The sequence below is a fragment of the Thiobacillus sp. genome (assembly GCA_024235835.1).
GTDB lineage: Bacteria > Pseudomonadota > Gammaproteobacteria > Burkholderiales > Thiobacillaceae > PFJX01.
The window spans coordinates 55,456-111,703 of the sequence record JACKLQ010000004.1 but is presented as its reverse complement, the minus strand read 5'-3'; the positions used below and the strand labels follow the sequence as shown (position 1 = coordinate 111,703).

The following is a 56,248-nucleotide window of genomic DNA, read 5'->3' as shown; positions in this document are numbered from 1 at the left end:
GATCATCCACGTCGTCGCCGACAAGCCCTACAAGGCCAAGGAGGACATGGACGCCGTATGGGTGAGCGGCATCCTGGAACTGGCCACCTCCAAGACCGACATGGGGGACTCGGGCTACCGCCTGCGGGCCAGGAAGGTGGAGATCTACAAGCGCTGAGAGCCTCGTCACGAAGGAAGCAGCCGGGAGGGGTGGATATCCAGCAGGGAGGGGCCCAAAAACATCCCCTCTTACGGGCACAGAGGGGATGTGCGTTTCTCCCGCGAGTAACGGGAAAGTAACGGGAAATGCGTGTCACGGGTTTTTCATGATGACGGCACATTTGATGAGGTGGCCAGTGTTCACGCCATCCGAGAGGATGCTCATGACATACAAGGCGCCATACCATCCTGTTTGATAACTGCCATCAAACTGGCCAGCGTCGATGCAGACCCGCTCGGTGGAGTTTGCCTTGTCGTATATGCCTCCGAAGACATAACCCGTATACAAGACGCTCCAATCCGTGCTGGGTGCGTTCCAACTCCCCCACATGAGCGTCGTGGGCCCTGGTGCCAGGGCAACGGCGCAATTCAACAGACTGTTATCGGGATAAAGTGTCTGAATGTCTGCCTCGTGGTCTTGTGTGTTCAAGACGACCGGCGCCACGAGGTCCAAATTGGCACCATCAGCTTCTGTGTGGGGGCCCGGGTCTCCCGGAGCAAGACATAGGGGCGTGCCACTTCCACCAAATGCGTACATCCCGTTATGGGTTCTGCCACTGTAGACCAGCGTGGTGCCATTGGGCGCGCTTGCGTTACCCCAGCGGACAAAGACCGATCCGCCCCCAGGGCCGGCCGGGCCCGCCGGCCCCATCGGCCCCATTTCTCCTTGAACTCCCTGGGGCCCCGCGGGTCCGGGTGCGCCTATTGGTCCGGGAGCACCGATTGGTCCGGGGGGACCTTCAGGTCCGACCGCGCCTACCGGCCCGGGCGGGCCTTGTAGCCCTTGGGGCCCTTGTGGTCCGGGAGGGCCTTGCGGTCCAGGGGGGCCCATGGGTCCAGGTGTCAGCGCCAATTCATTTATCAATGTTTGCAGTTGGGCATCGGCTGCCTCTCGCGCAGCCCGCTCCGCAGGCAATCCGCCCTCCAGCGACTGAACTCTGCTGGTCATGGCATCGGCCTTGGTCTTCGTCACCGTTACCTCGGTCTGGAGCGCTTCAATGCTGGCGTCTGCTCCGTAAGCCGTGGCCGCCAGGCCAAGTATCAATGCGGTGGGAATAAGCAAGTGGGACTTTTTCATAGCAACCTCCGTGTGCTTCAGTTGCCGCTTGAATGCTGATTAACGCTCTCGCATCAGTCACCATATTGGTTAATTAATTGGATAAACGGACCTCCCTCTCCATTGATAGCAATTGGGGGGGGCTTTGCCAGATGTTTGATGGCCCGACGTCATCGGGTGGCCTGTAACGGCAGCTTCTCTGCGCGGGTCTCCGGACTGACTTCGATCAAATGAGAGTCGGTGCGGGCATGGGATCATGGCGTCCATGCTCATCGCCCTCATCGCCGCCACCCTCATCGCCCTGCTGGCGGGCCAGGCCCTGCCCAAGGCCTTCGCCGCCGCCCCCGCCTTCTGGGCCCACATCGCCCTGGCCCTGGGGGTGATGACCCTCATCACCGCCGCCATGCAGCATTTCGTGCCCGTGCTGTGCCGTTCGCGCGGCGCGGGCAAGTGGATGGCGCGCCTGCCCCTGCTGATGCTGGCGGCGGGGCTGCTGGCGGTGACGGTGCTGGGGGGCTGGCTGGACTACCTGTGGATTGCCCTGGCAGCCCTGCTGGCCCTGGGGAGCTCGGCGGCCATGATCGCCTGGATGCTGGGCAAGGGTCGCCAGGCCCTGGGACGGCCCCACCCCGGCCTGGACTGGTACGTGGCGGCCATGGCCTGCCTGGGCCTGGCCCTGGCGGCGGCCTTGCTGATCCCCTTCATGCCCGCATGGCACGCGGCGCTGCGGGCCTTCCACCTGCACCTGAACCTGTACGGCTTCGTGGGTCTCACGGCGGTGGGCACCCTCCAGGTGCTCATGCCCACCGCCGCCGGCCAGGCCGACCCCCAGGCCGGCGTACGCCTGCGCCAGGACCTGAAATGGGCAGCGGCGGGGTCCCTGGCCATCGCCCTGGGCCAGGCCGCCTGGCTGCCCCTGACCTGGCTGGGCGTGGCCCTTTGGGCCTGGCCCCTGGGGCGCATGGCCTGGGCCTGGTGGCGTCTCCACCGCGCCCGACTCCTCGGCCTGCACGGGGCGGAGCCGGTGCTGTTCGTCGCCGTGCTGGGCTATGCCGCCTCCCTGGCGGGCCTCTTGCAGGGCGAAACGGAGCGGGGCCCCCTGGACCTCTTCCTGCCGGCCTTCCTCATGCCCCTGGTGACCGGGGCCGCCGGGGTGCTGGCGCCGGTGTGGCTCAACCCCACCCGGGCCGCCGCCCACGAGGCAGGGCGCCGGGTCCTGAACCGCTGGGGCTCGGCGCGGGCCCTGCTGTTCCTGATGCCGTCGGTCCTGTTCCTGCTGGGCTACCAGTGCGCCGGCATGCCCGCCCTCACGGCCCTGTTCTGGTTTGGCATTGTTTTCGCCATCTGGCTGCACCGGCAGGATTAAGTCCAAGGATTGAACCCGGGGCCGGTAGCCGGAGTCTGCTGCTATACCGGTAGCACCGATACAGCGACGAGTGGAACCATGAACCCGATCAGGCAAGCCGTTAACCTGGGCCAGAGCATCTGGCTCGACAACCTTTCCCGCACCTTGCTAGTGGAAGGCGCCCTGGCCCGCTGGATCGCCGAGGATGGCGTGTCCGGCGTGACGTCCAATCCCTCCATCTTTCAAAAGGCGGTCTCTGATAGTCCCTACTACGCCGACGACCTGGCCCGCCTGAAAGCGGCTGAGTCCGATCCGGAACGGCGTTACGAGGGGCTGGCCGTACCGGACATCCAGGCCGCCTGCGACCTGATGCGTCCGGAGTTCGATCACACCGCCGGCAATGATGGCTATGTGAGCCTGGAAGTGGCGCCCCGCTGGGCCCATGACCAGCAGGCAACGGTGGCCGAAGCCCGGCGCCTGTCCGCCCTGGTGTCCCGGCCGAACCTGCTGGTGAAGGTGCCCGCCACTCCCGCCGGCGTGGCGGCCTTTGAAACCCTCACCTCCGAGGGCATCAACGTGAACGTGACCCTGCTGTTTTCCCTGGGACAGGTGGAGGCCATCCACCAGGCCTACCTGCGGGGCCTGCGTGCCCGCCTGGCGCGGGGAGAGGACGTAGTCCGGGCCAAGGCGGTGGCCAGCCTGTTCCTCAGCCGGGTGGACACCCTGGTGGACCAGCGCCTGGAAGAGACCGGCACGCCGGAGGCCCTGGCGCTGCGGGGCGGGAGCGCCGTGGCCATGGCCCGGCTGGCCTATGCCCGCTACCGGGAGTTGTTCCATGGCCCGGAATTCGCGGACCTGAGGGCCCTGGGTGCCCGCCCCCAATACCTGCTTTGGGCCAGTACGGGCACCAAGAACCAGGCCTACAGCGATCTGCTGTACGTGGAGCCCCTTGTAGGGCCGGAGACCGTCAACACCCTGCCGGACAAGACCCTGGCGGCCCTGAAGGACCACGGCAAGGTGCGGGCCGGCGTGGCGGAGGGACTGGATGGGGCCCGGGCTCATTACCACCGTCTGGCGGAACAGGGCATAGACATGGAACAGGCGGGGCTGCGGCTCCAGGACCAGGGCGTGGACCTGTTCGCCGATGCCTTCGACAAGTTGCTGGGCCTGATGACTTGAAACAAACTGCGCGGGCGGGGGAACCGCTGGATGCTCCCGACGCTCGAATTGAGCCACCCCGCAATTCCGAAGTCAGGTATCCCTGGCGGGTTTCCACGATAGGAGTGAGACATGAACATGCTGAAGCGCACTACCCTGGCCCTTTCCCTGCTGGCACTGCTCCAGGTCCCGGTTGCCCTGGCAGAGGAGGCTCCCAAGCTGGAGGCCTCTCCTGCCACGGAGGCATCTCCCGCGCCCCTGGATGACATGCAAACCATGCGGCAGAAGATGCAGGACATGATGCAATCCCAAGGCATGGGTCCCGGTGGCAAGTGCAACAAGCGGGACGGCAAAGGGCCCGGCATGATGATGCAGGGGGGCGGCATGGGGAAGGGGCCGGGTAATGGCCCGGGCATGATGGGTATGGGACCCGGCACGGGCCCCATGGGCAAGGACTGCGACCGCCGCGACGGCAAGGGTTCCGGCATGGGCATGGGCACCGGCGGCATGGGCAAGAAGTGCCAGCGCATGGGTGATGGCGACGGCTGCGGCTGTGATGTGGACAAGCGCCTGGACGAGATGGAGAAGCGCCTGGACATGATGCAGATGATGCTGAAGATGATGATGAAGTGAGGCACTGAGCATCATCCGGGCAGGGCTGGGCCGGGTGGTAAACTCGCCCGCCATGCCCGCCGCCGCAATCCGCCTCCTGCCCGACCTCCTCATCTCCCAGATTGCTGCCGGGGAGGTGGTGGAGCGGCCTGCGTCGGCCCTCAAGGAACTGCTGGAGAACAGCCTGGACGCGGGGGCGCGGGACATCCGCGTGGACCTGGAGGAGGGGGGCGTCCGCCTGATTCGGGTGGCCGACGACGGCGCCGGCATGGTCCCCGATGACCTGCCCCTGGCCCTGGCCCGCCACGCCACCAGCAAGATCGCCAGCCTGGATGACCTGGAGCGGGTGGCCAGCCTGGGTTTCCGGGGCGAGGCACTGGCCAGCATCGCCGCAGTTTCCCGTTTGACCCTGACCAGCCGTAATGCAGAGGCTACCCATGCCTGGAAGCTGGGGGCCCTGGACGGACGCGTCACAAGTCCGGAGCCCGCCGCCCTGGGCGTCGGCACGGTGGTGGAGGTGCGGGACCTGTTCTTCAACACCCCGGCCCGGCGCAAGTTCCTCAAGACCCCGGCCACGGAATACGGCCATTGCGACGACGTGTTCTGCCGCCTGGCCCTGGCCCACCCGAAATGCGCCTTCACCCTGGGCCACAACGGGCGGGTGGTGCGCCGCTTTGCCGCCGCTGACTGGCAGGCCCGGGCCCTGGCCGTGATGGGGGAGGAGTTCTCCGCCGCCGCCCGCGCCCTGGATCAGAGTTCGGGTGCTCTGCGCTTGTCTGGCCTGGCGAGCCTGCCGGCCTATTCCCGTGCAGGTCGGGATGCCCAGTACCTGTTCGTCAATGGCCGCTTCGTGCGGGACAAGCTGCTCACCCATGCCGTGCGGGAGGCCTATCGCGACGTGTTGCATCACGACCGCCATCCCGCCTACGTGCTGTTCCTGGAACTGCCCCCCGAGGCGGTGGACGTGAACGTGCACCCGGCCAAGACCGAGGTGCGCTTCCGGGAATCCCGGGGTATCCACCAGTTTGTCTTCCATGCCCTGGAGCAGGCCTTGGGAGGCCGAAGTGTGGATGCCGCCCCGTCCCATGCGGAGGCTCTCCAACCAGCGCCCATGCCGATGCCCGGTTTCGGCGGCACCGCCTCAGCCAGGAACCAGAACTGGCCTGCCCATCAAACTCGGATGCCATTGGCGTCTGAACCCGCAGCCTACTACGCGGTGGTGGCCGAGGCCCTGGCCCATGCGCCTGCCATCGCATCGGACCATGTGGAGAATCAGGGCCGGGTGCCCCCCCTGGGCTATGCCCTGGCCCAGTTGGCAGGGGTCTATGTGCTGGCCCAGAACGAAAAGGGCCTGGTGGTGGTGGACATGCATGCCGCCCATGAACGCATCGTCTATGAACGCCTGAAGACAGCCCTGGATCTACGCAAGGTGGCGAGCCAGCCCCTGCTGATTCCCGTCGTGTTCGCCGCCACGGCCATGGAGGTGGGCATCGCGGAGGAGGCGGCTGATGCCCTCGCTGCGTTGGGTTTCGAGATCGCCCCTGTTTCGCCCACCCACCTGGCCGTGCGCGCCTTGCCGACCCTGTTGCAGGACGCGGAAGGAGAGACCCTGGCGCGGGAGGTGTTGAAAGACATGCGGGAATTCGGTATTTCCGCTGCCCTGACTGCGCGCCGCAACGAGTTGTTGGCCACCATGGCCTGCCATGGTGCGGTGCGGGCCAACCGCCGCCTTACCCTGCCCGAGATGAACGCCCTGTTGCGGGACATGGAGGCCACCGAGCGGTCGGAACAGTGCAACCACGGCCGGCCCACCTGGTTCCAGTTGACCATGGCCGACCTGGACAAGTTATTCATGCGAGGAAAGTAATGTCCGAGAAATCCATCCCCAAACCCTTCCCCATCCCCGTCAAGCCGGCGGCGGAGGTGCCCATGGAAGGCGAAGCCCTGGCCTCCTCCTGCGCCAGCGGAGAGCCCTATGCCCTCATGGTGCTGGGGGACTCCATGCTGCCGGAGTTCGAGGAGGGTGAAATCATCGTCATCGAGCCGGAAGGGGTGGCCCGGGACGGTTCCTTCGTCATCGCCTATCTGGAGGACGAAAAGGAGGAGGACAGGCACATCTTCCGCCAGTTGGTGAAGCACCAAGAGGGCTGGATGCTCAAGCCCCTGAACCCTCTCTACCCCAACATTCCCATCGACAGCATAGAGGCCGTGGTGAAGGGCGTGGTGATCATGAAGAAGAAGCCCGGCCGGCGCCGGGCGATGAAGGAATACGTCTGAGGGCTGCCTGCCCGGCTCAGTGCGGGTGGTTCTCGTGGATGACCCGGTTTCGCCCGTTTGACTTGGCGTGGTAGAGGGCCTTGTCGGCCCGCTCGAACAGGCTGTCGCGATCGTCATCTCCACGACGGTTGGCCACCCCAAGGGAGATGGTGAAGGGATCCAGGGCGAAGTTGTCGTTCTTGCGCACCAGGCGCAGGGCCTCGATGCGCTTGCGGATGGACTCCGCCACGGTGATGGCGCCTTCAAGCCCGGTATTGGGCAGCAGCACCAGGAACTCCTCGCCGCCGAAGCGGATGGCGATGTCCTCGCCGCGAATGCACTTGCGTACCGCGTCGGCCACGTTGCGGATGACGATGTCGCCGATGGCATGGCCATAGGTGTCGTTGATGCGCTTGAAGTGGTCGATGTCCATGACCAGCACGGACAGGTCCCGGTCCTCCTCCCAGAGGAATTCCATGTGATGGTCCATGGCGCGGCGATTGAACAGGCCAGTGAGGGGGTCCACCATGGCCGCCTGGCGCTGGGCTTCCAGTTCCTCCCTGAGTTGCTCGGTTTCCTTGCGGGCCTCCATGAGATGGCTCTGCAGCTTGCCATTCTGGAACCGGGAGGACATGGCGGCGGAAATCATGTCCGAGGCGATCTTTTGCAGGGAGGCCTGGTCCTGCTGGGCGTCTAGCTGCTTCAGGCTGGTTTCCAGTTCCCGTTGGTAGTCCTCGCTGTTGTCGTTGGTTTCCGTGATGGTCTGGAGCAGGGACTGGAGGATGTCATGCAGGTCATTGCGCATGCCCTGGAACTGCTTGTGCTGTACCGAGGCCAGGTGCTTTTCATAGAGGTCCTGCAGCAGGATGGCATCCAGGGGCTTGCCATCGCCCAGATGATGGTCGAGGAAATTCTTCAGGTCCGGTTGCCCGCCCAGTAGATACTCATATGCGACGGCATAGTGCAGTGGGGTGGGAGGCAGGTCGTGCCGCGACAGCAGTTCAATGGACTGCATGGCCAGTTCCCTGGCCTGCTCGGAAGTGATGTTTTCCTGATGCTTGCCGGACATTTGTTTCCTTCCTGCTGCTCATCCGGTTGTGGAGAGCTCTATGTGTTATTCAGGAAAGGAATATTACAAAAGTAATAGCTCGCAAGGCTATGAAGGAAATCACCGAAGGAATGCCCTCGGGTCGTCAGGGTGGTTTCAGCGCTGCAAAAGGACTTCCATGACGAACTTCACGCCCTCGTAGGCCAGCAGCAGGCTGAAAAAGCCGGCCAGGGTCCAGTAGATGGCGGTGCGGCCGCGCCAGCCGTAGATGCGCCTGCCAAGGAGCAGGGCGGCGAAGATGAGCCAGGCGGCGATGCCGAACACGGTCTTGTGGTTCAAGGTCATGGCCTTGCCGAAGACCTCCTCGGAAAAGCCGATGCCGGAGATGACGGTGAGGGTGAGCAGGGCGAAGCCCGCCTGGATCATCCGGAACAGCAGCCTTTCCATGGTCAGCAGGGGGGGTAGGCCCGCAAGTACCTTGGGGGGTACGGCCTTGTGCAGGTGCTTTTCCGCCAGGGCGATGAGGAGGGCATGGAGGGCGGCGATGGTGAGCAGGCTGTAAGCGGAGAAGGCCACCAGCAGGTGGGCCCGGAACAGGGGCGCGTCCGTGTGGGACACTGGGGCGCCCAGGGGCATGATCACCTGCAGCACCACGCTGAAGCCGGCGAAGGCCAGCACGAAGCCCAGCACCCCGGCCAGGTGGTAGCGCCAGGCGGCGGTGGCGTAGGTGAGCACCGTGAGGGCGGCGATGGCGGAGAGGGACATGGCGAATCCCAGATGGATGCCGTCCGCTCCCAACATGTCCCTGTGCAGGATGAGCAAGTGGGGAACCAGTGGCAGGATGGGCAGCAGGCGGGGCACCCAGTCGGTGCGGCAGCATCCGGGCAGGCCTGGCCAGAACCAGGCGGCGAGGCCGAAATAGGCGGCGATGCAAAGTGTTTCGAGCATGGCGTCCCTGAGTGATTGCGGCGCTGTTCGCGCCCTCGGGTTTGTTAGACTCCGGAAGTCTAGCGTATCTGCCCTTTACTCACCCTAACCAATCGACGCCCATCATGTTTGACAACCTGACCAATCGCCTGTCCAAGGTCGTGAAGAACCTGCGCGGACAGGGACGCCTCACCGAGGACAATATCCAGGATGCCCTGCGGGAGGTGCGCGTCGCCCTGCTGGAGGCGGACGTGGCCCTGCCCGTGGTGCGGGACTTCATCGCCCGGGTCAAGGAACGTGCCATGGGGCAGGAGGTGCTGCAGAGCCTGACTCCTGGCCAGCAGCTCATCGGCGTGGTGCACAAGGAGCTCACCCACCTGATGGGCGAGCAGGCCGCGCCCCTGAACTTCGCCACCCAGCCGCCGGCGGTGTTCCTCATGGCGGGCCTCCAGGGTGCGGGCAAGACCACGTCCACTGGCAAGCTCACCCGCATCATCCGGGAGGCGGGCAAGAAGAAGATCCTGGTGGTGAGCTGCGACGTCTACCGTCCCGCCGCCATCGAGCAGTTGAAGGTGGTGGCGTCCCAGGCCGGTGTGGATTTCTTTCCTTCCGCGGCCAACCAGAAGCCTGCCGATATCGCCCGGGCCGCCCTGGAGCATGCCCGCCGGCACCTGTTCGACGTGCTCATTGTCGACACCGCAGGCCGCCTGCACGTGGACGAGGCCATGATGGCGGAAATCAAGGAACTGCACGCTCTGCTGAACCCCATCGAGACCCTGTTCGTGGTGGACGCCATGCAGGGCCAGGATGCGGTGAACACCGCCAAGGCCTTCAGCGACGCCCTGCCCCTCAGCGGGGTGATCCTCACCAAGCTGGACGGCGATGCCCGGGGTGGCGCGGCGCTGTCCGTGCGCCACATCACCGGCAAGCCGGTGAAACTGGTGGGTGTGGGGGAGAAGCTCAGCGGCATCGAGGTGTTCCACCCGGAGCGCATGGCCAGCCGGGTGCTGGGCATGGGCGACGTGCTGTCCCTCATCGAGGAGGCCCAGCGCAACGTCGACCAGGCCGAGGCCATGAAGACGGTGCAGAAGCTCAAGAGCGGCAAGGGCTTCGACCTGGATGACTTCCTCTCCCAGATGCAGCAGATGAAGAAGCTGGGTGGCCTGGGCAGCCTGGTGGACAAGTTGCCGGGGGCGGGCAAGATCGGTGCCGAGGACCTGGCCAAGGGCGAGAAGGAGATGCGCCGCATCGAGGGCATCATCCATAGCATGACGCCGGAGGAGCGCCGTCGCCCCGAGATTCTCAAGGCCAGCCGCAAGCGCCGCATCGCCGCCGGCTCCGGGGTCCAGGTCCAGGACGTGAACCGTCTGCTGAACCAGTTCGAGCAGGCCCAGAAGATGATGAAGATGATGGGCAAGGGCGGCGGCCTGGCCAAGATGATGCGGGGCATGAAGGGCATGATGCCCGGCGGCATGCGCTGAGGGCCAGGCTGGACTGTCCTATCGCCAGGCAAAACAACGGCTTGGATTGCTTGCGCGGTTGGCGTACAATGCACGGCTTTTCCGAATTCCGTGGGCGCGAAACGGCGTTTCGCGTCCGGATAACCGATTTCTAGAGGACTGCAACACCATGGTGACCATTCGTCTTGCCCGCGGCGGCTCCAAGAAGAATCCCTTCTACAACATTGTTGTGGCGGATTCCCGCAATCGCCGCGATGGCCGTTTCATCGAGCGCATCGGCTTCTACAACCCCCTGGCCAAGGGCAATGCCGAAGGCCTGCGCGTGAACCAGGACCGCCTGTCCTATTGGCAGGGCGTGGGTGCCCAGGTGTCCGACACCGTTGCCCGCATCGTGCGTGGCCAGCAAGCCGCTGCCTGACCAGGTCGAACGGGTGGTGATGGGGCGGGTGGCCGCCCCATATGCCGTCAAGGGCTGGATCAAGGTTCAACCCTTCACGGAATACCCTGACAGCCTGCTGGACTATGACCGCTGGTGGCTGGGCCACGAAGAGGGGCGCAACAAGGGCTGGCGGGAATACCGGGTGCTGGAGGGCAAGGTCCACGGCCAGACCCTGCTGGTGCAGTTGGAGGGCGTGGATGATCGCACCGCCTCAGAGGCCCTGAAGGGTCTGGACGTGGCGGTGGACCGGGCGGAATTCCCGGAGCCCGACGAGGACGAGTACTACTGGGACGACCTCATCGGTCTGGACGTGGTGAATACCGAGGGCGTGGTTCTCGGCAAGGTGGCGAGCCTGCTGGAAACCGGCGCCCACGACGTGTTGCGCGTGGTTGATGCGAATGAGGGCGAACGGGAAAGGCTGATCCCCTTCGTGGACGCCTTTGTGCGCGAGGTGGACAGGGAAAGCCGGCGCATTCTGGTGGAGTGGGGTGCCGACTGGGATAAGGATTGAGTGTGCGGGGCGCCATGGTGCCGAGCTACCACGTCATCACCCTTTTCCCGGAGATGTTCGCGGCCCTGACCCAATCGGGGGTGAGCGGGCGGGCGGTACGCAACGAGTTGTGCAGGTTGAGGTTCTGGGACCCCCGGGACTTCACCCAGGACAACTACCGGACGGTGGATGACCGGCCCTTTGGCGGCGGACCCGGCATGGTGATGCTGGCGGAGCCCCTGGACCTGGCCCTGACGGCGGTGAAGGCCGCGTTGCGAAGAGAGGGTGCCGCGAAGCCTCGGCTGATCTACCTGTCGCCCCAGGGGCGCAGGCTGGACCAGGCCCTGGTGGAGGAACTGGCGGCGGAGCCGGCCCTGGCATTGCTGGCGGGTCGCTACGAAGGCATCGACGAGCGCGTGTTCGCCCGCCATGGCCTGGAGGAAGTGTCCATTGGCGACTACGTGCTGTCCGGCGGGGAACTGCCCGCCATGGTGTTGCTGGACGCGGTGATCCGCCAGATTCCGGGTGCCCTCGGGCATGCGGACTCGGCCAGGGAGGACTCCTTTGCCGACGGGCTGCTGGATTGCCCCCACTACACCCGGCCCGAGGTCTACCTGGGGCTGGAGGTGCCGGCGGTGTTGCGGGGCGGCGACCACGCCGCCATCGCCCGTTGGCGCTTGAAGCAGGCCTTGGCCAGGACGCGGAGGCGGCGGCCTGACCTGATGGAAGGGCGGGCCTGTTCCAAACAGGAACGGGAACTGCTCCGGGAACTGGATGCAGGATTGGACGGCGTGCCCAAGGGCGCGTCGTGAAGCAGGAACCCGCGTGAGCGGGATGTCAGAAACGGCTTCATGTATCCCTGGATACCTCTGGTGCCCATATCGTTAAGGAAAACGAAATGAACGTGATCGAGCAGCTGGAAAAAGAAGAAATGGCCCGCCTGACGGCCGGCAAGACCATCCCCCCGTTCGCCCCTGGCGACACCGTGGTGGTCCAGGTGAAGGTGAAGGAAGGCAACCGCGAGCGTCTCCAGGCCTACGAGGGCGTGGTGATCGCCAAGCGCAACCGGGGCCTGAACTCCGCTTTCACCGTGCGCAAGATTTCCGCCGGCGAGGGCGTGGAACGTACCTTCCAGACCTATTCCCCCCTGGTGGCCGCCGTCGAGGTGAAGCGCAGGGGTGACGTGCGCCGCGCCAAGCTGTACTACCTGCGCCAGCGTTCCGGCAAGTCTGCCCGTATCAAGGAGAAGCTGGAGTTCACCAAGAAGGCCGACAAGGCCTGAACAGACCCTGCGCGCCGCTAGCAAGGCCGCCTACGGGCGGCCTTGTCTTTTCCTCGGCCGAACTCAAATACCCCCGTGCCACGCCGATGAAGAGGTATCGAAGGAAGGGGGACTCCCATGGATGTGGAAGTGGACCTGCGGCAGGTGGTCTACGCCCTGTCGGACACCCTGGTCCTGGTGGGCATGAACGACTTCTACCATGGCAAGCGGGTGGGGCTCATGGCAGTGGAGGTGGCCCGCTGTCTCGGCATGAAAGACGATGGTCGTGAGGAATTGTTCGACACCGGCCTGCTGCATGCCTGTGGCCTGTCCTCCACAGCGGTGCACCAGCATCTGGTGGCAGAGATGGACTGGGCGGGGTCCCAGGGCCATTGCGAACGGGGCTATGGCCTGCTGGAAGGCATGCCTCGTCTGGCCAGAATGGCCCCGGTCGTGCTCTACCACCATACCCACTGGCAGGATTTCACCCGTATGGACGTGGCCCCGACGTGGCCCAAAAGGCCAACCTGATCTTCCTGGTGGATCGGGTGGATGCCCTGGCAGCGCCCCACTATGGACCGGACCTGCTGCGTTTCAAGGATTAAATCCGCGGCACACTGGCCGCCGAGAGCGGTGCCATGTTCCCCGGACCTGGTGGAGGCTTCATGGCCGCCTCCCACGCAGATGCCTTCTGGCTGGTACTGGAGCCCCGCCACATCCAGAACTTCCTGGGCGGGATGCCACACGCCGGACAGCGGCGCCGGATCTGTTTTGCCGAACTGCGTCAGATGGCCATGCTGTTTGCCCACATCGTGGATGCCAAGAGTGCCTTCGCCGCAGCCCACTCCCTGGGGGTGGCCAGGTTGGCCCGGCTTTTGGGGGAACTGGGCGGCCTGGACGCAGACATTGCGAAAGGCTGGAGATCGCCGGCTTGATGCACGACCTTGGCAAGTGGCAGATACCGGACGACATCCTGGACAAGCCTGGACCGCTGGACGAGAACGAACTGTCGGTAATGCTCCGGCACAGTTTCGAGACCTACCAGATCCTGCGCCGCATACCCGGGCTGGAGGACGTGGCCGCCTGGGCTGCCTATCACCACGAGCCCCTGGATGGATGGGGGGTATCCCTATACCCTAACCGGCCAGGGCCTGCCCAAGCCGGCACGGATCATCGCCGTGGCGGACGTGTTCCAGGCCATGGCCCAGAACCGACCCTATCGTGCCTCCGTCCCGCCTCTGCGGATTCTCGACCTGCTGCGGGACAAGGCCCGGGAGGGCAAGCTGACGCCGAGGCCGTGGAACTGGTGGGCCAGCACCCGGATGCCTGCTGGCGGGCGGCCAGCGATGGGCACATGAGTCAATTCCAGAAATAGGCTCTCTATTGGATCGCTTTGACCAGTACCGAGACGGCGCTGCCCAACAGAAGCCAGCCCACCATGCGCTGCATCTGGCTGTTGCTGAGGCGGGTATGGATATGGCTGCCCAGGTAGAGGGCGGCCACGACGATGGGCAGGGCAAGCAGCGTGTGCAGCCAAATCTGCCAGTCCACCAGCAGGCCGGCGATAAGGAAAGTGGCGATGCGGATGAGACCTTCCATGAAAAACAGGCCCGACAGGGTGGCCCGCAGGATGCCCTTGTCCTGGATGCGGTGGGACAGGTAGATCACATAGGGTGGCCCGCCGGTGCCGAACATGCCACCCACGGCGCCGCCGGTGAGGGCGGCGGGGTAGGCCCACAGGGGTGAGGCTGGCGCGAAGGGCCCGGGTCGCAGCAGCAGGAAGCGCAGAGCGAACACCAGGATGAAGGCCGCCAGGGTGAACAGCAGGGCGTTTGCGGGCAAGGAGACCAGCAGGGTGGTGCCCAGGGCCACGCCCGCCAGGGAGCCGGGCAGGAGTCGCTTGATCTCGCCCCTGGCCACGTGCTGAAAATGGATGCCGCCGATCATGGCCGAGGCGGAGAAGTCCGCCAGCAGCATGAAGGGCACAACCTGGGGAAGTGGAAACCGCAGGGCCAGCAGGGGCACGGCGATGAGACCGGAGCCGAAGCCGGAGATGCCCCTCACGAAGTAGGCAAGCATCAGCACCAGGATTGCATAGGCAAGATCGGCAAGGGGCACGGTGATCTTGGGGGAGGGGAAAGGGCGCGCATTACACCACAGCTTGTCCCTCTCGGCCCGGAACGGTGTCAGCCCTTATAATCGGACAACCCCATCTATTGGATCGGTCATGACCCTCGCCCTGCCCAAGCTGCCTTCACCTGACCAAGTCATCCTGCAATTCGACAAGGCCCTGCGCACGGTCTTCGCCAGCGCATCGAGCCGCCGGCCCTACCCGGACGCGGAACTGCCCGATGCGGAATTGAGCGAGACAGAGAAGAAGCATGCCGCGGGCCTCATGCGCATCAACCACAGTGGCGAGGTCTGCGCCCAGGCCCTCTACGCCGGCCAGGCCCTCACCGCCCGCAATCCCGAGGCCCAGCGTGCCCTGCTGGAGGCGGCGGACGAGGAAACCGAGCACCTGGCGTGGTGCGAGAGGCGCCTCAATGAACTGGGCAGCCACAAGAGCTTCCTCAATCCCGTCTGGTATGCCGGTTCCTTCGCCCTGGGGGCCTTGGCCGGCGCCCTGGGAGACAAGTGGAATCTGGGTTTTCTGGCAGAGACGGAGCGCCAGGTGGAAGGCCACCTGGACAGCCACCTGGACAAGTTGCCTCCCCAGGACATCAAGAGTCGGGCCGTGGTGGAACAGATGAAGGTCGACGAGATCAAGCACGCAGATACCGCAATTGCCCATGGCGGCGCCGAATTGCCGACGCCGGTAAAGCAGGCCATGCGCCTTACCTCCAAGGTGCTGACCCTGGCCGCCTACCGCCTCTGATGCAGCCATGAAATTTGCCGACAAGCTGGCGGTTCTGCCGGCGGTGGACCATCTGGCCCGCCTGGAATTGACGGGCCCTGAAGGCCAGGCCGAGGTCATCGAGAACAAGCCTGGCAGTGCCGGCTCCGTGCGGGTCTATGCGTACCTTGGCGGTAAGCATGGCTGCATAGATGCCACGGCCGCCCAGGAGGGGGTGGATATCTACGCGGAGCATGGCGAGGATGCCCTACTCCACCCTGGCAAGCACCCCAACATCGATCGCCTTTTTGCCGTGTTGAGGGGCGGAAGTGCCTGGCGGGTGCGTTCCGTTCCGGCGGACCAATAAAAAAGCCCGCGTGACGCGGGCTTTTTAGTAGGTGATCGCGGCTTACTTGGCGGGGCAGGCCTCGTCGCCAGGCACCTTGCCGGGGATCAGAAGGAACTGCTCGAAGGGGCCCATGACGCGCATGGCTTCACCCTTGGGGCCTTCGAACTGCAGACGACCGAACATCATGGCGCGCATGGGGCCGTATTCGCCGGCGCCCATTTCACGCCAGCGCTTGGTCTCGGCGTGCATCTTGTAGTCCATGTCGTAGTTCAGGCTGGCATGCTGTATGGGGCCGGCATAGGTACAGGTGGTCTTGCCGCCCTTGGTGGAGATGGTCATTTCCACCTTGGTGTTCTCGCCGCAGTCGGTGCGGTACATGTGGATGACCTTGTAGCCGCGGCCACCGTCGTTCTTGGCCCACTTCTCAGCCAGTTCGGTGGTCAGGGCGGGGTTGGTATTCCAGTAGCTGCATGCCTGCACGGCCCAGTCGGAGGACATCAGGGGGGCGGCCTGGGCGCCGGAGGCGAAGCCGACCAACAGGGCCATGGAAATCAGGGTCTTGCGCATGTATGACTCCTCTATCTAGTGGTAAGTATTGCGTGGTGATATTGCAAACGGGGACGAAGACTAATCCGTTGACGCCCGGACTGTCAAAAACCCTATTGATTGGCCAGGAAAATTTGTCAGTGGGGCAAATGCTGCTTGAGGGCGCCATACAGCCAGGTGCCATGCAAGGCACCGGCCAGGACCACCAGGGCGCCGATGGATCCCGTACCCACCAGGGCGAACACAGGCCCGGGGCACAGGCCGATCAGACCCCAGCCGAAGCCGAAGATGAGGCCGCCCAGGATGTAGCTCTTGCGGCCGGGTTCCTTGACGGGGATTTCGATGGACTGGCCGTCTAGGGAATGTTTTTCCCCGAAGCGCCGGATGACCTGGATGCTGACGAAGCCGGTAACGATGGCGGAGAACATGATCCCGAACATGTGGAAATTCAGGAAATGGAACATCTCCTGGATGCGGTACCAGGAGGCGGCCTCGGATTTGATCAGCACGAAGCCGAAAATCACGCCGGCCAGGAGGTAAGGCAGGTAGCGGGTCATGGTCGGCTTATCCGATCAGCATGTGGGGGACGAGGAACCATGAAGCGGTGAGGCCGCCGGCGAAGATGCCCAGCACCGCGAACAGGGAGGGCAGTTGCATGGTGGAAAGCCCCGTGATCGCATGTCCCGAGGTGCAGCCCCCGGCGTAGCGGGTGCCGAATCCCACCAGCACGCCACAGGCGAAAAGGAAGGTGAAGTTGCGTACGCTGGTATGGAACAGTTCGTCCGGCACCAGGCTGCCGCTGGGCAGCAGGAATCCCCAGGACAGCAACATGTCCTGGGCGGCCTGGGTGAGTTGCACCGGGTTGGGGTCCGCGAACACCACGCCAGCCAGGTAGCCCCCCAGGGCAGTACCGATGACGAACACCAGGCTCCAGGTGTGCTCCTTCCAGTTGTACCTGAAGAAGTCCACGTCCACCTTTTGCGGCTGGGTGATGGCGCAAAGATGGCGCAGGTTGTTGGAAATGCCGAAGGATCGGTTCCCGATGAACAGCATGAGCGGCACCATCAGGCCGATGATGGGGCCCGCTACATACCAAGGCCAGGGTTGGTATAACCAGTCCATTATTCTCCTCCTGGAAATTATGGCTGCGGATTATATGAGTAAATTCTAATTTTCTGTTGTATTAAATAACTGGCTGATTTTTAAGGGTGTGTAGTGCCTTCGGCCAAGTCGATGCGGCGCTTCAGGTGGGTAACCGCACTGTGGTCGCCAGCGGCCTGGGCACGCTTGAGCTGGACTTCCAGCCACGTGAGCAAGGGGCGGCGCCAGCCCCGCTCGGAAGCGGTTTCCGTGGCCAGGGCCAGGGTGGCGGGTTCGGCGCGCTCCTGCCTGAGCAGCAAGCCGGCGGCGATGAGGCGGGGAAGGGGATCCTTGATCCTTGCCACTGCCTTGTTGGCTGCGGCGGCATCCTTGGCACTCGCCACGCCGGCGTAGTGGGGTGGGAGCAACCTGGCGTCCAGGCCACTCCAGTCTCCACCGATGAATTGGGCGTAAACCTTGTCGTGGGCGGCTGCCTCGGTGGCCAGGGCCGTATAGGCCTGGCAGGGTGAGAAATCCAGGGCCGCCGCGCGGGTGCCGCAGGCGGCCAGTTCCACCCTGGCCAGCAGGTCCAGGCGCCCGGTACTGGCGATCTCCTTGCGGCTTTTTTCCAGGGCCAGGTCCGCTGCCTTGGAGTCGCCCTCAAGCCAGCGCGCCTGGAAGTGCTCCAGCAGGCTCACTGCATTCATCTTCCAGTCCGGCGGGGGAGGCGAGCCGGCGCAACCCGTCAGCGCAAGCACCACGACCAGGAGTCCCCATGCCCCTTGTCCCTTGCCCCATGTTTCTGTCTTCATGGCGTCTTGATCTCCACGTCCCGGGCAAAGGGCCACTTCTTGTTGATCTCGTTGATCAGGTGGTTGACCTTGCGCACGCTGTCGTCGATCTCGGTGCGCAACTGGGCCATGTCCGTGGTGGCCTCCTTCACGTTGCCGGTGATGACGGCCACGTCGGCGCTGGCGGACTGGGCCGAGGCCAGGATGGCGTCCGCCTTCTTCAGGCTTTCCCGCACCTCGCCCAGCATGCGGTTGACCTGGACCACGGACTGGCGGGTGTGGTCCATGACCCCGTCGGGCCCGAACACCTGGGTGTCCGCCTTGGCCAGCATGCCGTCCACCTTGAGGGAGATGCCGTTCACGCTGGTCATCAGGGTGTTGGCCTTCTCGATGATCCTCACCACTTCGGCGGCCTTTTCCGGGCTGCCCATGACCCCGCCCAGCACGCCGTACTCGCCCGCCATGCGCCCCGTCATGGTCTCCACATGTCCCAGTGTGCGGTTGATGGGGGCCTGGGCCTGGGTCATGGCCACCACGTTTTCCAGCAGGGTCTGCACCCGCTGCTTGATGACGGCGATGTCCAGGGGATCCTCCCCCGTGATGAGGCTGAACTCGGTTTCATCCTTAAGGGGGGCATCCTTCAGGTTGGCAGTGAAGGCCTTGATCTTGGCTCCGCCGATGATGGCCTTTTCCAGGGTGAACTGGCTGGTCTGGCGCAGCCACTTTGCGTCCCGCTCGGGAATGGCCACTTCCAGCAGGACCTTGGCGTCCTCCGTCAGGTCCATCTTCTTCACCTCGCCGATGGGGAAACCGGAGAAGCTGACGGGCATGCCCACGCTGACCCCTTCGGCGTTGGGGGCGGTGAGCCTGATGGTCAGGGTAGGCTCGAACCAGCCCCGGGCGTAAAGGCCGTAGATCACCAGGCCGATGCCCAGCAGGGCGGTGAGGCTCACCAGCAGGCCCACCTTGAATTCCAGGTTCTTGATCAGCGGGGCGCGTATAGGGGCTCGTTCCATTGGTAGTCCAGGATCCAGCAGTTGTTGAGTCGGTCATCCAGCCGCTTTAGAACGTCATCCACGAACGGAGGATAGCGGGTATCGGGCAAAAGCATAGCGGGGCGGTCGATGAGCAGCAGGTCGGGGCCGCTGACCGCGGCCCGCAGCAACTTGGCGACGAAGCGCTCCTCATGGTTCAGGGCCGGGTCCCGCTTGTAGGCGGCATCGGTGTAGCCCAGCTGGTGCAGGAGGTTCCAGGCCACGTCCACCGCCTCCTGGTAGGTCATGTTCCGAGTGTACTGGGGTACCACGGCGATGTTTTCGAGGACCGCGAGATTGGCACGCAGGGGCAGGTCGGCCGACACCAGGGCGGCCTTGGCCTGGGTGGCGATGAGGGTGCGCCGGGCGGCATCGTCCGCCAGCCACTCTATATGTACTTGAAGGCTAATGACGCCACCTCGATGAACATGAGGACGAAGAACAGGCGCACCATGCCCCGCAGCACGGAGATGGGGGCCATGAACAACATCTTTGGCGTGGCCAGGCCTTCCGCCACGGGAATGATGGTGACAGCCAGACCAAAAGCCAGGCTCTTGAGCCAGATGCCGGCCATGACGGGCACGTCGAAGACCTTGCCCATGACCCGGGTGAAATCCGGCAGGCTCCAGAGCTGGAAGCCGTACACCGCGAAGTAGGCCAGCACCAGGGCCAGCACGCTGGTGATGGCGGTGAGGGCCAGTACAGAGACGACGCCGCCAATGACACGGGGCATGAATTCCATGCGCAGGGTGTCAACGCCAGCGGACTCCAGGGCGTCTATTTCATTGTGGATGCGCATGAGGGCCACTTCGGTATTGATGGCCGAACTGGACCGCAGGGCCACGAACAGGGCGGTGACCAGGGGCAGGATTTCCAGCACCAGCACCCGCATGCTCATCTCCAGGGCGAAATCGGATTGCCCGATCTGGGCTGCGGTGTCGACCACGATCATGATCAGCACGAAGGAAAGCAAGGCGGCGAACAGGGTAAAGGGCAGCAGGATCTGCCAGGCGGTGAAATAGATCTGCTTCATCACCACCATGCGGGTGGCGCTGTTGTAGGCAGCAGGAGTCAGGGTGGCGGCCAGGGCCTGGGCTGCAAAGCGGAAGATGCCTTGCCAGGTGCGCCAGAGGGCCAGGGCCCCCGCGCCACGTCGGATGAGGAAGTCAGTGAGCCAACTCATGGGCGGAATCATATAACCCCCATGTATCATTCAACCAGAACGCCCGGGCCACTGGAGTCCGAGGGGCAGGGCAAGGCCCCGGCCCCGATGGCGTATTTGCGAGAGAGCATTGCCATGAAACGATATCTGCTCATGCTTGCGGCCGGCCTGGTTTCCCAGGCCCTTTGGGCCGCGCCCGGCACCATGATCAAGGATGAGGATCTCAGGGCCACCCCTAGCAGCGCGGCCGCGAAGGTGGCCAGCGTCAGCAAGGGCGCCGTCGTGGAAGTACTGCTCCGGCAGGGCGGCTGGACCCAGGTCCGTTACGGAGGCAGCACCGGCTGGGTGCGCATCCTTTCCGTGCGCACCAGCGTCACCACCGGGAGCGTCGGCGATGTCGCCGCGCTGGCCTCGCGCCGCGAAGGCCAGGTGGTGGCCGTGGCCGGCCTGCGGGGACTCAACGAGGAAGAGCTCAAGGGCGCCAGGTTCGATGCCAAGGAACTGAAACTGTTGAATTCCTTCCGGGCCAAGCCCGCGGCAGCGAGGAGTTTTGCCCAGGCGGCCGGCCTTGAAGCCAGGGATGTGGCTTATCTGCCTGAGCCCAAGGCGGAAGCCGGTGGCAATGGAGGTGACGGTTTTCCGGGAGGTGGACAATGAGACGCGCGGCCAGAAACCTGTTCCCGTTGCTGTTTGCCGGCCTGATGGGGCTCGGTAGTGCCCAGGCGGGAGGATTCGGGGACGTCCTGAAGGGCCTGTTAAAGGAAAAAGTTGGCGGCGGTGAAAGCCAGCAGGCCCTGGCTACCCCGCCCCAGCAGGGGGGGCAGGACAACGCCAGGCCTGAAACCCAGTTGCTCAGCGCCTTGCTCAAGGGCAATACCTCCCAGGAGGAGGAGGTGCGTATCGGTCGGCGTATTGCCGGCAACCTGTTGGGTGCGGCCCCACTGGTGAAGGACCCGGCCCTGCAGCAATACGTCAACAACGTGGGGCGATGGGTTTCCCTGCAGAGCGAAAGGCCCGGCCTGCCCTGGCGTTTCGGCGTCATCGAGAGCGAAGACATCAACGCCTTCGCTGCCCCTGGCGGCTACATCTTCCTCACCAAGGGCCTGTACCGGCGGTTGGGCAACGAGGCGGAACTGGCGGGCGTGCTGGGTCATGAAATCGGACACGTGATTCGCAAGCACCACCTCAAGCTGTTGCAGCAAAGCCAGGCCATCGCCGCCCTGGGATCCCTCTTCGGCAGCAAGCTCGCCAACGAGGACCAGTTGATCCAGAACCTCATCGGCAACGGCGCCGAGGTGGTGGCGCGAGGGCTGGACAAGGAGGCCGAGTACGAGGCGGACCGCATCGGCGTGGTGCTCACGGCCCGGGCGGGCTACGACACCTATGCACTGCCCACGGTGCTGGCGGAGATCGGCCACGTAGCCAAGGGTGACAAGCGGGTTTCGCTGCTGTTCAAGACCCACCCCCACCCGGAGGAGCGCCTGGGCCGCCTGGCCGAGGCGGTGGGTAGCCACCTGGACAACGTGCCGGAGGGCCAGTCGGTGGCCAACCGCTTTTACCGCCTGAGGTGAGGGCATGGCGTTGAACCTGCGTGCCCGCCGCTTCCTGGGTCAGTTCGCCGCCGGTCTGGTGTTCGTGCTGCTGCTCCTGGGGCAGGCGGCGGGGCTGTACCCCACCAACTTCATCGACAAGCTGGACGCCGCTCTCTATGACCTGAAGGTGCGTTTTTCCCAGGTGAAGTTGGTGGACGACCGCATCGTCATCGCCGACATCGACGAGAAGAGCCTGAAGGAGATCGGCCGCTGGCCATGGCCCCGTGACAAGCTGGCGGCACTGTCCAACAACCTGTTCCAGCAGTACGGTGTGGCGGCCCTGGGTTTCGACGTGATCTTCGCCGAGCCGGACCAGAGCTCCGGCCTGCCCGTCCTGGAGAAGCTGGCCCAGGGCCCCATGGCGGGGGACGCGGGTTTCAATGCCAGTCTGAACCGCCTGCGGGACCGTCTGGATTACGACGGTCGTCTCGCCGAGGCCCTGGCGGATGGACCTGCGGTGCTGGGCTATTACTTTGGCATCAACGAAGGGCAGGAAAGCGTGGGCGTGTTGCCAGAGCCCGTGCTGGACTGCGAGGCCCTGGCAAACAAGGGCATCCGTCCCCTCCATGGCACCAGCTATTCCGGCAACCTGGAGCGACTCCAGGCCCAGACGCCCTTCGCCGGATTCTTCAATGCCATGCCCGACTTCGACGGCGTCATGCGCCGCATGCCCATGGTTGTTGAACATGGTGGGCGATGCTATGGCTCCCTGGCCCTGAACCTGGTGCGCGCCGGCATGGGGGCGGAGGCCCTGTCCGTCCTCCCCGCCGGCCAGGGGGGGCATGGCTGGCGTCCTCCGTCCCTGGACGCGGATGGTCTGGCGGTGCCCCTGGACAAACAGGCCATGGCCCTGGTGCCCTATCGGGTTGCGGGCGCTTTCCATTATGAATCCGCCGCCAACATCATCGCTGGACGGACTCCTGCTTCCCAGCTGGAGGGCCGCATCGTCATCGTGGGCTCCACCGCCCCGGGACTCCTGGACCTGCGGGTCACCCCAGCCGACAAGGCCTTCGCGGGGGTGGAGATACACGCCAACCTGATTTCCGGCATCCTGGACGGCACCGTCAAATGGGAGCCGGCCAGCCAGCGCGCCCTGCTGGTGGGCGCCGTGCTGGCCCTGGGCCTGGCCATGGCGGCGGCCCTGCCCTGGATGACGCCGGCGTGGTCCGGGGCCCTGGCCGGTGGACTGATCGCCGCGCTGGTGGGCCTGGATTTCTACGTCTGGCATGCCATGGACATGAGCCTGAACATGGCCACGCCCCTGATGACCGTGGCGGGCCTGTTCGTGCTGAACATGAGTTGGGGGTTCTTCGTGGAGGCCCGATCCAAGGCCCAGATTACCCGTTTGTTCGGCCAGTACGTGCCGCCGGAACTGGTGGACGAGATGGCCAAGGACCCGGCCCGCTACAGCCTCAGGGGCGAGTCCCGGGTGATGAGCGTGCTGTTCTCCGACATCGTGGGCTTCACCAGCATCTCCGAGAAGCTGGAGGCGGCCCAGTTGGCCGAACTGCTCAACGTCTACCTGTCCGCCATGACCCGGGTGGTACAGGAGGGAAAAGGCACCATCGACAAGTATATCGGCGATGCCATCATGGCCTTCTGGGGCGCTCCCATGAGCGATGAACGCCACGCCCATGATGCCGTACTGGCCGCCCTGGCCATGCAGACTGCCCTGACGGCCCTGAATCCGAAGCTGGAGGAAAAGGGCTGGCCGTCCTTGAAGATCGGCGTTGGGGTCAACACCGGCCGCATGAGCGTGGGCAACATGGGCTCGGAATTCCGCATGGCCTACACGGTGATGGCCGACGCGGTGAACCTGGCTTCCCGCCTGGAAGCCCTGACACGCCAATATGGTGTGGGCGTGCTGGTGGGAGAAGCCACCAAGGCAGAGTGTCCGGACCTGGCCTTCCAGACCATCGACCAGGTGCGGGTCAAGGGCAAGGACGTGCCCGTGGCCATTTTCGAGCCCCTGGGCGTGGCTGCGGAAGTGGGACCGGAGCGGCTGAAGGAGGCGGAGCAGTTCGAGGCCGCTTTCCAGGACTACCAGGCCCAGCGCTGGGACGACGCGGAGATCAAGCTCATGGAACTGCGCAAGGCCAACCCGCGCAAGCTCTACGACGTCTACCTGGACCGGGTCACCCATTTCCGCTTCAACCCGCCGCCGGCTCAATGGGACGGCGTGTTCACCTTCACCACGAAATGAGGCCCCCCCGCCCGCCTTGTTCCCCTCGGTTTTCATTCCGGGCCGCCAGGGAGCCCCTGGAACAGCCCGGCGAGTTTCTTGAGCAGGCATCACCATGAAGGTGCGTGTCCTGGGTTGCTCAGGCGGCATCGGCGACGGACGCCACACCACGTCCTTCCTGGTGGACGACGACATCCTGCTGGACTGCGGCACCGGCGTCACGAACCTTTCCCACGCCGAGCTATGCCGGATCGATCATGTGTTCCTCACCCACAGCCATCTCGATCACATTTGCTCCCTGCCGTTGATGCTGGACAGCGTTGGGGCCGAGCGGGGAAAGCCCTTGACCCTGCACGGTCTGCCAGAGACGCTGCAAACCCTGCGCGACCACTTGTTCAACTGGCGACTGTGGCCGGACTTCGCCCGCATCCCAAACCCGGAAGATCCATTTCTGCGTTACGAGTCCCTGCTCGAAAGCGAGCCCATCATGGTGGGTGGAAGGGAGATCGCGGCCATCCCGGCCCATCATGTGGTGCCCGCGGTGGGCTATCTGGTGCGGGAAGCCCTGGGCAGCCTGTTGTTTTCCGGGGATACTGCGAGCCACGAGGCCCTGTGGCAGCTTGCCAACAGCACCCGCGACCTCAGGCATCTCATCGTGGAATGTTCGTTCCAGGACGCCCTGGCCCACATAGCCGAGGCCTCCAGGCACTATTGCCCCAGGACCCTGGCGCCGGACCTGGGCAAGCTCAAGGTGGGGCCGGAGGTCTGGATCACCCACCTCAAGCCGGGCGGGGAGGCCGGCATCATGGCCGAGCTGGCCCGCCATGGCGCGGTGGCCAGGGCCCTGGTCAACGGCCAGGTGTTCGAGCTCTGAGTACCCACAGGGCCCGCCCCGTTCTCCGTGGCGACAATAAACTCGGGGCGGCCCTTCTTTTCCCTGAGAGAAGCCTCGTTCCGGACAGGCAATAAAAAAGGAGGGGATCGCTCCCCTCCTCTCAACTTAAGGATGTGCCTGAATCAGAGGTTCAGGGTGTCGTTCAGCACGTTCTCTTTCCAGGAGTGCATGTAGGCCAGTTCCAGCTCGCTCTCCTCCTTGGATACGCCGTTGGCGCCCTTGGGCGGCACCAGGGCCTTCTTCGAGGGGTCCCAGCGGAACACGGTGGCCACGTGGAAGGCCGTGCTGTCCGAACTGGCGGAGTAGCAGGTGTTGGTCACCACGGGGGCCGGGTCGGGCTGGCGGCCGGCGAAGATCTCGGACAAGGCGTAGGCGCACATCTTGCCGGTGTTGTTGGCCACGGAACCGGACTTCGGAAAGTTGGTCAGGGCGGAGTCACCCAGGATATGGATGTTGGGAACGACCTTGGACTCGAAGGTGATGTAGTCGATGGTGCACCAGTGGCCGGAGTTGCCGTCCCGCACACCAGCCAGATGTGTCACCGCTGCGGCCTTCATGGGAGGAACCACGTTCAGCACGTCGCCCTTCACATCGTCGAACTCGGTGCCGACCATCATCTTCTTCACGTCCACGGAGCGGGGCATGTTGTTGGGGCGATAGTCGATCATGCTGTTGTCGGTGCCGTAGCCGTAATGCTTCTTCCAAGCGGCCAGGAACAGGCCCTTCTTGGAAGCGATGTCCGGGTTGCCGTCCAGGACGACGATCTTGGACTTGGGCTTGGCCTGCTTGAAGTAGTGGGCCACAAGGGAGGCGCGCTCGTAGGGTCCGGGAGGGCAACGATAGGGTGACTTGGGCACGGACATCACGAAGGTGCCGCCATCGGGCATGGCCTCGAGTTGATTGCGCAGGGCGCCGGTCTGCTCGGCGCTGGCCTTCCAGGCATGTTTCACCACCTTCTGGGCCTCGGCGTCATAGCCCTCCACGGCGTTGAACAGCAGTTCAATACCACCGGCCAGTACCAGGCGGTCGTAGGAAAAGGTCTTGCCACCGGCGGTGGTGACGGTCTTCTTCTCGTTGTTGATGGCGGTTACCGTGTCGGCCACCCAGTTGTCCACCACCTTCTTGATGCCGTCGTAGGTGCGAGTGATGTCAGCCATCTTGGTGATGCCGGCCAGGACCTCGTTGGAGGTGGGGCAGGAGACGAACTCGGGCAGGGGCTCGATGATGGTCACCTCGGCCTGGGGCGCCCACATCTTCAGGTAGCGGGCAAAGGTGGAACCGCCGAAGCCGGCGCCGACCACAACCACCTTGGGTTTTGCACCACCGGCCATGGGGGCACTGGCACATCCGGCCAGGGAACCCAGGGTTACGGCTCCCGCGGCGCCTGCGGAGACTTTCAAAAAGTCGCGACGATCAAATGTCATGTGTATTCTCCTTGGCCGCTGGTTAGGGTTTGATGGCGTTGAAGTACTTGGCGACGGCCTCGTACTCGGCATCGGTGTAGCCGTTGGCATGTTTCTGCATCACGGTGGCGGGACGGGAGCCGTCGCGGAAGGCTTTCATCTGGTCCACGAAGTACTTGACGTCCAGGCCGGCCAGACTGGGGATGGCGCCGGAGCTCCTGCCATCGGTGCCGTGGCAGTATGCGCAGTTGGCGGCCATGAAACGGGCGCGGGGATCCATCGCTTGGGCCGAGAAGGCGGCACCCAGCGTACCCGCGATGAGCAGGCCTACAGCAAGGGTTTTTTTCTCCATCACATCCTCCAGAAATAAAAAAACAGCGGTAACCCGCTAGCCGAAGATGAACTTGATTCGTGTCAAGTCAGTAGTACGGGTTGCGGATGGTTGCATGGCTGTTTTTCACCAGTCAACAAGCAAACTCTAATATTGGCGCGGGTTTGCGCTAGGTTTTGGCTCCCAGGGCCTGGGCAATCCGCAGGGTGTTTTCCCCATCAAGCTTTTCTTTTGAAGGGTCCCAATCGGCCGTAAGCCAGCCCGCCAATTGGTTTTGCACCAAATCGGTGAAGGCGTTGATCCACATGGGTCGGTCGTTGAGAGCCGGGATGTAGTGGTACTCCCCGCCGCCTGCATTCAGGAACTCGGTTTTTCCCTCCATGGCGATCTCTTCCAGGGTCTCCAGGCAGTCTGCCACGAAGCCGGGACACACCACGTCCACCCTGCGGGTCCTGGCCTGACCCAGCTTTTCCAGGGTGGCGGACGTGTAGGGCTGGAGCCATTCCGCGCGCCCGAAGCGGGACTGGAAGGTGACGCGGTATTGCTCCGGCGCGAGCCCCAGGGCCTCGGCCAGCAGCCGCCCCGTCTTCTGGCATTCGCAGTGATAGGGATCGCCCAGGTCCAGGCTGCGCCGGGGCACGCCGTGAAAACTCATCACCAGCACGTCGGGCCGGCCCCGTTCCGCCCAGAACTCCTCGATGCTCTGGCGCAGGGCCTGGATATAACCCGGGTCGTCGTGGAAATTCCGCAGGGTGCGGATCTCCGGCGGGTTACGGGTGTGCAGCAGGGTTTCCCACACGGCGTCCAGGGCCGAGCCGGTGCTGCTGGCGGCATACTGGGGATAAAGGGGTACCACCAGCAGCCGATCCACGCCCTGGGCCTTGAGTTCCCGAATCCTGTGGGCGACGCTGGGCTGGCCGTAGCGCATGGCGTAGTCCACCCGCACGGGCTGCCGCACACGTTCCCCCAGGTGGCCCTTGAGAAGGATGGCCAGGCGCTCCGTGAATACCTTCAGGGGCGAGCCTTCCGGGCGCCAGACGGAGGCGTACTTCTCGGCGGACTTGGCGGGGCGGGTGTTGAGGATGATGCCGTTGAGGATGAGCCACCAAACGGGACGGGGAATCTCCACCACGCGGCGGTCCCAGAGGAACTCCTTGAGGTAGGGCCGAAGGGCCTGGGCAGTGGGGGCCTCGGGCGTGCCCAGGTTGATGAGCAGCACGCCCACCCGGGCCGGCTGATCGTGCTTGTAGGGGGGTTCGGGCAGGTAGAAGGGCATGTCGTGTCAGGTGTGGTTAGCGTTTGAGTCCAAGGATGACGACACCGGCGGCCACCATGCCGATGCCCAGCCATTCCCGAGGGTTGGGGCGTTCACCCAGGAATATCACGGCGAAGATGGCCACCAGCACCAGGCTGAGCTTGTCGATGGGGGCCACCTTGGAGGCCTCCCCCATCTGCAGGGCACGGAAGTAACTGACCCAGGAGGCCCCCGTTGCCAGGGCCGACAGGGAGAGAAAGGTCCAGGTGTGGGCGGACAGGGCCAGAGGATTGCTCCACTTGCCCGTGGCCATGACGAAGGCCGCCAGCACCAACAGGATGATAAAGGTGCGGATGAGGGTGGCCAGGTCCGAGTCCACCCCCTGGAGGCCCAGTTTGGCGAAGATGGCGGTCATGGCCGCGAACACGGCCGAGAGCAGGGCCCAGTGGAACCAGTTCAGGCCGCTGTCCATGACCCTTCTTTCAGAGGCCCAGGGCTTGCAGGTCAGGCCTGCCGCCGGCCAGGGGCGGGCACCAGAAATAGGCACCGGAGATGGGCCTGGTGAAGCGGAACAGGGCATCGACGATGCCGTCCTCCTGGCCTGTCATGCGCTTCAACTGGGCCTCGAAGGCGCAGGCGTCCCGGCCGAAGGCGAGGAACACCAGGCCGGACTGGCCGCAGTCCGACCAGGGCATGGAGCGGCGCACCACGAAAGCCTCGGGGTCGAAGCTCTCCTGGGCCGTGCGCTTCACATGGGCGCTTGCCGGGGCTTCTTCGATCTCCTCGTTGTCGGCCTTGCGCCGGCCGAAGGTGCTGTCCTGCTCCTCGGCGGGCATGGCCTCGAAGCGGTCCAGGTCGTGGACCCACTGCTGCAGGGCGGCGATGCCCCCTCCGTCCAGGCCGGGCCCCAGGCCGGTGGCGAAGGCGGCGGCGACCGCTGCCTCTTCCTGGGGGTTTTCCGTGCCGTCGATATAGCCCGTGAGGTCCTGGCTGTTGCCGTACATGAAGGTTTCCAGGCTTTGGGCCGCGGTGAACGCCGGGGCCAGCAGGTGTTCGATTTCCCGGCCCCGGTGCAGCAGCTTGCCCCGGTCATCCCCCCGCAGCCAGCACCACAGGGCGTGGGGGGTGGCGGGCACGGGAGCGGCCTCCAGCGTGGAGACGGGGAAATCGTGCAGGCCCGGCAGGGTGCGGCCCAGGGCCGAGACCAGGGGCTGGCCGAAGCCCACCACCGTGTCTTCGCCGTCCGCCAGGTTTTTCAGGCGTGTCAGGGCGTCCGCCAGGTCAGTCCTGGACGCGCCGGGGGCGATATCGAATTGCAGGTGCCGGGCAGCGGCGGGAACTGGGGCGAGGATGCCGGGCTGGAAAAGACTCACGGGGTCTCCGTTTTTTTTCAGTTGCAAGGGGCAAGGTACAAGGGGCAAGGGGCAGGGTGCAAGCGCGGACTGGGTTTGCCTTGAACCTGGCCCCTTGCATGCGAGCGGGGCCCACCTTGTCCCCGCCTTCAGTGATACGACAGGGCGTTGGACAGCAGACGGGCGGTGATGTCGACGATGGGAATGACCCGTTCGTAGGCCATCCGGGTGGGGCCGATGACCCCCAGGGTGCCCACCACTTCGCCATTCACCTCGTAGGGCGCGGCGATGACACTGCATTCGTCCAGGGGCGTGACCCGGGATTCGGCGCCGATGAAGATCTGCACGCCGTTGGCGGCATGGCCTACGTCCATGAGTTGCAGCAGTTCGGTCTTCTGTTCGAACATGCCGAAAAGTTCCCGCAGCCGGGTCATGTTGGTGGACAGCTCCGGGGCCTGGAGCAGGTTGCGTTCCCCCGCCAGCACGTATTCCTTGCCGCCGCCGCCGAAGGCCTCGGTGCCTGCGTTCACCACGGCCTCCATGAGGCGGCTGATATCCGACTTCAACTCCGCCAGTTCCCGTGCCAGGCGTGGCTGCACGTCCTCGAAGGAGTGGCCGACGAAATGCTGGTTGAAGTAATTGGCGGCCCGGGTGAGCTGGCTGGGGGTGAAGGACTTGTCCGTGAGCAGCACCCGGTTCTGCACCTCGCCACCCTGGGTCACCATGATGAGCAGGATGCGCTTTTCCGACAGGACCAGGAATTCGATTTGGCGCAGGGACTGGTTGCGCCGTTTGGGGGTCATGACCACGCCGGCGTAGGCGGTGAGCTCCGCCAGCAGGTGGGAGGCGGTGGCCACAAGGCGCCGGGGGTCGTCCGGCAGCAGCGTGGTTTCCATCTGGCGCAATTCCCCCTGGGCCAGGGGTTTGACCGTCAACAGGCTGTCCACGAACAGGCGGTAGCCCTTGGGCGTCGGGATGCGGCCGGCGGAGGTGTGGGGGCTGACGATGAAGCCCCCTTCCTCCAGGTCCGCCATGATGTTGCGGATGGAGGCGGGGGACAGGTTCAGCTCCGTGTGCTTGGACAGGGTGCGGGAGCCCACGGGCTGGCCGTCCTCGATGTAGCGTTCCACGAGGTGCTTGAGGAGGATGCGGGCGCGGTCGTTGAGCATGGCTTTCTATCCGATAGGCCTGGCTATAATTTCACGCCATGAAACCAGATTTCAAGACGATCGCCCTTGTCGGCAAGTACAACAGCCCCGCCAGCGCCTCTTCACTGTCCCGGTTGGCGGACTTTCTCCAGGCCAAGGGCTACACGGTACTGGTGACCTGCCATATCGCCGAGACCTGCGCCATGGCTGGCTTCCAGACCCGTACCCTGAACGAGATCGGCCATCAGGCGGACCTGGCCATCGTCATGGGCGGGGATGGCACCATCCTCAACATCGCCCGCACCCTGGTGGATTTCGATATTCCCCTCATCGGCATCAATCAGGGCCGGCTGGGCTTTCTGGCGGACGTGTCCCTGGACACCATGTTTTCCACCCTGGACGAGATGCTGGCGGGGGAATACGTGGCCGAGGACCGCATCATGCTGGAATCCAGCGTGGAGCGGGCCGACGACGTGCTCATCGCCGCCTACGCCTTCAACGACGTGGTGGTGAGCAAGAGCACCCTGGGCCGGCTCATCGAGTTCGAGGTCTACATCGACAACCAGTTCGTCTACAGCCAGCGGGCGGACGGACTGGTGGTGTCCTCGCCCACGGGCTCCACGGCCTATGCCCTATCCTCAGGCGGCCCCATCCTCCATCCGACGCTGGAGGCGGTGGCCCTGGTGCCCATCTGCCCCCACACGCTCTCGGCCCGGCCCATCGCCGTGAACAGCCGATCCGAGATCGAGATCAACCTGATCCACGCCGACGATGCCCGGGTCCACTTCGACGGCCAGCGCCACGCAGACCTGCTGGTGGGAGACCGGGTGGTGATCCGCCGGGCCAGGAACACCGTGCGCCTGCTGCACCCGGAGGGCCACAACTACTACGACACCCTGAGGCAGAAGCTGCATTGGGGGGAAAAGCTTTGACAGCGGGGATGGGGGATGGGGTATGGGGTATGGGGGCAAAACCAACCCAAACCCCAATCCCGCTATCCTCCCCATTCCCCATTCCCCATCCCCCATCCCCATGCTGCTAAGCCTGACCCTCGCAGATTTCGTCCTGGTGGAGCGCCTGGGCCTGGATTTCCATCCGGGCTTTTCCGTGCTCACGGGGGAGACGGGGGCGGGCAAGTCCATCCTGCTGGATGCCCTGGCCCTGGTGCTGGGGGAGCGGGCCGACACCGGGGTGGTGCGGTCCGGGGCAGAGCGGGCGGAGATCAGCGCGGAATTCGATCCGGTGGACGCCCCCGGCCTGGCCGCCTGGCTGGCCGATCAGGACCTGGCCGGCGATGACAACCTGTTGCTGCTGCGCCGGGTGGTGGAGGCGGGGGGGCGGTCACGGGCCTTCATCAACGGCCGCCCCGCCACTGCCCAACAGCTCAAGGCCGCGGGGGAGCACCTGCTGGACATCCACGGCCAGCACGCCCACTACTCCCTGCTCAAGGGGGCGGAACAGCGGCGCCTGCTGGACGCCTATGCCGGCGCCACGGACCTGGCCCTGGAGGTGTCCGAGGCCTGGTGCCTGTGGCGGGAGGCCCGGGAGAGGCGCAAGGGGGCGGAAGCCCGCAGCGGCGAACTGGCGGCGGAACGGGATGAACTGGTGCTTTCCGTCGGCGAACTGCAGGCCCTGGAATTCACGGCCGAGGGCTGGCAGTCCCTGCAGGAGGACCAGCGCCGGCTGGCCCACGCCACGGAACTGGTCCAGGGGGCCCAGGCGGCGGCCAATGCCCTGGAAGGCGACGATGCCGGCCTGCTGGCCCAGCTCCGCGGCGTGCGCGCCCGCCTGGCGGAACTGGCCGGGATCGACCCCGCGCTTAGTGCTCTCCACGACACCCTGGACGGGGCCTCGGAGGCCATGCAGGACACAGCCCGGGAATTGCGCCGCTATGCCGAGCGGGTGGACCTGGACCCGGAGGCCCTGATGCTGGCAGAGTCCCGCCTGGCCGCCATCCAGGCCGCCGCCCGCAAGCACCACATCCGTCCCGAGGCCATCCCGGATGTCCTGGAGGATACCCGGAGGCGCCTGGCGGAACTGGGGGAGGCGGCCGACCTGGAGGCCCTGGCCAGGGCCGACGCGGACCGGGAGGAGGAATACCGCCGCCTGGCGGGCCAGTTGGGCACAGCCCGGGGCAAGGCCGCCCAAGGCCTGGCCGAGGCGGTGACCCAGGCCATGCAGCAACTGGCCATGCAGGGCGGGTGCTTCAGCGTGGACCTGCCAGCTTGCGAACCTGGCGCCCAGGGCATGGAAGAGGTGGTTTTCCTGGTTTCGCCCCATGCCGGCCAGGCGTTGCAGGCCATGTCCAGGACGGCGTCCGGGGGCGAACTGTCCCGCCTGGGCCTGGCCTTGCAGACGGTGCTGTCGGAAGTGTCCGGCGCCCCCACCCTCATATTCGACGAGGTGGACGCGGGCATCGGCGGCGGCGTGGCGGAGATCGTGGGACGGCTGCTGGCGGAACAGGGCCGGCGCCGGCAGGTGCTGTGCGTGACCCACCTGCCCCAGGTGGCGGCCCGGGCAGGGCGGCATTACCAGGTCAGCAAGATCAATGGCAAGGAAGGCGTGAGGACCAGCGTCGCCCTGCTGGAGGAGGGGGCGCGGGCGGAGGAGGTGGCGCGCATGCTGGGGGGGGTGGAAATCACCGAGGCAACGCGCCGGCATGCGGCGGAGATGCTGGGTGCGGGTGGCGCACCCAGGGCCACAAAAGCCAGGCGCAAATAGCGCCGGAGGTAGGTGCGGGAGGTTATTCCTCCTTCTTCTCCTTGGCCTTTTTTCGCTTGTTGGGGCAATTTTCCTTCACACAGTCCACGTACAGGTATAGGGCGTGCTCCGCCAGCTTGAAGCCTCGTTCGGCGGCCACGGCCTTCTGGCGTTTCTCGATCTCCGGGTCGTAGAACTCCTCCACCTTGCCGCACTGGATGCAAAGCAGATGGTCGTGATGCCCGCCCTGGTTCAACTCGTAGACCGCCTTGTCGTTATCGAAGTGGTGCCGGATGAGCAGACCGGCCTGCTCGAACTGGGTAAGCACCCGGTACACCGTGGCCAGGCCCACATCCACGTTCTCCAGGGCCAGCAGCCGGTACACGTCCTCCGCCGTGAGGTGGCGCTGGTCCGTGTGCTCGAACAGGTTGAGTATCTTCAGCCTGGGGCCGGTGGCCTTGAGCCCCATGGTCTTGAGTTGTTCTGAATTTGACATCGTCGTCTTGGCAGGAAACGGGTCTATAGTGCTGGGGTGTTGCGCGCTATCATAGCGCGGCTTGCAAACACGACGCCTCGGCGCCACAAAATGAGAATATTTCCCCCGCTTATCGTGCTTCTCCTCGCCGGTTGTGGCGGCTGGTCCAGTCCCATCGACAAGCTGAGCCCCTACAAGATTGATATTCAGCAGGGCAATGCCATCACCCAGGAGATGCTGGACAAGCTCAAGCCCGGCATGACGCCTTCCCAGGTGCGCTTCATCCTGGGTTCGCCCATGGTGCAGGATCCCTTCCATCCCAACCGCTGGGACTATGTCTACCGCTATGCGAAGGCAGGCAAGACGGTCGAGCAACGCCGGGTCACCGTGGTGTTCCAGGACGACAAGCTGAAAGGCATCGAAGGGGATGTGGTGGCTGCCGGCCAGCCAGCCGAGAAGAAGCCGGAAGGAGAGACACAGTGAGCGGAACCAAGGTGGTCATCGCGGGGGCATCGGGACGCATGGGCCGCGCCCTCCTGGAGGCCGTGGCGGGGGCGGCGGACATGGGCTTGCACGGCGCCCTGGAACGGGACGGCAGTCCCTGGCTGGGCCATGACGCAGGCGAACTGGTGGGCACCAATCTTGGGGGGCGCATCACCCAGGACCTGGACACGGCTCTGGATGGAGCGGACGTGCTCATCGACTTCACTCGCCCCGAGGCCACCCTGCACCACCTGAAGGCCTGCGAGTCGAAGAAGGTGTCCCTGGTCATCGGCACCACCGGCTTCGACGCCGCCGGCAAGGCGGCCATCGCCGCGGCGGCGAAGTCCATCCCCATCGTCTTCGCCCCCAATATGAGCGTGGGCGTCAATCTGTCCCTGCGCCTGCTGGACATGGCGGCCCGGGTCCTGGACGAGGGGTTCGACATCGAGATCGTCGAGGCCCACCACCGCCACAAGGTGGATGCCCCCTCCGGCACCGCCCTGCGCATGGGAGAAGTGGTGGCCGCAGCCCTGGGACGCGACCTGAAGGAATGCGCCGTCTACGGTCGGGAAGGCGTCACCGGCGAACGGGACCCCAGTACCATCGGTTTCGCTACCTTGCGGGGCGGGGATGTGGTGGGGGACCATACCGTGATGTTCGCCGGCATCGGCGAGCGCCTGGAGATCACCCACAAGGCGTCCAGCCGCATGACCTTTGCCCTGGGTGCCCTGCGTGCCGCGCGGTTTCTGCGCGGCCAGGCCACGGGACTTTTCGACATGCAGGATGTGCTGGGCCTGAAATGAAGTAGCCTTTAGGTTAACCATGCGGGAAACAACCTTGGGGAGGGTTGCATGCGCTTAGTGCGCAAGGTTTTGACAGGCATGCTCTTGCTGATGGCCGCCTGGCGTGTTGATGCCGTGGAGGTGATCGCCAACAGGAGCGTGCCCGTCAATTCACTTTCGGTGGCCAATGCCCGTGCCATCTTCGGCATGCGTCAGGTCAAATGGTCCGACGGCAGTCTGATCCGGGTGTTCGTCCTGCCGGACAGCCACCCGGTTCACGGCGCTTTTTGCAAGGAAGAACTCAATATTTACCCCTACCAGCTCCGGCAATCCTGGGATCGCCTGGTGTATTCGGGTATGGCCCAGGCCCCCGAGGAAGTCGCCACCGAGGCTGAGTTGGTCGCCAAGGTCGCGGCTACGCGTGGCGCCATAGGCTACGTGAGCAAGGGCAATAACAATCCAACTATCAGGGTGCTGTATGTGGAATAGGAACGGCGCACGAGTCCTTGGGATGCTCCTTCTGGCCGGGCTAGCGGCTGCGACATATGCCGATGATGGCGTACAGGTCCATGGTTTCTTCAGCCAGGTCGCCGTGCATACAGATGGCAATGAGATGGGTGGCCATAGCCAGGACGGTGTTGGCTTGGACATGCGGGAAATGGGCGCGAACGTTTCCTATCGCCCGAACGGCGACTGGCTGTTCTCGGGGCAGGCCCTGGCCCGTTGGGCGGGCAACACCGACGAAGGCGACCTTAGGGTGGACTATGCGTTCGTGGACAGAACCCTGTATCAGGGACAGGACGACCGGCTGGGCATCCAGTTGGGCAAGGTCAAGAACCCCTATGGGCTGTACAACACCACCCGGGATGTGGCCCATACCCGCCCCAGCATCACCATGCCCCAGTCCATCTACCAGGACCGCATCCGCAATTTCTTTCTCGCTTCCCCCGGTGCTTCCCTGTTCGGCAACCATGCCCGTGGCGACTTGGACGTGTCCTGGCGGTTCAACGCCATGCGACCCGAAACGGACGCAGAAGATCTTGAGTATCTATTCATGTTGAGTTCCATGCCGGGCGTCTACCAGGGCAGGAACTCCTGGCTTGGCCAGGTGATGGGTGAGATGGGGGGGGGGAAGCTTCGCCTGGGGGTGTCCTTGGGCAAGGTCACCACCCGGTATAAGCCGGGGTCGCTGGATCCGCTGGGCCCGGGCGAGAACATCCTGCGGCCCAGGTTGGTTTCCATCGAATGGAACGAGGAAAAGTGGAGCCTCACCGGTGAATACGAGCAGGTAAAGAACCGGGGCAGGAACTATGGCCTGGGTGGAGCGGGTCCGGAGGACCCCAATACGGTGGAAGCCTGGTATATCCAGGGCACCTATCGGCTGACGCCGGCCCTGCGTTTCTACCTGCGCCGGGATGAGTTCTATTTTGACAAGGATGACAAGTCCGGTGCTGCCTTCGCTGCGGCCAATCCTCCGTTGGCCGCCCATGTGCTCTATTCCAAGGACTGGGTGCTGGGTGCACGCAGGGACTGGAAGGACTGGTCCCTGTCAGCGGAGGTCCACGACATCGTGGGTACGGCCTGGCTGTCGCCCCTGGACACCCCCATACTGCCGCCGGCTCCACCTCCCGAGAAGAACTGGCACATGATCCTCCTGCAAGTCGCTTATCGCTTCTGAGTGCCCCCAGGGCTGGGCCTTGCCCTGCCCGCCCCCCGAGGGGGACAAGAAAACTCGGGGCGGCCATTCGTTTTCTTTAGAGGAGATTTGATGTTCCTCAGCATTCGCTGGAAGATCATCCTGCTGGCCGGCCTGGTCATGGCTTGCATGGCGGCGCTATTTTCCCTGCAGCAGCAATATGCACTGACCCACCAGTTCAATGCCGACCAGGCGCTCTATCATGACCGCCTGCGCATCATGGCCGGGCGACTGTTCAACACCCAGAACGACCGATTGCAGGTGCTTGCCCGCATGTTGGCAGAGACTCCCTCCATCCGTGCAGCCATGAAAGCCGGCGACAGCCAGCGCTTGCTGGAAGCAGTGGAACCCCTGTGGCCTGAGTTGAGCATGGGGCAGGGTTTGGGCGCCCTCGTTTTCTTCGATCCGCAGCAGAGGGTGCTTGGGCAATGGGGCGATGCGGCGGTTCCCGGCCTGGCCGCCCTGGCCAGGCAGGCAGACAGGAGCGAAAGGCCCCAGACCTGGGTGGCATGTGGCGATGCCTGCGTGCATCAGCTGGTATTGCCCACGGCAGAGCGAGGCAAGCCACTGGGGGGCGTGGCCCTGGTCACCGGGATGGAAAGCCTGGTGCTGGACCTGCGCCGGCTAGGCGAAGGCGAGGTGGCTGTGCTTGCAGCGACGCCGGGCGCCGTGACCGGCAGTCTCTCCGGCATGCGGGTGCTGTCCGTGAGCGGAGGCGAGACGACGCGTCTGATACTCCAGTCCGCCCGGGCGAAATCCCGGAGCGGGGCCTACGTGCCCGTGTCACTGGGGGAAAATACCTGGCACGTCATGCTTTTTCCTCCAGATCTTCCCGGGGATGGGCTATTGCACCTCGGTGTCATTGCCAACGTTACCCAGGCTGTCCAGACCATCCAGGTGGCTACCTGGCGCAACCTTGCCTGGGGCGGGGGCGTATTGGTGGTCGCATTATTGGTGCTTTTTTTCCTGTTGCGTCCCGCCATGGCGCGGATCAAGAAGGTCTCCAGCCTGTTGCCGCTCCTGGGCCAGGAACGATTCGACGAGGTGGCCAACGCCATATCTCCCCATGGTGAACATGCCATCAAGGACGAAATGCATGGGCTGGAGCGGCTGGCTGGTGAATTGGCGCATCAACTCCAAGCCCTGGATGCGGCGGATCATGCCCATGTGCAGGCCCTGGCAGACCAGGCCGCCCAGTTGGAACAGGAACGAGACCTGGTGGCGGGCTTGCTGGATACCGCACCAGTGCTCATCGTCACGCATGGCCAGGATTACCGCATCCGCATGGCCAATGCCTTCGCCGTGGTGGATAGTGGCCTGAGCAGGGAACAACTGGTAGGCAAGCACTTTACCGATCTCTTCATGAACGCCAGCCAGGCCGCCGAGCACCAGCGTCAGATACAAGGCATGACCCCGGGAGATATCGTTCGTGGCGAGGGCAGTTTCGCCCAGGCAGGGTCAGGTGATCTTCCCCACCAGTTCAGGGATGTGGTCTGGTTCCATTCCTGCCTGGACGACATACGGGGCGAGCGTTTGTACCTGTCAGTGGGCCTGGACGTGACCGAGCACCGTTTGACGGAACAGCGCCTGCAAGTGCTGGCCAACCACGATGGCGTCACGGGGCTGCTGAACCGCCATACCTTCAAGCGGCGGTTCGATTCCCTGCTGGGCAGGGGCGGCAAGGGTGTCATGCTGGTCTGCGACATCGACGAATTTCGTTCCCTCAACGACCTGGATGGCCACGAGGCCGGGGACAGGATCCTGCTGATATTTGCCCGCCACATCCAGAACCTGAAGCCTGCCCCCAGCCTCAGTGCCCGCCTGGGCAGCGACGAGTTCGCCCTGGTGTTTCCCGAAATGAGCACGGCGGACGCCCTTCTCATCGCCCGCCAGCTCAACCGGGTCGCGGCCCAGCATGTCAGCGACCAGGAGGGCATCGTCAAGCGCAGCCTGTCAGCCAGCGTGGGCCTGGTGCTGTACCCAGACCATGGCAACACCCCGGATGCCCTCCTCGGCAACGCCGAACTTGCCCTGGCCTATGCCCGGGCCAAGGGCCATGGGTCATGGCACCTCTTTTCCGAAAAGGAGGAATCCTACCGGGAGATGGCAGACCGCCGTGCCTATTGGCGAGAAGAGGTGGAGGCCGCATTGGAGGAGAACCGATTCGTCCTCCATTACCAGCCCATCGCGCGCATCGCTGACGGCGAACTCAGCCACTACGAGGCCCTGTTGCGCCTGGTCGGCAGGGACGGCAAGCTGGTGCCGCCCGGTTTGTTCATCGACGTGGCCGAAAGCACCGGCATCATCCGTCGCATCGACCGCTGGGTCGTGGAGGCGGCCGTGGCCGCCGCCGCCCTCCGGCGGGAGTCCAAGATCGCCCTCAACCTGTCCAGCCGCAGCTTCGACGACGACGTCTCCTTTGAAACCATGCAGGCAGCCCTGGCCAGGCACCATGTCGCCGGCGAGCGGCTCCTGATCGAGATCACCGAAACCGCTGCCCTGGCCAACTTTTCCGGCGCAAAGCGGATCATGGGCAAGTTCAAGGAACTGGGCTGCGCCTTCGGCCTGGACGACTTCGGCGTGGGCTACAGCTCCTTTCAGTACCTGCGGGAACTGCCGGTGGACTTCGTCAAGATCGATGGCTCCTTCATCAGGAACCTCACCAAGAACCCGGACGACGTGGTTTTCGTACAGGCCCTCAACAGCGCGGTACAGGGCTTCGGCAAGACCACCGTGGCGGAATTCGTGGAAGACGAGGAAACCCTGGCCATCCTGCGGGAAATCGGCGTGGACCACGTCCAGGGCTATCTGCTGGGCAAGCCGGGGCCGGAAATGGACTGGAAGGTGCGGTAGGGGCAAGGCCCAAGACACAAGACCGGCGCTACGCGCCTGCAAGGTCCAAGGTGGAAACAGCCATCGCCCTACCCCTTGAATCCTGCCCCTTGAACCTCATCTAAGTCCACGTTTACAACAGGGGAGATACCCAGTCATGACCGAGACCACCTCTGAACCCGTCGCCAAGGAAACCCTGGGCTTCCAGGCCGAGGTGAAGCAGCTGCTTCACCTGATGATCCACTCTCTCTACAGCCACAAGGAGATCTTCCTGCGGGAACTGATCTCCAACGCTTCCGACGCCGCCGACAAGCTGCGCTTCGAGGCTCTCACCGATTCAGCCTTGTACGAAACCGACCCGGAGCTGAAGATCCGCGTCAGTGTGGAGAAGGACGCCAGGACCATCACCATCCGCGACAACGGCATCGGCATGAGCCGCTCCGAGGTGATCGAGCACATCGGTACTATCGCCAAGTCCGGCACCAAGGAATTCTTTGGCAAGCTCACCGGCGACCAGAAGAAGGACGCCCAGCTCATCGGCCAGTTCGGCGTGGGCTTCTATTCCAGCTTCATCGTCGCCGACAAGGTCACGCTGACCACCCGCCGCGCCGGCCTCACCGCCGAACATGGCGTACGCTGGGAATGCGCCATGGAAGGGGAGGACGCCGGCCAGTACACCCTGGAGACGATCGAGAAGGCCGAGCGCGGTACGGAGATCACCCTGCACCTGAAAGAGGACGAGGCCGAGTTCCTGGAGGAATGGCGCCTCAAGACCATCATCCGCGACTACTCGGACCACATCGCCATACCCGTGGAGTTCGTCAACGAGAAGGGTGAATCCGAGACCGCCAACAAGGCCAACGCCCTGTGGACCCGGCCCAAGAGCGAGATCACCGAGGACGAATACAAGGCCTTCTACAAGCACGTGGGCCACGACTACGAAGACCCCCTGGTCTGGACCCACGTGAAGGTGGAAGGCCGCCAGGACTACACGGCCCTGCTGTATATCCCCGCCCATGCCCCCTTCGACCTGTGGGACCGGGATGCCAAGCAGGGCGTGAAGCTCTACGTGAAGCGGGTCTTCATCATGGAAGACGCCCGCAAGCTCATGCCCGCCTACCTGCGCTTCGTGCGCGGGGTCATCGACGCCGCCGACCTGCCCCTCAACGTCTCCCGGGAAATCCTCCAGGAGACCCGGGACATGGAGATGATCCGCAACGGTTGCGTGCGCAAGACCCTGGACCTCCTTGATGACATTGCCGAGAACCGGGCCGACGACTACAAGAAGGTGTGGGAACACTTCGGCCAGGTGCTGAAGGAAGGCGTGGGCGAGGATCGGGTCAACCAGGCCCGCATCGCCAAGCTGCTGCGCTTCCGCTCCACCCGGACGGACGAGGAGACCGTCAGCCTCGCCGACTACCTGGCCCGCGCCAAGGAAGGCCAGGACAAGATCTATTACCTCACCGCCGAGACCCTGGCCGCCGCCAAGGCCAGCCCCCACCTGGAGATGTTCCGCAAGAAGGACGTGGAAGTCCTGCTGCTCACGGACCGGGTGGACGAATGGCTGGTGTCCAACCTGTTCGAGTTCGAGGGCAAGTCCCTCATGTCCGTGGCCAAGGGCCAGGTGGACCTGTCCGCCATCGCCGGCGAGGACAAGGAGGAAGAGGCTAAAGAGACAGCCAAGGCCGAGGAAGCCAAGCCTTTACTGGAACGCCTCAAGAAGGCCCTGGAAGGCCGCGCCAAGGACGTGCGCGTCAGTCAGCGCCTGGTGGATTCCCCCGCCTGCCTGGTGGCAGACGAGGGCGACATGAACGCCAATCTGGCCCGCATGCTCAAGACCATGGGCCAGGCCGTGCCCGAGACCCAGCCCATCCTGGAAGTGAACCTGGACCACGCCCTGCTCAAGCGCATCGAAGGCGAGGTGAACGAATCTGGGGAGGCCCGCTTCGACGAACTGGCCGGCCTGCTCATGGACCAGGCCGTGCTGCTGGACGGGGGCCAGCTGGCGGACCCGGCGGGGTTTGTGAAACGGGTGAACGGCTTGCTGTTCGGGTAAGGCACTTCCACCGCCCACAGTACGCCGGCCTCGCGCCGGCGTTTTTTATTGGCCAGGGATGGCCCACACAAGACACAGGTGCTGATCGGACCCCATCAAGCCTGGGGGACGTCGTCCCGGGAGTGGTACGCTATTGCAAGCCTGCAAGCCTGCAAGCCTGCAAGCCTGCAAGCCTGCAAGCCTGCAAGGCTGGGCGACAGACAACGTGGCAATGTTAGCTGTGCCGGAGAGGAAAAAGTGCGCGAAGAAGGATTTGCGTCAAGCATGAAACCAATGCCGCAAAAAAAAGCAAAATGGGACTTGAAGCTTGTCCTGGCCATTTCCGCATTCGTCATGTTCGACCTCGGCGCCCTGGCCTTCAACTTCCGGATAGCGCGGCAGGTTGAATCGGACGCGGTGGCCATCAACCTGGCGGGGCGCCAGCGCATGCTCTCCCAGCGGGTCACCAAGGCCTCGCTGCTGGCCATTAACCAGGAACGCAGCGTCACCCAGAGAACCGCGTCCTTGAAGGAGGCGACGGCCGCCTATCGGCTATTTCAGACGACCCTTTCCGCCTTTGCGGAAGGAGGCGAGGCGACCGGCGGGGAAGGTACGCCGGTCGTGCTGGCGCGAGTGAGGAACAAGGCTGCCCTGCTCGTCGGGGATGTGCGCGGCGCCCTGCGGACCTGGCCATCCGTACCCGGGACGGAGCCGGAGCTGGTGGCTTTTTCGCAGTTCATGGTCGAGAACAACGAGCGCTTCCTCGATTCCATGAACCGACTGACCAGCGAGTTGGAACACCAGTCCGTCGCGGCCGTATCCCGGCTGAGAGTCGCCCAGACCCTCACGTTCAGCCTTTCCATTGGCAATTTCTTTCTCATTCTTTATGAAATGTTTCGCGCCAAGCGGCGCGCTGAACTTGATGCGGTCACCGATGCCCTGACCGGCCTCAAGAATCGGGCAGGCCTTTACCAGGCCCTGACCTCGGCCATAGAAGAGTTCGAGCGGACTGGGGCCCCCCTTGGGGTGATTCTCCTGGACCTCAATGGCTTCAAGGCAGTGAACGATACCTACGGCCATTCCGTGGGGGATGACACCCTGCGGGAAACCGCGCGACGGTTGTTGGCCTGGCAAAGGCCCGGATGGGTCGCTGGCAGGCTGGGCGGGGATGAGTTTGCCGTCATTTGCCCGGACGTCAGGGAGAGCTACCTCGTTGAGGTCGTCGCCGATCTCAACGAGGTGCTCTCGGGGATACCCGGCGGAGAGCTGGTGGTTTCCGCGAGCGTGGGTTATGCCGCGGCTTACGGGGGATGTGATGCGGACATCCTGCTCGGCAAGGCGGATGCCTCCATGTACATGGCGAAATCCCACATGCATGCCCACAACGCCTACCGCAGAACCCATCGCCAATAGCCAGGGCCAGTCGGCCTTCACGACTTCCCGGCATCCCGTTCCCGCCTGGCGAAAATGCGGCGGTGAGAACGGGGGAAGAACGGGGCGATCAGGCCGTTCCATGGGCCCCTTCGGATACGGCCGGCCAAAGTTACAACGTGTATCGGGCTGGCGCCCAGGAGGGCTAGCCTTGCAGCAGGGTAGCCGTGGTCTCCCCGCTGGCCTTGTCGATCTCCAGCAGCACCTCGCAATACTCCGTCTGTTCGTCCACGGGGGTGGGGTCGTCGGCGCAACTGCAGCCGGCGATGATGCCGGCGTAGAACAGGCCGGCCTTCACAAGAATTCTGTCGCCCTCGTCCGTGGCGCTGAGGATCACGGCCTGGGGCGGGGTGTCCGTGGCGTAGCTGCTGCCGGACAGGCCCTGCTGCAAGGGCAGGTCCGCAGTGCCCAGGCGGGCAATCTCCGCCTTGAGGGTGTCCCGGAAGGCCGGGCTGCCCCAGGCCTGCAATGATTCCTTGAGTTGCATGGTGAGGCGTCCTTCGTCTATTTCACGGTAAGAAAGGTGGCGTCCAGGGCGGCTCCCTCCGGTCCATGGAGGGTGACCCTGTGGGCGCCCTTGCTGGGTGGCCACGACAGGCTGCCATCTGGCAGGGTCCAGGCCGGGTCTGAAGGCTGGTCGTCTATCCGCCAGGCAAGTCCCGTGCTGGCGGGCACGGTACGGAACAACACCTTCTGGCGTTCGGCCGGGATGTCCGGGTCCAGGGCCAGGACGGCGCCGTTGCCGGGGCCTTCGATATGGGGTGGCCGTTCCTCCGCCAGCGCAAGAGTAATGACGTCCTGGGCGGTGCCGGTCAGGAAGACCTCCTGGCGCTCGGGTTCGATAGGGGGTTCGTAGCGGATGGCGCGGCGAACTACGCCCTCGGGCATCTCCGGTGGCATGGCCGGCTGTTCGGCCTGGAGGGCGTTCATCACCGCCTGCCACACGGGGGCGGCGCCGGTGATGCCGGAAACGTTGTGCATGGGCGAGCCGGAGGCGTTGCCCACCCAGACGCCCACGGTGTAGCGGGGCGTGTAGCCCAGGCACCAATTGTCCCGCATGTCCTTGCTGGTGCCCGTCTTCACGGCGGCCCATCCCCGGGTTTCCAGCGGGCTGGCCAGGCCGAAGGTGAGGGCACGGGCGCCCTTGTCGGCGAGGATGTCGCCGACGATCCAGGCGGCAGGCTTTGTCATGACACGCTTGCCCTTGGAGGCAACCGGGCCGGGTTTTGTGACCTCTTTTGGCAGCCAGGCTACCGGCTTCAGCAGACCATCGTTGGCCAGGGCCCGGTAGGCGTTGGCCAGGTCCAGCAACGTGACTTCCCCTCCCCCCAGGGCCAGGGCGTAGCCGTAGAAGTCCGCGTCCTCCTTCAGGGTGGCCAGGCCCAGGTCCCGCAGGCGCTGGAGGAAGCGTTCCTCCCCCATCAGCATCAGGGTGCGCACGGCGGGCACGTTGAGGCTGGCGCCCAGGGCGGTGCGCACGCTTACCCAGCCCTTGAAATCCCGCTCGTAGTTCTGGGGCACGTACTGGCCCGTGGGGGTGTCCAGGGCCAGAGGGCTGTCCTCCAGGGGCGAGGCGGCTGTGAGCAGGCCCTGCTCCATGGCCAGGCCGTAGAGGAAGGGCTTGAGGGCGGAGCCGGGCAGGCGCGCAGCGATTACGCCATCCACCTCCGGGCTCAGGGAGGTGAGGCCGCTGGCCCCCACGTAGGCCAGGATCTCTCCGCTCCTGTTGTCCAGCACCACCACGGCGCCGTCCTCCACCTCCCGGCCCTTGAGTTCCGCCAGATGGTGTTGCAGGGCCTCGGTGGCGATGCGCTGGAGGCGGGCATCCAGGCTGGTGCGCTGGTTTTGTCCGCCCCTCAGGGGCTGGGGCAGGCGGGTGATGAATTGCCTGGCGAAGTGGGGCGCCAACTGGGGTTCGATTTCGATGCGGGGCGGGCCGCTCAAGGCCGTGCGGGCCAGGCGCTGTACGTCGGCGCAGGTGGGCTGGGGTTTTCCCATTTGGGTTGCCACGCCGCAGGCCCGCTTGCCCACGATGGCGGGCTCGGCGTTGGGGCCCCGCAGCAGGGCCGCCAGCAGGCTGGCCTCCGCCTTGTTGAGGCCGGAGGGATGCTTGCGGAACAGCCCCTCGGCGGCGGCGTGGATGCCCGCCAGCTCGCCGCGGAAGTTCACCAGGTTCAGGTAGGCCTCCAGGATCTGCTGCTTGGTCCAGCGTTTTTCCAGGTTTCTGGCCTCCTGCATCTGGTCCCACTTCTGGCCCAGGCTGCGGCCGCCGGCGGGGCGGTAGAGCTCCGGATCCAGCAGGCCCGCCAATTGCATGGTGAGGGTGGAGGCACCCCGGTGGCTGGCGCCGGACAGGTTGTCCCACATGGCGGATACCACGGCGCGCCAGTCCACGCCGGCATGTTCCATGAAGCGCTTGTCCTCGGACACCAGCAGGGCCCGGGTCATGGCGGGGGAGAGGTCCGACAGCCGCACCCAGGGCAGGCGGCGCACCTTGTTGTTGACCCGCAGGGTCTGGAGGGGCAGGCCGTTGCGGTCCAGCAGCCAGGCCTCGGAAGGGGTGTAGGCGCCGCGCACCGCCTCGAAGCGGGGCAGGGCGGCCAGGGCGGGGAGGGTGCCGGCCAGAAGAAGAGTGACCAGAAGAAGGCGATAGAAATAGTGATGGAGCAGGCGGCCGGTTCCCCCCTTTCTTAAAGGGGGGGTGGGGGGGATTTCAGCGGCGGGGATACGTGAGACGCCGTATGAATCCCCCCTGCCCCCCTTTGGGAAAGGGGGGGGAAACCGGCTCACGGCTTAACTTCCACTGATGGCACGGGGGTCTCGCCGAACAGCTCGGGGGCGTACATGGCCTCCACCCGGGCGGCGGGCAGGTTGAAGCGGCCCTCGTTGTTCAGACGCAGGGTGTATTCCACGCTGAACCGGCCCTTGGGCACGAAGCGGTAATAGGCCCGGAAGCTGTCGTGGGTGCGTTCCTCATAGGCGGGCGAGGGGTTACGTAAACCCTCCCAGCCTTCCCGCTTCTCGCCGCCGCTGAGCAATGCGGAGTCACCGCCCAGGCCCGTGCCCAGGATGGTGGCGCCGGCGGGGATGGGGTCCAGCAGAGCCACCCAGCCCATGTCCGTCTGGGCGTCCACGCTGAGCTTCACCCGCATGACGTCGCCGCGATGCCAGGCGCCGGGCTGGCTTTGGCTGATGGGGGTTATCTCCCGGGTGATGCGGTAGCCCGCGTTGAGGGGCGCCTTCAGGGGAATGGCCGCCTGGCTGGAGACCGTCACCCAGGGCCGGCCCTGGCCCTGGTGGGCCACCTGCAAGGTTTGTTGGCCGGCGGGCCAGGGCAGCAGGCCGTTGCCGGCGGGCTTGCTCCAATCCTGTACCACGCTCTTGCCGTCCAGGCCGGCCCGGCTCTGGCCGGTGACGGGTTGGGATTCCAGTTTCTCCGAGAAGGCCCGGGTGGCCACCACGCCCCAGGCGTTGGCCACGGTGGTGTTCCAGTGGCCCCGCTGCTGGCGGGCCAGGGCGCCGCCCATGAGGCGGCCGGCGTCCGCCGGCTGGGTGGCCGGGTCCTCCAGGGCCGCCAGGATCACCCGGTTGGCGTTCACGTCGCCGCCGGTCATGAGCCACCACCAGGCGTCCGTCCGCTCGGTGGAGAAGCCCATCACCGTGCCGGAGAAATTGAGGCGGGCCCGCAGGAGGGTGCGGGCCTCTTTCAGGCGCACCGCCTGGTCCGGCAGGCCGGGACTGCGCACCAGGATGTCGATCCAGTCCAGCAGGGCGGAGGTGGGCCACAGGTTTGGCGAGAAGTTCGCCCCCGGCTCGCCCTCTTGGGGCGAGCCACCCCCCAAGGGGGCCAAGTCGTTCTTGGGGCGGCCCGGCGAACGACTTGGAAGGCTGATGCTGTCCAGCCATTCGGCCCGTACGGTGTAGTCCGGATGGTCCCTGGCCAGGCGGGCCATGGCGGCCATGGCGGCCAGCTTGCGCACCGCCAGGTCCGCCGTGGCCAGTTCCGAGTTGCGCACCACCCGGCCGGTGACGAAGCCTTGCAGGCCTTCGAGCATGCGCACCCGGGCCTCGAGGGGCAGTTCCAGGCCGGCGGCATCACTGATGCTGAGCAGGTAGGCGGTGAGGGTGTCGCTGCCCTGGAACAGGTCCGGCCAGTACTTGGCCAGGCCGTCCCGGTCCAGGTAGGCGGGCAGGGCGTTGGCGACGGATTTCCACAGGGCATCGTCCTGGAGGGCCACGGCCCGGGAGGCCTTCTGCTCCAGGCAGGTCCAGGGGTAGTCCGCCATGTATTCCTGCACGCCCGCCAGGTCGCCGGCCAGCCTGGGCTGGAACTTCACGCCGACGCCGCCCCGGCCCGGCAGGGCGTCCGCGGGCCGTTTCACAGGAACGTTCAGAGTGTTATCCAGTTGCGCCAGGGTGGCCTGGAAGGTGCGCACCGGCACGGCCTCCTTCACCTGCTGGGTGATCTTCAGGTGGTCTCTGGCTTGTAGGTTGTCCCGGGCCTGGGCGCTCACGTCCCACACCAGTTTGTCCACCCCCAGGGGTACGTCCACGGGCAGGGCGATCTCCTTGCCCTGGCCCGGGGCCAGGGTTTCCGCGATGGCGGGCAAGGCCAGGCCGTTGAGGCGAGGACTTACGACCACGGTCAGGGCCTTGTCGCCGGCGTTGCGCAGGGTGAAGTAGGTCTTGAGCCGGTCGCCTTCCCGCACCAGGGGCGCGGTGCCCGAGAGCAATTGCAGGTCCTGGGTGACAGCCACGCTGGCCTCGCCGCTGCCGAAGCGGCCCACGCTGGCGTTGGCCACGGCGACGATGCGGAAGCGGGTGAGGCTGTCGTTGAGGGGCACCTCCACGCTGGCCTCGCCCTTGTCATCCAGGCGCACCCGGGCCTGCCAGAAGATACGGGTGTCGAACAGCTCCCGGGCGCTGCCCTGACCACCGCCACCGCCGGACGCCACGGCCTTGCGGCCGAAGTGGCGCTTGCCCACCACCTGCATCTGGGCGGTGCTGGTGGTCACGGCAATGCCCCGCCGCTGCATCATGGCGTCCAGCAGCTTCCAGGTGGTGTTGGGAGACAGCTCCAGCAGGCCCTCGTCCACTGCCGCCAGGGCCACTTCGGCATTCCTGGGAATGCTGCCGTCCGGGCGCTTCACCTGGACCTTCACCTTCACTTTTTCGCGCACGTGGTACTGGGGTTTGTCCGTGGACAGTTTCACGTCCAGGGCATAGCCGGACCAGCCGGTCTGGATCTCCGTGGCGCCCATGCGGAAGGCGGGCTTGCCCAGGTCGATCATGGCGGTGGGCTGCACGCCGGCCACCCGGCCCCGCACCGCCAGGGCGGTGACGAAGACGTTGGGGCCGTACTCGGGCTTGATGGGCACTTCGATGACCGGGTTGTCCCGTTTCACGGTGGTGACCCAGGCGTCCAGCACGCCTTCCCGTTCCACGCCCACCAGCACCTGGGCACTGTCGAAGGGCATGCGCAGGCGCAGGCGGGCGGTCTCGCCGATGTCGAACCGGCGCTTGTCCGGGATCAGGTCCATGCGGTCGTTGTCGGAGGCGTCCACCCAGCCGTCGCCGGCAGGCACCCACACGTCCACCTGGGCATGGCTGGCACGGCCGTCCGCGTCCTGGGCCGAGGCTTCCATCACCAGGGTGCCCGTGGAGGCGCTACGGGTCTCGCAGAGGAACATGCCCTTGTCGTCGCTGGTCCCGGCGCACTCCGCCTTCAGGGGCACGATCTCCTCGGCGTGCTCATAGGCGTAGAAGCCGCCGATGACGCGCTTGCGGTAGGAATGCCAGTCCCGCTGGAACAGCCGGCCCCGCACCGGCACGCCGGCCAGGGGCTTGCCCGCGGCATCCAGGGTGTGGATGCGGAAGCGTTGCACCGCCTTGGCCTGGACCCAGTTATCCGGCTGGATGCCCACCAGCACCTTGGACGGATAGAGGGGTACCCGGGCGGCGGCGCCGCGGGTCTCGCCGTTGGCATCCCGATACTCCGCCTCCGCCACCAGCATGCGGGGGCTGTCCAGCTTGGGCAGCTTGTCCCAGCCGGCCCGGCCGGTTCCGCCTTGGTCCAGCCTGAACTGGAGGGTCTTCAGGCGGATGGGCTGGTCGTCGTCCACAGGGACAAAGCCCTCGCCCACCTCGTAGTCGCCGATGTGCCAGTCGGCGCGTTCGTCCTGGCGTCCCGGCTTCACCGGGCCGTTGGCGAAAGTGGCCTGGGGGTAGTCGTCGAAGTGGACGCCGTAGGCCTGCAACTGGCCCCGCAGGGTGACGGGCAGCTGGCTGGCGGCGCCCCCCGCCAGGTAGCTGGCCTGCATGTCCAGGTGGATTTCAGCGGGGTTCACCGCCTGGGCAGGGCCGGAGAGACGGGCCCGCATGTTGGGCACCCGGAAGGCGGCCACCTTGAACTCGCCGGCCTCCAGTTCGTTGCGGCCCCGCTTCTTCTGGGTGTGGGCCACGATGATGCGCCACACCCCCTGCTTCACTTCCTTGGGCAGGGTGTAGGCGAGATCGGCGATGCCCTGGCTGTCCCAGGCCACGGGCAGCTTCACCTCTTCGCCGCTGCCCTGGTGGCGCAGGATGATTTCACTGCCCAGCTCACCCTTGTCCACGAAACCGAAGCCCACGGACTTCTTGCGCCGCGCGAAGAGTTTGATCCCGACCTCCTCGCCGCCCCGGTACAGGCCCCGGTCCAGCACGGCGTGGGCGATGTAGGGACCCTGCCAGCTATCGGAGTAGAGGTTGAAGCGCCAGGGGGAGATGCCGTCGTTCCAGTCCGACAGCAGGAAGCTGAAGTCGTCGCCGCTTTTCGCCGTAACGAACCACTGGCGGTCGTACTGGTCCAGGCAGCCGGGCAGGGTGTGGTTTTCCGGCAAGGGCGAGTTGATGCGCAGGATGCCGTCCTTGCCGGTACGACCCTGGGCATGGGCCTTGCCGCCGCAGTCCATGACCGTCACCTCCGCGTCGGCCACCGGCTGGCCGTTGTCCAGGCGGGTGACCCAGGCCAGGGAGGACTCGCCCCCCAGCTTGAAGTGGATGGCCAGGTTGGTGACCAGGCCGGAGGCGCGCACGTGGTAGGGCCTGGCCTTGTCCATGAGGGCCGCGCCCAGGCGGGGGCTGGCCACTTCCACGATGTGGAAGCCGGCGCCCTTGAGGGGGATGCCGATGACCTCGGTCTCCTTGTCCGGCAGGGGCTTGGGCAGGGGGATGGAGAGCCCCCAGGAAGCCGCTTCGCGGCTCCCGCCCCCCGAGGGGGGCAAGAAAACTTGGGGCGGCCCGACGTTTCCTTGCGCGGCAATCTTGTGGCGGGGCTCGAAAATGGAGTCTTCGGCGCCGAAGTGGGTGACCTTCACCTCGTCCTTGTCAGCGCTTTTGTCACCCTCGGGCCGGCCCCAGATGTCCCGGTCCGTCTCCCGGATGCGTCGCATCCAGGCGATGATCTCCAGGGGGTCCTTGGTGCTCAGCATCTCGGCGGAGAGGCGGGCGTGGCTGGAAGTGACCGGGTCCACGTAGCGCAGGGTCAGGGGCAGGGCGGGGTCCGCATTCAACTCGTAGAGGCCGAAGCCGCTGGCGAACCTGGCCAGGGGCGGGGCCTGGTCCGTCTGGATGGCCAGGGGGAAGCGCCTGGCGTTGAGCAGGGGCCGGCCGGCATCGTCCTTCAGGTTCTTGGGCAGGCTCAGGACCAGCTTGGCTTTTTCCGGGAAGGGGGCGGGGAATTCCACGGACTGGGTGGTGCCGGATTTCAGGTCCCCCTCCGGCAGCCTGGCCTTCCAACTCTGCTTGCCCGCCCGTAGGCGCAGGCTGGCGGCGATCCTGGCGTCCACCGGCGCGGTGAAGTCCAGGCGCATGGGCAGCACCGGCAGGCAGGGGGAGCGGGCGTTGAGTTTCTGGCAGCGCAGCTTTGCCGTGAACTCCGGCCGGGTCTTGAAGGCCAGTGTCTGGGAGTTGGTGGTGGCCACGCCGCTGGCGGACTCGATGCCCGCCTCCCATATCAGGCTGACCTTGGCCTGGGCGGGCAGGCGGCGGCCGCAGCGGGCCACCACCACCGGTGCGTCGGGCTGGGTGGCGGCCTGGAGCAGGGTGGTGCGACGGTCGCCGCCGGGGGCGCGGAAGCTGAACAGCACATTCCGGTTCCGGTCCACGGCGTAGAAGTAGTCCCGGAAGAAGCGCTCGCTGGCTTCCAGCACCTTGCGCTTGTCCTTTGCTCCCAGCAGCCTGGCGGGCATCTTTTCCGCCACGCCTTCGGCCACGCACCACAGACGGCCCGCCAGGCTGCTTGCCTTCACCGGCGCATCCAGGCCCAGGACGAAGACCTGGTCCTCGCGGATGTGTTCCTGGCCTTCTTCGGGGATGGAGGTGACGATGGCCGGGCCGCCGGTGGTGATACGGTAGCTGGCCGGGGCCAGGGCCTCGCCGGCCAGGGTCTTCAGGCCGGGGGCCAGCTTGAACTCGCAGTTGAGGCCGGCGGGCAGGTCCGCCTCGAAGTCGTACACCCAGTTGCGGTTGTCCACCCAGCGGCCCGTGCCCTTGGCGGGGCAGGTGGCGATGAAGGGATCGGCCAGGCGGGGGTCGCCCAGGGGCACCATGTCGACGTCGAAGCGCGCGCTGACCTGGCGTACGCCCTTCACCTCGCCCTGGGGGGAGAACTGCTCCACGCCCGCCGCCGAGGCAGCCTGGGGGATCAGGAGGGTGGCCAGAAAAAGGAGACGGGCGGACTTGGACATGGATTGTTCCCTGATCGTTTGCATGTCACCCCGGCGAACGCCGGGGTCCAGGCGTGGCACTGGATACCGGCATTCGCCGGCATGACATCAGCTTATGCACCACCGGGCCTCACCCCAGCATGCGCTGGTAAAGCGCCGCGTAGGCCTTGGCGCTGTGCTCCCAGCTGAAATCCTGCTTCATGCCGTTCTGCATCATGCGTTTCCAGGCGGGTTTGATGGGATACAGCTCCAGGGCCTGTTCCACCGCCAGCCAGAGGGCGTGGGGGGTGGGTTCGTCGAACACGAAGCCGGTGAGGCCGTCCTCCACCGTGTCGGCCAGGCCGCCGGTGGCATGGACGATGGGTACGGTGCCGTAGCGCAGGCTGTACATCTGGTTCAGGCCGCAGGGCTCGAAGCGGGAAGGCATGAGGAACACGTCGGCACCGGCCTCGATCTGGTGGGACAGGGCCTCGTCGTAGCCGATGTAGCAGGCGGCCTGGCCCGGGTGTTTCTGGCAGGTCTCCCGCACCGCCTGCTCGATGGCCTTGTCGCCGGTGCCCAGCATGACCAGTTGTCCGCCCCGGTGGATGATGCCATCGGCCACGGCCAGCACCAGGTCCAGGCCCTTCTGGTGGGTCATGCGGGCGATGAGGCCGAAGAGGGGGGCTTCCGCCCTGGGCTCCAGGCCCATGCGTTCCTGCAGGGCCTTCTTGCAATTGCGCTTGTCGCCGGTGGCCCGGTGGGTATAGGCGCAGGGCAGGTGCAGGTCGGCGGAGGGGTTCCAGTCCGCGGTGTCGATGCCGTTGAGGATGCCGGTGAGTTGCCCTGCCCGGCGGGCCAGCAGTCCCTGCAGGCCCATGCCCAGGGGTGCCTGCTGGATCTCCCGGGCGTAGGTGGGTGACACGGTGCTGATTTGCCAGGCGTAGTAAAGGCCGGCCTTGAGCAGGGAGACATTGCCGTAGTACTCCACCCCTTCAATGGAAAAGCTGTGGGGCGGCAGGTCCAGCTGGGGCAACACGTCTGGCGCGTAGATGCCCTGGTAGGCCAGGTTGTGCACCGTCATCAGGGAAGGCATCGATGCGCCCATGAAATGCAGGTATGCGGGTGCCAGGCCCGTCTGCCAGTCGTTGCAATGGAGCACGTCCGGGTGCCAGTCCAGGGGGGAGTGGGGGGTGGAAAGAATGGCGGCCGCCTTGGAGAGGAGGGCGAAACGCCAGGCATTGTCGATGTGGTCGAGGCCGTGCTCGTCCTGGTAAGGCCCGCCGATGCGGTCGAAGGCGGCGGGCACGTCCAGCACATACATGGGGGTGCTGCTTCCGGGCATGCGGCCCTCCAGGAGCCGGGCCGCTGGGTGGCCCGGCAAGCCGGGGAAATTGCACAAGGGCTGTATGTCCCCGGCCATCTCCAGAACCCGAGGGTATCCGGGCAGCAGCATTCGGCAATCCACGCCGATTTCCCGCAAGGCGATGGGCAGGGCACCGGAGACATCGGCCAGGCCCCCTGTCTTGATCAGGGGAATCGCTTCAGAAGTACAAAATAGAGATTTCATCGTTTTTTTCAAAACTAAAGTTTATGTGTCGTCCGCCGATATCCCTATGCGAATCCACGGCCCTCACCTCCCATCCAATCGTCACTTGGCGAGGAGAGCACCTTCCATGCGGAACAACCAGCCTGTAAGTCAGAAGGAATGTCTGATTCCGGACCATGCCGCCATTATCAGCCGGACTGACGCAAAGGGCATCATCACCCACGTCAATGACGACTTTGTCCAGTTGTCAGGTTTTTCCCGCTGCGAGCTGATCGGCCAGCCCCACAGCATCCTGCGACACCCGGACATGCCCTCCGAGGCCTTCCGGGACCTGTGGGCCACCCTCAAGGCGGGGCGCCCCTGGAACGGGTATGTGAAGAACCGATGCAAGAACGGCGACCATTACTGGGTCAAGGCCACGGCCACTCCCACGCCCGACGGTGGCTACATGTCCGTGCGGGTCAGGCCAACCCGGGACGAGGTGCTGGCGGCGGAAGAGCTTTTCGCGCGCATGCGCCAGGACCCCGGCGTCCGCCTGGAGGCGGGGCTGTTGCGCAAGGGCGGCCTGAGCGCCCAGATGAGCCGTCTGGTGGACATGGGCCTGGCCACCAAGTTGTGGGTTACCACCCTGGCCTCCATGGTGGCGGTGCTGACGGCGGTGTTCGTGGGCTGGGTCGCCCTGGGCATGGTGCTCGGTGACTTGAAACCCGGGACGGCAGCGGACATCGCCCCCTTCCGTACCGGCTTGCTGGTCCTGGCTGGCGTGACCCTGGTGGCCTGGCCCTGGTGGCCTGGCCCGTCGTGGCCTGGTGGGTCATCCGCCATATCAACATGCCCCTGCAGCAGGCGGTGGAAGTGGCCAAGGGCATTGCCGCCTTCGATTTCTCCAGGCCCGTGCCCCAGGCCGGACAGGATGAAGTGGGCCAGTTGCTGCAGCAGTTCGCCATCATGCGCAACAACCTGCAGGAGGGTGCGGTGCGCATCCAGCGGAACGCCCGCAGCCTGGGCGGGGCGGTGCAGGTGCTGAAGAACAGCAGCCAGACTTCGGCCCATGCCGCCACGGAACAGTCCGAGGCCTCCTCCAGCATGGCGGCCTCGGTGGAGCAGTTGTCCGTTTCCATCGACCAGATGGAGGAGCATGCCCGGGATGCCAGCGCCGTGGCCACGGAGGCGGGAGATGCCTCCAGGGAGGGCAGCCATGTGGTGCACCACCCGGCGGACGAGACCGGCCGCGTGGCTGACTCAGTCAATGCTGCCGCAGCCGCCATTCGGGAGCTGGAAGGGTATTCCACCGATATCTCCGCCATCGTGAAGGTGATCCGGGAGATCGCCGAACAGACCAACCTCCTGGCACTCAACGCCGCCATCGAGGCGGCCCGGGCCGGCGAGCAGGGGCCGGGGCTTCGCCGTGGTGGCGGACGAGGTGCGCAAGCTGGCGGAACGCACCTCCAATTCCAACCAGCAGATCACCGGCATGATCGACAAGGTCCAGCAGGGAGCCCGCCGTACCGTGGTGGAGATGGAAAGCGGCGTCACCCTGGTGGCCGAGGGTGTGCAACTGGCCCACAGGGCGGGGGATTCCATCGCCGCCATAGAAACCACATCCGGTCAGGTGGTCCATACCGTGGAGGAAATAAGCAGCGCCCTCAAGGAACAGGCCATGGCTGCCAAGGAGATCGCCCAGAATGTGGAGCGGGTGGCCCAGATGACGGTGCGGGGTTCCCATTCCAGCCAGGAGACCTCCGAGGTGGCCAGGGAAGTGGCCGAGCTCTCGGCCGAACTTCGCCACCTGGCCGAAATGTTCAAGATATAAACTTGGCTGGGACCGTCCCTTGGCAACAGGTTTCCGACCCAACCTTGCGCAGCCTGGGCAAATAACCGGGCTATCCTGAGAACACTGGGCATCCCCGAGGGGTTCAAGACCGATTCGGGGCGGCCCATCGTTATCCTGAGAGACGTAGGAGAGCAAGATGCTTGAAATCGGTCTATACGGCCTGGGCCGCATGGGCGGCAACATGGCCCGGCGCCTGAGCCGTGGCGGCGTCCGGGTCCTGGCCTACAACCGCAACGCGGCAGTGGCTGACGACCTGGCCAAGGAAGAGAAGAACGTGGTGTCCTGTCCCGACCTGGCCGGCATGGTGGGGGGGCTGAAGGCACCCCGGGTCATCTGGCTCATGCTGCCCGCGGGGGAGGCCACGGACCAGGCCATCCGGGACGTGGCGGCCCTGCTGGCCCCCGGAGACCTGCTGGTGGACGGGGCCAACGGCTATTACCAGGACGCCATGCGCCGTGCCGATACACTGGGCAAGCTGGACATCCGCTTTGCCGACGTGGGAGTGTCCGGCGGTGTGTGGGGCTTGGCCAATGGCTACTGCCTCATGGCCGGCGGTGGGGAGGAGGAACTGGCCCGGCTGGCCCCCTTCCTTAAGGTGCTGTCGCCCACGCCGGACACGGGCTGGCTCCATGCGGGCCCGGTGGGCTCCGGCCACTTCACCAAGATGGTCCACAACGGCATCGAGTACGGCATGATGCAGGCCCTGGCGGAGGGTTTCGCCCTCATGGGCGCCAAGCGGGAGTTCAACCTGGACCTGGCCGCCATCGCCGAGCTGTGGCGCCACAGTTCCGTGGTGCGTTCCTGGCTGCTGGACCTCACCGCCGACTTCCTAAAGCACGACCAGCAGTTGGCGGACATCGCCCCCGTGGTGGCGGATTCCGGCGAAGGCCGCTGGACGGCCCTGGAATCGGTGAACCTGGGGGTGCCCACCCCGGTGATGACCCAGGCCCTCATGGCCCGCTTTTCCAGCCAGGGCAAGGGGGACTACGCCAACAAGGTCCTGGCCAAGATGCGCCAGGGCTTCGGCGGCCATGCGGTTACCGGTGGTGAAGGGGGAAGGGGGAAGGGATAAGGGTAAAAAAACGCCCACCCTTCACCCTTCCCCCTTCACCGAGGAAAACGCCATGTTCGACCAGGAAGTCCCCCTCCCCCCCTGTAACTTCGTCATCTTTGGCGCCACCGGCAACCTGGCCTCCATCAAGCTGCTGCCCGCCCTGTATCGCCTGGAACTGGCGGGCAAGTTGCCGGACTCACTCAATTTCGTGGCCTTCGCCCGGCGGGAGTGCGACGCCGCCGCCTGGCGGGAGCACGTCAGGGAATTGCTTGCCGACAAACTCCAGGCCGACGGCCCGGCCCTGGACAAGTTCGTCGATCGCTTCGATTACCTGCGGGGCGACCTGGAGGACCCCGAGGCCTACACCCGCCTGAAGGAACTACTGGCCAAGCCCAAGCTGGGGGTTTGCTCCAACATGGTGTTCTACCTGGCCATCAAGCCCGCGGACTTCGGCCCGGTCATCAAGAACCTGGATGCCGTGGGCCTTTC

52 protein-coding genes and 2 pseudogenes (2 of these 54 running past the window's edge) are annotated in these 56,248 nt (G+C 65.3%); 32 read left to right on the top strand and 22 right to left on the bottom strand.

Features of this window, described 5'->3' with window-relative positions:
- On the top strand, positions 1-157 hold the 3' portion of the coding sequence (locus H6935_16075) for a DUF3299 domain-containing protein (protein ID MCP5279851.1). The gene continues 395 nt to the left of window position 1, outside the view; the window shows 157 of its 552 coding nt (coding positions 396-552); its start codon lies off the left edge, out of view; its stop codon occupies positions 155-157.
- A 135-nt stretch (positions 158-292) separates the two neighbouring features.
- On the opposite strand, the gene H6935_16070 is transcribed toward H6935_16075, so the two are convergent.
- Entirely contained in the window at positions 293-1,276 is a 984-nt protein-coding gene (locus H6935_16070) for a hypothetical protein (GenBank protein MCP5279850.1), read from the bottom strand.
- 235 nt (positions 1,277-1,511) lie between these two features.
- On the opposite strand from H6935_16070, the gene H6935_16065 reads away from it, so the two are divergent.
- The 5 genes from H6935_16065 to H6935_16045 all read left to right on the top strand — a co-directional run bounded on the left by H6935_16065 (position 1,512) and on the right by H6935_16045 (position 6,647).
- Entirely contained in the window at positions 1,512-2,621 is a 1,110-nt protein-coding gene (locus H6935_16065) for a hypothetical protein (protein ID MCP5279849.1), read from the top strand.
- A gap of 78 nt (positions 2,622-2,699) precedes the next feature.
- A complete protein-coding gene (gene tal, locus H6935_16060; protein MCP5279848.1) occupies positions 2,700-3,779 on the top strand; it encodes a transaldolase in 1,080 nt (359 codons plus the stop codon).
- Between the two features lie 111 nt (positions 3,780-3,890).
- Positions 3,891-4,391, top strand: coding sequence for a hypothetical protein (locus tag H6935_16055; GenBank protein MCP5279847.1), 501 nt, complete (start codon positions 3,891-3,893; stop codon positions 4,389-4,391).
- A gap of 52 nt (positions 4,392-4,443) precedes the next feature.
- A complete protein-coding gene (gene mutL, locus H6935_16050; GenBank protein MCP5279846.1) occupies positions 4,444-6,237 on the top strand; it encodes a DNA mismatch repair endonuclease MutL in 1,794 nt (597 codons plus the stop codon).
- On the top strand, positions 6,237-6,647 hold the full coding sequence (locus tag H6935_16045; GenBank protein ID MCP5279845.1) for a S24 family peptidase: 411 nt from the start codon (positions 6,237-6,239) through the stop codon (positions 6,645-6,647). The genes mutL and H6935_16045 overlap by 1 nt, the downstream gene beginning before the upstream one ends.
- Before the next feature lie 16 nt (positions 6,648-6,663).
- Here the strand turns inward: H6935_16045 and H6935_16040 are convergent, their stop codons facing one another.
- Entirely contained in the window at positions 6,664-7,695 is a 1,032-nt protein-coding gene (locus H6935_16040) for a diguanylate cyclase (protein MCP5279844.1), read from the bottom strand.
- Between the two features lie 135 nt (positions 7,696-7,830).
- Positions 7,831-8,622 (bottom strand): cytochrome c biogenesis protein CcsA, encoded by a 792-nt coding sequence (ccsA, locus tag H6935_16035; GenBank protein MCP5279843.1) that lies wholly within the window; start codon positions 8,620-8,622, stop codon positions 7,831-7,833.
- Positions 8,623-8,726: 104 nt separating this feature from the next.
- Here ccsA and ffh point away from each other — a divergent pair, with 104 nt between their 5' ends.
- The 6 genes and pseudogenes from ffh to H6935_16005 all read left to right on the top strand — a co-directional run bounded on the left by ffh (position 8,727) and on the right by H6935_16005 (position 13,626).
- Positions 8,727-10,082, top strand: a complete 1,356-nt coding sequence (ffh, locus tag H6935_16030; protein MCP5279842.1) for a signal recognition particle protein — start codon at positions 8,727-8,729, stop codon at positions 10,080-10,082.
- Positions 10,083-10,230: 148 nt separating this feature from the next.
- Positions 10,231-10,479: a 30S ribosomal protein S16 gene (rpsP, locus tag H6935_16025; GenBank protein ID MCP5279841.1), complete on the top strand. Its 249-nt coding sequence runs from the start codon at positions 10,231-10,233 to the stop codon at positions 10,477-10,479.
- The gene (gene rimM / locus H6935_16020; protein MCP5279840.1) at positions 10,472-11,011 is read left to right on the top strand and encodes a ribosome maturation factor RimM; all 540 of its coding nucleotides are present in this window, start codon (positions 10,472-10,474) and stop codon (positions 11,009-11,011) included. The genes rpsP and rimM overlap by 8 nt, the downstream gene beginning before the upstream one ends.
- Positions 11,012-11,025: 14 nt before the next feature.
- On the top strand, positions 11,026-11,802 hold the full coding sequence (gene trmD, locus H6935_16015) for a tRNA (guanosine(37)-N1)-methyltransferase TrmD (GenBank protein MCP5279839.1): 777 nt from the start codon (positions 11,026-11,028) through the stop codon (positions 11,800-11,802).
- 86 nt (positions 11,803-11,888) lie between these two features.
- Positions 11,889-12,272: a 50S ribosomal protein L19 gene (gene rplS / locus H6935_16010; protein MCP5279838.1), complete on the top strand. Its 384-nt coding sequence runs from the start codon at positions 11,889-11,891 to the stop codon at positions 12,270-12,272.
- A 117-nt stretch (positions 12,273-12,389) separates the two neighbouring features.
- Positions 12,390-13,626 (top strand): annotated as a pseudogene (locus tag H6935_16005) (HD domain-containing protein).
- A gap of 5 nt (positions 13,627-13,631) precedes the next feature.
- On the opposite strand, the gene H6935_16000 reads toward H6935_16005, so the two are convergent.
- Entirely contained in the window at positions 13,632-14,330 is a 699-nt protein-coding gene (locus H6935_16000; protein ID MCP5279837.1) for a sulfite exporter TauE/SafE family protein, read from the bottom strand.
- A gap of 169 nt (positions 14,331-14,499) precedes the next feature.
- On the opposite strand from H6935_16000, the gene coq7 reads away from it, so the two are divergent.
- Positions 14,500-15,126, top strand: a complete 627-nt coding sequence (gene coq7, locus H6935_15995; GenBank protein ID MCP5279836.1) for a 2-polyprenyl-3-methyl-6-methoxy-1,4-benzoquinone monooxygenase — start codon at positions 14,500-14,502, stop codon at positions 15,124-15,126.
- A 7-nt stretch (positions 15,127-15,133) separates the two neighbouring features.
- Entirely contained in the window at positions 15,134-15,451 is a 318-nt protein-coding gene (locus tag H6935_15990) for a DUF2322 family protein (GenBank protein ID MCP5279835.1), read from the top strand.
- Between the two features lie 42 nt (positions 15,452-15,493).
- On the opposite strand, the gene H6935_15985 is transcribed toward H6935_15990, so the two are convergent.
- The 7 genes from H6935_15985 to H6935_15955 all read right to left on the bottom strand — a co-directional run bounded on the left by H6935_15985 (position 15,494) and on the right by H6935_15955 (position 20,067).
- Positions 15,494-16,000: an SCP2 sterol-binding domain-containing protein gene (locus tag H6935_15985; protein MCP5279834.1), complete on the bottom strand. Its 507-nt coding sequence runs from the start codon at positions 15,998-16,000 to the stop codon at positions 15,494-15,496.
- A gap of 116 nt (positions 16,001-16,116) precedes the next feature.
- The gene (locus H6935_15980) at positions 16,117-16,536 is read right to left on the bottom strand and encodes a YeeE/YedE family protein (GenBank protein MCP5279833.1); all 420 of its coding nucleotides are present in this window, start codon (positions 16,534-16,536) and stop codon (positions 16,117-16,119) included.
- Positions 16,537-16,543: 7 nt separating this feature from the next.
- Complete coding sequence (locus H6935_15975) at positions 16,544-17,101, bottom strand: YeeE/YedE family protein (protein MCP5279832.1); 558 nt, start codon at positions 17,099-17,101, stop codon at positions 16,544-16,546.
- 80 nt (positions 17,102-17,181) lie between these two features.
- On the bottom strand, positions 17,182-17,871 hold the full coding sequence (locus tag H6935_15970) for a hypothetical protein (GenBank protein ID MCP5279831.1): 690 nt from the start codon (positions 17,869-17,871) through the stop codon (positions 17,182-17,184).
- The gene (locus H6935_15965) at positions 17,868-18,866 is read right to left on the bottom strand and encodes an MCE family protein (protein MCP5279830.1); all 999 of its coding nucleotides are present in this window, start codon (positions 18,864-18,866) and stop codon (positions 17,868-17,870) included. Before H6935_15965 ends, H6935_15970 begins: the two co-directional genes overlap by 4 nt.
- Positions 18,836-19,210 carry a hypothetical protein gene (locus tag H6935_15960; protein MCP5279829.1) on the bottom strand — a complete coding sequence of 125 codons (375 nt, stop codon included), beginning with the start codon at positions 19,208-19,210 and terminating at the stop codon, positions 18,836-18,838. The genes H6935_15965 and H6935_15960 overlap by 31 nt, the downstream gene beginning before the upstream one ends.
- 62 nt (positions 19,211-19,272) lie before the next feature.
- Positions 19,273-20,067, bottom strand: a complete 795-nt coding sequence (locus H6935_15955; protein ID MCP5279828.1) for an ABC transporter permease — start codon at positions 20,065-20,067, stop codon at positions 19,273-19,275.
- A 114-nt stretch (positions 20,068-20,181) separates the two neighbouring features.
- Here H6935_15955 and H6935_15950 point away from each other — a divergent pair, with 114 nt between their 5' ends.
- The 4 genes from H6935_15950 (at position 20,182) to H6935_15935 (ending at position 24,694) form a co-directional block, all read left to right on the top strand.
- The gene (locus H6935_15950; GenBank protein ID MCP5279827.1) at positions 20,182-20,703 is read left to right on the top strand and encodes an SH3 domain-containing protein; all 522 of its coding nucleotides are present in this window, start codon (positions 20,182-20,184) and stop codon (positions 20,701-20,703) included.
- Positions 20,700-21,617: a M48 family metalloprotease gene (locus H6935_15945; GenBank protein MCP5279826.1), complete on the top strand. Its 918-nt coding sequence runs from the start codon at positions 20,700-20,702 to the stop codon at positions 21,615-21,617. The genes H6935_15950 and H6935_15945 overlap by 4 nt, the downstream gene beginning before the upstream one ends.
- Before the next feature lie 4 nt (positions 21,618-21,621).
- A complete protein-coding gene (locus H6935_15940; protein MCP5279825.1) occupies positions 21,622-23,841 on the top strand; it encodes an adenylate/guanylate cyclase domain-containing protein in 2,220 nt (739 codons plus the stop codon).
- Between the two features lie 94 nt (positions 23,842-23,935).
- Entirely contained in the window at positions 23,936-24,694 is a 759-nt protein-coding gene (locus H6935_15935) for a 3',5'-cyclic-nucleotide phosphodiesterase (GenBank protein MCP5279824.1), read from the top strand.
- Positions 24,695-24,837: 143 nt separating this feature from the next.
- Here H6935_15935 and H6935_15930 read toward each other — a convergent pair whose 3' ends face one another.
- From H6935_15930 to hrcA, 6 genes are all read right to left on the bottom strand, one after another.
- A complete protein-coding gene (locus tag H6935_15930) occupies positions 24,838-26,139 on the bottom strand; it encodes an FCSD flavin-binding domain-containing protein (protein MCP5279823.1) in 1,302 nt (433 codons plus the stop codon).
- A gap of 22 nt (positions 26,140-26,161) precedes the next feature.
- A complete protein-coding gene (locus H6935_15925; GenBank protein MCP5279822.1) occupies positions 26,162-26,470 on the bottom strand; it encodes a c-type cytochrome in 309 nt (102 codons plus the stop codon).
- Positions 26,471-26,618: 148 nt separating this feature from the next.
- On the bottom strand, positions 26,619-27,725 hold the full coding sequence (locus tag H6935_15920) for a ferrochelatase (protein MCP5279821.1): 1,107 nt from the start codon (positions 27,723-27,725) through the stop codon (positions 26,619-26,621).
- Between the two features lie 16 nt (positions 27,726-27,741).
- The gene (locus tag H6935_15915; GenBank protein ID MCP5279820.1) at positions 27,742-28,176 is read right to left on the bottom strand and encodes an EamA family transporter; all 435 of its coding nucleotides are present in this window, start codon (positions 28,174-28,176) and stop codon (positions 27,742-27,744) included.
- 10 nt (positions 28,177-28,186) lie between these two features.
- Positions 28,187-29,077 (bottom strand): Dyp-type peroxidase, encoded by an 891-nt coding sequence (locus H6935_15910; protein ID MCP5279819.1) that lies wholly within the window; start codon positions 29,075-29,077, stop codon positions 28,187-28,189.
- A 128-nt stretch (positions 29,078-29,205) separates the two neighbouring features.
- Positions 29,206-30,225 carry a heat-inducible transcriptional repressor HrcA gene (gene hrcA / locus H6935_15905; GenBank protein ID MCP5279818.1) on the bottom strand — a complete coding sequence of 340 codons (1,020 nt, stop codon included), beginning with the start codon at positions 30,223-30,225 and terminating at the stop codon, positions 29,206-29,208.
- A gap of 38 nt (positions 30,226-30,263) precedes the next feature.
- Here hrcA and H6935_15900 point away from each other — a divergent pair, with 38 nt between their 5' ends.
- Entirely contained in the window at positions 30,264-31,136 is an 873-nt protein-coding gene (locus tag H6935_15900; protein ID MCP5279817.1) for an NAD kinase, read from the top strand.
- A 100-nt stretch (positions 31,137-31,236) separates the two neighbouring features.
- Positions 31,237-32,925, top strand: a complete 1,689-nt coding sequence (gene recN / locus H6935_15895; protein MCP5279816.1) for a DNA repair protein RecN — start codon at positions 31,237-31,239, stop codon at positions 32,923-32,925.
- A gap of 22 nt (positions 32,926-32,947) precedes the next feature.
- On the opposite strand, the gene fur is transcribed toward recN, so the two are convergent.
- Positions 32,948-33,400: a ferric iron uptake transcriptional regulator gene (gene fur / locus H6935_15890; protein MCP5279815.1), complete on the bottom strand. Its 453-nt coding sequence runs from the start codon at positions 33,398-33,400 to the stop codon at positions 32,948-32,950.
- 90 nt (positions 33,401-33,490) lie between these two features.
- Between fur and H6935_15885 the strand changes: the two genes are divergently transcribed.
- The 7 genes from H6935_15885 to H6935_15855 all read left to right on the top strand — a co-directional run bounded on the left by H6935_15885 (position 33,491) and on the right by H6935_15855 (position 42,620).
- Positions 33,491-33,862, top strand: coding sequence for an outer membrane protein assembly factor BamE (locus H6935_15885; protein ID MCP5279814.1), 372 nt, complete (start codon positions 33,491-33,493; stop codon positions 33,860-33,862).
- Positions 33,859-34,665, top strand: a complete 807-nt coding sequence (gene dapB / locus H6935_15880) for a 4-hydroxy-tetrahydrodipicolinate reductase (protein MCP5279813.1) — start codon at positions 33,859-33,861, stop codon at positions 34,663-34,665. The genes H6935_15885 and dapB overlap by 4 nt, the downstream gene beginning before the upstream one ends.
- Before the next feature lie 90 nt (positions 34,666-34,755).
- The gene (locus H6935_15875; protein ID MCP5279812.1) at positions 34,756-35,133 is read left to right on the top strand and encodes a hypothetical protein; all 378 of its coding nucleotides are present in this window, start codon (positions 34,756-34,758) and stop codon (positions 35,131-35,133) included.
- A 22-nt stretch (positions 35,134-35,155) separates the two neighbouring features.
- Positions 35,156-36,322, top strand: a complete 1,167-nt coding sequence (locus H6935_15870) for a hypothetical protein (protein ID MCP5279811.1) — start codon at positions 35,156-35,158, stop codon at positions 36,320-36,322.
- Between the two features lie 90 nt (positions 36,323-36,412).
- A complete protein-coding gene (locus tag H6935_15865; protein ID MCP5279810.1) occupies positions 36,413-39,193 on the top strand; it encodes an EAL domain-containing protein in 2,781 nt (926 codons plus the stop codon).
- 136 nt (positions 39,194-39,329) lie between these two features.
- Complete coding sequence (htpG, locus tag H6935_15860; protein ID MCP5279809.1) at positions 39,330-41,228, top strand: molecular chaperone HtpG; 1,899 nt, start codon at positions 39,330-39,332, stop codon at positions 41,226-41,228.
- Positions 41,229-41,465: 237 nt separating this feature from the next.
- Positions 41,466-42,620 carry a diguanylate cyclase gene (locus H6935_15855; protein ID MCP5279808.1) on the top strand — a complete coding sequence of 385 codons (1,155 nt, stop codon included), beginning with the start codon at positions 41,466-41,468 and terminating at the stop codon, positions 42,618-42,620.
- Between the two features lie 163 nt (positions 42,621-42,783).
- Here H6935_15855 and H6935_15850 read toward each other — a convergent pair whose 3' ends face one another.
- The 4 genes from H6935_15850 to glgA form a co-directional block, all read right to left on the bottom strand.
- Positions 42,784-43,125: a hypothetical protein gene (locus H6935_15850; protein ID MCP5279807.1), complete on the bottom strand. Its 342-nt coding sequence runs from the start codon at positions 43,123-43,125 to the stop codon at positions 42,784-42,786.
- Between the two features lie 17 nt (positions 43,126-43,142).
- On the bottom strand, positions 43,143-45,428 hold the full coding sequence (gene pbpC / locus H6935_15845; protein MCP5279806.1) for a penicillin-binding protein 1C: 2,286 nt from the start codon (positions 45,426-45,428) through the stop codon (positions 43,143-43,145).
- The gene (locus tag H6935_15840; GenBank protein ID MCP5279805.1) at positions 45,425-51,364 is read right to left on the bottom strand and encodes an alpha-2-macroglobulin; all 5,940 of its coding nucleotides are present in this window, start codon (positions 51,362-51,364) and stop codon (positions 45,425-45,427) included. The genes pbpC and H6935_15840 overlap by 4 nt, the downstream gene beginning before the upstream one ends.
- A gap of 109 nt (positions 51,365-51,473) precedes the next feature.
- Entirely contained in the window at positions 51,474-52,892 is a 1,419-nt protein-coding gene (glgA, locus tag H6935_15835) for a glycogen synthase GlgA (GenBank protein MCP5279804.1), read from the bottom strand.
- Positions 52,893-52,998: 106 nt separating this feature from the next.
- On the opposite strand from glgA, the gene H6935_15830 reads away from it, so the two are divergent.
- From H6935_15830 to H6935_15810, 5 genes and pseudogenes are all read left to right on the top strand, one after another.
- Complete coding sequence (locus H6935_15830; GenBank protein ID MCP5279803.1) at positions 52,999-53,898, top strand: PAS domain-containing protein; 900 nt, start codon at positions 52,999-53,001, stop codon at positions 53,896-53,898.
- Positions 53,820-54,272, top strand: a pseudogene (locus H6935_15825) (methyl-accepting chemotaxis protein). Before H6935_15830 ends, H6935_15825 begins: the two are co-directional and overlap by 79 nt.
- A 7-nt stretch (positions 54,273-54,279) precedes the next feature.
- Positions 54,280-54,684 carry a hypothetical protein gene (locus tag H6935_15820; GenBank protein ID MCP5279802.1) on the top strand — a complete coding sequence of 135 codons (405 nt, stop codon included), beginning with the start codon at positions 54,280-54,282 and terminating at the stop codon, positions 54,682-54,684.
- 157 nt (positions 54,685-54,841) lie between these two features.
- Positions 54,842-55,777, top strand: a complete 936-nt coding sequence (gnd, locus tag H6935_15815; protein ID MCP5279801.1) for a decarboxylating 6-phosphogluconate dehydrogenase — start codon at positions 54,842-54,844, stop codon at positions 55,775-55,777.
- A gap of 52 nt (positions 55,778-55,829) precedes the next feature.
- Positions 55,830-56,248, top strand: the beginning of a protein-coding gene (locus H6935_15810) for a glucose-6-phosphate dehydrogenase (protein ID MCP5279800.1). 1,063 nt of this gene lie beyond the right edge of the window; 419 of the gene's 1,482 nt are visible here — the first part of the coding sequence; it begins with the start codon at positions 55,830-55,832; the stop codon falls past the right edge of the window.

Coding starts and splice junctions, on each gene's coding strand:
- H6935_16070 (MCP5279850.1), bottom strand. CDS start 1,276: ATGAAAAAGTCCCACTTGCTTATTCCCACCGCATTGATACTTGGCCTG.
- H6935_16065 (MCP5279849.1), top strand. CDS start 1,512: ATGGCGTCCATGCTCATCGCCCTCATCGCCGCCACCCTCATCGCCCTG.
- tal (MCP5279848.1), top strand. CDS start 2,700: ATGAACCCGATCAGGCAAGCCGTTAACCTGGGCCAGAGCATCTGGCTC.
- H6935_16055 (MCP5279847.1), top strand. CDS start 3,891: ATGAACATGCTGAAGCGCACTACCCTGGCCCTTTCCCTGCTGGCACTG.
- mutL (MCP5279846.1), top strand. CDS start 4,444: ATGCCCGCCGCCGCAATCCGCCTCCTGCCCGACCTCCTCATCTCCCAG.
- H6935_16045 (MCP5279845.1), top strand. CDS start 6,237: ATGTCCGAGAAATCCATCCCCAAACCCTTCCCCATCCCCGTCAAGCCG.
- H6935_16040 (MCP5279844.1), bottom strand. CDS start 7,695: ATGTCCGGCAAGCATCAGGAAAACATCACTTCCGAGCAGGCCAGGGAA.
- ccsA (MCP5279843.1), bottom strand. CDS start 8,622: ATGCTCGAAACACTTTGCATCGCCGCCTATTTCGGCCTCGCCGCCTGG.
- ffh (MCP5279842.1), top strand. CDS start 8,727: ATGTTTGACAACCTGACCAATCGCCTGTCCAAGGTCGTGAAGAACCTG.
- rpsP (MCP5279841.1), top strand. CDS start 10,231: ATGGTGACCATTCGTCTTGCCCGCGGCGGCTCCAAGAAGAATCCCTTC.
- trmD (MCP5279839.1), top strand. CDS start 11,026: ATGGTGCCGAGCTACCACGTCATCACCCTTTTCCCGGAGATGTTCGCG.
- rplS (MCP5279838.1), top strand. CDS start 11,889: ATGAACGTGATCGAGCAGCTGGAAAAAGAAGAAATGGCCCGCCTGACG.
- H6935_16000 (MCP5279837.1), bottom strand. CDS start 14,330: ATGCTTGCCTACTTCGTGAGGGGCATCTCCGGCTTCGGCTCCGGTCTC.
- H6935_15990 (MCP5279835.1), top strand. CDS start 15,134: ATGAAATTTGCCGACAAGCTGGCGGTTCTGCCGGCGGTGGACCATCTG.
- H6935_15985 (MCP5279834.1), bottom strand. CDS start 16,000: ATGCGCAAGACCCTGATTTCCATGGCCCTGTTGGTCGGCTTCGCCTCC.
- H6935_15980 (MCP5279833.1), bottom strand. CDS start 16,536: ATGACCCGCTACCTGCCTTACCTCCTGGCCGGCGTGATTTTCGGCTTC.
- H6935_15975 (MCP5279832.1), bottom strand. CDS start 17,101: ATGGACTGGTTATACCAACCCTGGCCTTGGTATGTAGCGGGCCCCATC.
- H6935_15970 (MCP5279831.1), bottom strand. CDS start 17,871: ATGAAGACAGAAACATGGGGCAAGGGACAAGGGGCATGGGGACTCCTG.
- H6935_15965 (MCP5279830.1), bottom strand. CDS start 18,866: ATGGAACGAGCCCCTATACGCGCCCCGCTGATCAAGAACCTGGAATTC.
- H6935_15955 (MCP5279828.1), bottom strand. CDS start 20,067: ATGAGTTGGCTCACTGACTTCCTCATCCGACGTGGCGCGGGGGCCCTG.
- H6935_15950 (MCP5279827.1), top strand. CDS start 20,182: ATGAAACGATATCTGCTCATGCTTGCGGCCGGCCTGGTTTCCCAGGCC.
- H6935_15945 (MCP5279826.1), top strand. CDS start 20,700: ATGAGACGCGCGGCCAGAAACCTGTTCCCGTTGCTGTTTGCCGGCCTG.
- H6935_15940 (MCP5279825.1), top strand. CDS start 21,622: ATGGCGTTGAACCTGCGTGCCCGCCGCTTCCTGGGTCAGTTCGCCGCC.
- H6935_15935 (MCP5279824.1), top strand. CDS start 23,936: ATGAAGGTGCGTGTCCTGGGTTGCTCAGGCGGCATCGGCGACGGACGC.
- H6935_15930 (MCP5279823.1), bottom strand. CDS start 26,139: ATGACATTTGATCGTCGCGACTTTTTGAAAGTCTCCGCAGGCGCCGCG.
- H6935_15925 (MCP5279822.1), bottom strand. CDS start 26,470: ATGGAGAAAAAAACCCTTGCTGTAGGCCTGCTCATCGCGGGTACGCTG.
- H6935_15920 (MCP5279821.1), bottom strand. CDS start 27,725: ATGCCCTTCTACCTGCCCGAACCCCCCTACAAGCACGATCAGCCGGCC.
- H6935_15915 (MCP5279820.1), bottom strand. CDS start 28,176: ATGGACAGCGGCCTGAACTGGTTCCACTGGGCCCTGCTCTCGGCCGTG.
- hrcA (MCP5279818.1), bottom strand. CDS start 30,225: ATGCTCAACGACCGCGCCCGCATCCTCCTCAAGCACCTCGTGGAACGC.
- H6935_15900 (MCP5279817.1), top strand. CDS start 30,264: ATGAAACCAGATTTCAAGACGATCGCCCTTGTCGGCAAGTACAACAGC.
- recN (MCP5279816.1), top strand. CDS start 31,237: ATGCTGCTAAGCCTGACCCTCGCAGATTTCGTCCTGGTGGAGCGCCTG.
- fur (MCP5279815.1), bottom strand. CDS start 33,400: ATGTCAAATTCAGAACAACTCAAGACCATGGGGCTCAAGGCCACCGGC.
- H6935_15885 (MCP5279814.1), top strand. CDS start 33,491: ATGAGAATATTTCCCCCGCTTATCGTGCTTCTCCTCGCCGGTTGTGGC.
- H6935_15875 (MCP5279812.1), top strand. CDS start 34,756: ATGGCCGCCTGGCGTGTTGATGCCGTGGAGGTGATCGCCAACAGGAGC.
- H6935_15870 (MCP5279811.1), top strand. CDS start 35,156: ATGCTCCTTCTGGCCGGGCTAGCGGCTGCGACATATGCCGATGATGGC.
- H6935_15865 (MCP5279810.1), top strand. CDS start 36,413: ATGTTCCTCAGCATTCGCTGGAAGATCATCCTGCTGGCCGGCCTGGTC.
- htpG (MCP5279809.1), top strand. CDS start 39,330: ATGACCGAGACCACCTCTGAACCCGTCGCCAAGGAAACCCTGGGCTTC.
- H6935_15850 (MCP5279807.1), bottom strand. CDS start 43,125: ATGCAACTCAAGGAATCATTGCAGGCCTGGGGCAGCCCGGCCTTCCGG.
- H6935_15840 (MCP5279805.1), bottom strand. CDS start 51,364: ATGTCCAAGTCCGCCCGTCTCCTTTTTCTGGCCACCCTCCTGATCCCC.
- glgA (MCP5279804.1), bottom strand. CDS start 52,892: ATGAAATCTCTATTTTGTACTTCTGAAGCGATTCCCCTGATCAAGACA.
- H6935_15830 (MCP5279803.1), top strand. CDS start 52,999: ATGCGGAACAACCAGCCTGTAAGTCAGAAGGAATGTCTGATTCCGGAC.
- gnd (MCP5279801.1), top strand. CDS start 54,842: ATGCTTGAAATCGGTCTATACGGCCTGGGCCGCATGGGCGGCAACATG.